The organism is Pseudotabrizicola sediminis (genome assembly GCF_004745575.1).
GTDB classification, from domain to species: Bacteria; Pseudomonadota; Alphaproteobacteria; order Rhodobacterales; family Rhodobacteraceae; genus Pseudotabrizicola; species Pseudotabrizicola sediminis.
The window spans coordinates 339304-392992 of sequence record NZ_RPEM01000003.1; the positions used below are offsets into that span (position 1 = coordinate 339304).

Here is a 53689-nt window from a genome sequence, read left to right on the forward strand (position 1 = left end):
GGACAGCACAAACCCGGTGACAAAGCCGGTCAGGTCGGCCACCCATTCATAGCCCCCCCCGAACAGCAGGCCGAACAGAAGCTGAAACGCCAGCAGGAACCCGATCAGCGTAAAGGCCCGGTATTTGTTGGCCCCGACCGCCGCCAGATTGACCCACAAGAGAAAGGTGAACCCCCCGATCAACCCATACACCGCCGGATACCCCCCGATCAGCGGGGCCTGAACCCCCGGCAGCACAAGCGTGTACACCAAGGCCCCAACGATGGCCGAGGTGAAGAAAATCAGCAGCACCGCCCACCAGCGGAACACCTCCCCCACCATCTTTCCCAGCGCCAGCAGGATGACGACGACAAAGATCACATGGGTCAGGTTGCCATGCACGAACGGGTAGGTCACCAGCCGGTGCAGCCCATCAAGCGGGAACTGCCCGGTCTGCAAGAAATACCGCATCAGCTCGGGACGGTAGGCAAACCGCTCCAGCGCCTGCAAGCGCCAGCCGATCCCCTCCGCCCCGCCCACCAGCCCCGCCCCGGCAGCGGCCAGCACCAGTTCCAGCGCAATCATCGGCAAGGCCAGCGCCCAGACCACCAGCGGCAACGGGTTCAGTGGGGCGGCGTTCATGTCTTGCATCGGGCTCTCCTGCGGGGCCAGCGCGATTGACGCCCCCTTGCCCATGGATTACGCCAGCCAGATCGCTTTATCCAGATGGAGACGACCATGTCAGAGCCTTCGGCGGTCCAAACGCCGCAAGCCTTCAGCCCTCGCATCTTTTCAGGCATCCAGCCCTCGGGCGGGCTGACCCTTGGCAATTACCTCGGAGCCCTGAAACGCTTTGCCGAGAAGCAGGACGAGGGGACCCAGACGATTTACTGTCTGGTCGACATGCATGCCATCACCGTCTGGCAAGACCCGGCCAAGCTGCGCCAGCAAACCCGCGAAGGGGCTGCGGCCTTCATCGCCTCGGGCGTCGATCCGGCGCGGTCGATCCTGTTCAACCAGAGCCAGGTCAGCGCCCATGCAGAACTGGCGTGGATCTTCAACTGCGTCGCCCGCCTGGGCTGGATGAACCGGATGACCCAGTTCAAGGACAAGGCGGGCAAGAACGCCGAAGCGGCCAGCCTTGGCCTTTACGCCTATCCCGCGCTGATGGCCGCCGACATCATGGCCTATCACGCCACCCATGTGCCAGTGGGCGAGGATCAGAAGCAGCATCTGGAGCTGACCCGCGACATCGCGATCAAGTTCAACCACGACTACGGGGTGGAGTTCTTCCCTATCGTTGAACCGATGATCGAAGGGGCTGCCACCCGCGTGATGTCCTTGCGTGATGGCACCAAGAAGATGTCGAAATCCGACCCGTCGGATCAGTCGCGCATCAACCTGACCGATGATGCCGATGCCATCGCCACCAAGATCCGCAAGGCCAAGACCGACGCGGAACCGCTTCCCGACACTCTGGACGGCCTGAAAGACCGGCCCGAGGCGCGCAATCTGGTGAACATCTACGCCGCCCTTGCCGGAATGTCGGCGGCAGAGGTGATCGTGGAGAACGCCGGTTCCCTGTTCGGAACGTTCAAACCAAAGCTGGCAGAGCTTGCGGTTTCGGTGATGGCCCCGATCACGACCGAGATGAACCGGTTGATGCAAGACCCCGCCGAGATTGACCGCATCTTGGGCGCAGGGGCAGACCGGGCCGAGGCGATTGCCCGGCCCATCCTCGACCAGGTCTACGATATCACCGGCATGATCCGGTCGCGGCGCTGATGGTTCGGGGCGGTTCACGCCGCCCCTTTGAGCGCCGGAAAAGCGCAGTGCCCCCGGCGTGGGCTATGCGATGCTGAAGGCAATGAAAACTCTGTCACGGGCCTTTTTGCTGTTTTTGCTGATCGGGTCTCTGGCGATGACTTTGCGGTCTGGCCTTCAGATCGCAGACAATCCGGCACTTTCCCCCATCATCGACCGCACCGCTGCCGAGATCGCGGCGCTGACCGACCGGATGATGGCGCGCGAGGCCACGCCAGAACGGCTGGACGCGCTGATCACCGCCCGGGTGGCGGAAGAGCCGCGCAACTGGGTGGCGCTGCAGGCGCTGGCCGAGGTGTTGGCGGAACAGGGCCTCTCACTGCCCGTCGCGTACCAGCAGGCGTGGGAAGAAGACTCGGGGCTGATGGCGCTGTCAGGCGACTGCCTTGGCTGCATCTGGGATATCAGCACCTGTTCGCTGTCCACCGCGCTGATTTGCAAAGCTCCGATCTTGCTGACTCCGGTAGAGGACTTGCGCGGCGTCGTTCGGGCGGGGGCCGATTACAGCATGGGTCAGACGGTGGATCAGCTTGACCTTGGGCTGTCGGTGGTGGGGCTTGCGGCAACGGCGGCAATTGTGGGAACGGGCGGCACATCGGCCACGATAAAGGCCGGGACGGCCACGATCCGGCTGGCGCGGGGGATGGGCCGGTTGTCTCCCGCGCTGACCGCGCGGGTGGCGGGGGCGGTGACCGATGGCATCCGCTGGGCCGATCTGCCAAAGGTGCGCGGCACGGATGACGCGGTGGCGCTGCTGCGGGTTGAGGCGTTCCGTCCGCTGGCCGACACCGTCACCGACCTTGGCCGCGTAGCCGATGCGACGGGGCCGGTGTCCGCGCTGCATCTGCTGCCGCTGGTGGATGATGCGGTGGATGCGCGGCGTCTTGCACGGGCGTCCGAGGCCTTGGGGGCGCGGACCGTGTCGCGCGCCGAGGTGCTGGGCAAATCGCGGCTGCTGCGCGCGACGGTGCGGATCAGCGATACCGCTATCGGATTGATCGCCGGGCTGGTCGGCACGCTGATCTCGCTCGCTCTGATGCTGGTGGGGGCTGTGCAGACGGCAGTGCTTCGCGGTTTGCGGCGCAGTGTCACATGACTGATTCCATACCGCGCTAGCGTTTCCCCTGACGGGCGGGCCTGTCCCCCAATTCAGCTGCCTTCTGGGTCCGTCCCCGGCCCCATGCAGCCCCGCCCTTTTTGCCCCCGGTCTGGTCCCCTCCGGATCGGGGGGCTTTTTCTCACAACCTCTGTGCGGTCGTGTGCCTATGTCACAAGCATCAGGCGAGGTATCTTGCTTTGAGTGCTCCGCTTATGGGGCTGACCCGAAGGAGGGCAAGATGACCAGCATTCACCCCGGCACCCGCGTGGGGCATGTTCACCTGAAGGTGGCGGACCTGGACCGCGCCATAGCGTTCTATTCCGGCATCCTGGGCTTTGGCCTGACGCAACGCCACGGCCCGCAGGCCGCGTTTCTGTCGGCGGGGGGGTACCACCACCACATCGGGCTGAACACCTGGGAAAGTGCCGGCGGCACCCCACCACCTGCGGGGCATACCGGGCTGTATCACACCGCGTTCCTGTTTCCCGACCGCAAGGCGCTGGCGCAGGTGTTCAGGCGGCTTGTTGACGCGCGCTGGCCGATTGACGGCGCGGCGGACCATGGGGTGAGCGAGGCGGTCTATCTGACCGACCCGGATGGCAACGGGGTGGAACTGTATGTCGACCGGCCCGAGGCGGACTGGCCGCGCGATGCCAGTGGTACGCTGGCCATGGTCAACAAACGCTTTGATCTGGCGGCCCTGCTGGCCGAAGCGGAGTAGGCCTTTACAGCGCGCTGCAAACCGCTTACGCCCGCCGGCTTGCGGTCAGGGGGCAACATGGCACAGGCACGCGTTTGCGGGGTGGATTTCGGCACCTCCAATTCCACCGTTTCGATTCCGGCGGGGTCCGGCGCAGAACTGATTGCGCTGGAAGGCGACCATGCCACCCTGCCGTCGGCGGTGTTCTGGGATGCCGAAGGCGCGCCCCCGCAGTTTGGCCGTGCCGCGATGGCTGCTTACGTCGAAGGCGATGACGGGCGGCTGATGCGCGGGCTGAAATCTGCGCTGGGGTCCGACCTCATTCACGAAAAAACCCGGGTCGGCAACCGGGCGATTGCCTTCACGCAGATCATCGGGCGCTTCTTTGGCCATCTGCGCGGCAAGCTGGAGGCCGCGCAGCCGGGGACCGATCATGTGGTTCTTGGGCGGCCCGTGCATTTCGTCGATGACGATGCGGGGGGCGACCAGGCCGCCCAGGATGTGCTGGAGGGAATTGCGCGCGAGGCGGGGTTTGCGCAGGTCGGATTCCAGTTCGAACCCATCGCAGCCGCGCTGGATTATGAAAGCCGGATCGCCGCTGAAGAACTGGTGCTGATCGTCGATATCGGCGGCGGCACGACCGACTTTTCGGTGATCCGGGTCTCGCCCGCTGGAGCGACGCGGTCTGACCGCAGCGACGACATTCTGGCCAATCACGGCTTGCGCCTTGGCGGCACCGATCTGGACCGGCTGCTGAGCCTTGACCATATCATGCCTGACCTTGGCCTTGGCTCTCTGGTGCATGGCGGCAAGGCCCCGATGCCGCAGCACTATTACCTCGATCTGGCCAGCTGGCACCGGATCAACACGATGTATGCGCCGGGTGTTGCACGTGAAATCAAAGAGTTGCGGCAGCGGGCCACCTCGCCCGATCTGCTGGACCGGCTGCTGTCGGTGCTTGATCAGCGTCAGGGCCATGCGCTCGCCATGGCGGCAGAGGCGGCGAAGATCGACCTGTCAGAGCAAGCCCAGACCAGAATTGCCATCGCCGCACTGACCGGGGGCCGCGACAAGGCGCTGTCGCGTACCGGGTTCGAGGCCACTGTGGAGCAGCCCGTTCTGCGGCTGACCTCTGGTCTGGCAGAAGTGCTGCGGCAGGCCGGGGTGACCCCGCGCGATATCGGCACAGTGTTCATGACCGGCGGTTCGGCCAGCCTGCCGGTGCTGCGCGACGCCGTCACCCGGTGCCTGCCGGGAACCCCGATTGCCACCGGCGACATGTTCGGCAGCGTCGGCACGGGTCTCGCACTGGATGCTGCGCGACGGTTCGCCTGACGCATCGCAAGGCTTGCGAGGCCACCGGCCATCGGCCATGATGCGCCCGCTTGGGGAGAATATCATGCGGAAGTTTCTTGTCGTGCTGGACGACAGTCGGGAATGCCTGAACGCAATGCGCTTTGCCGCGTTGCGGGCGGCCCATACGGGTGCAGGGGTGACGATTTTGTCGGTTATTCCGCCGGAAGAGTATCAGCACTGGATGGGTGTTGCCGATCTGATGCGGGCCGAAGCGCGCGAACGGATCGAGGCGCATTTCGAGGTCTTTGCCAAATGGATGCGCGACAAACAGGGGGTGAACCCCGATCTGGTCATCCGCGAAGGCGACCCGGTGACCGAGATCCTGAAGCTGGTGAACGAAAGCGACGAGATCGGCGTGCTGGTGCTGGGGGCAGGCAGTGACAAATCCGGCCCCGGCCCGCTGGTGACCCAGATGTCAAAGAACGCGGGCGGCCTGCCGATCCCGGTCACCATCGTGCCCGGTGAGATGTCGAAGGAACGGCTGGAACGGATCACCTGAGCCTTCATATCGGCACACTTGCGCCCTGCGCAGGGCGGGCTTGCGCACACAGACCTGTTGCTGCGCCGCAGCAAAGATTAGGTGGGTGGCAGGGAGGAGAGCACAAAGGACAGACCACCATGACCGCTCTCGTATCGTCAGACCATTTTCATCTTGCCTTGCCCGTCACGGCGCTGGAGCGCGCGCAAGACGCGACACTGGACTATTGCGCCACCACAGCCAAGGAACAGGCCCATGCAAAGCTGCGCGACATGTCCGCGCTGGAAACCATGTATGCCTATTTCGGTTCAGACGAGGCCTAGGCCTTTCAGGGTCTCAGGTTGACTTGTGGGTCGGCGAGGCCCATATCCAAGTAGAACCGTCGGAGATAGCAATGTTCATCCAGACCGAGTCGACCCCAAACCCCGCCACGCTGAAATTCCTGCCCGGTCTGACCGTGCTGGAGCTTGGCACCGCCGATTTCCCCAATGCCGAAGCAGCGCAGAAATCGCCGCTGGCCAAGCGCATCTTTGCGGCGGGTAACGTGACGGGTGTGTTTTTTGGCACCGATTTCGTGACGGTGACGAAGGCCGATGGTGCCGACTGGCAGCACATCAAACCCGCCATCCTTGGTGCCATCATGGAGCATTACCAGTCGGGTGCTGCGGTCATGGACGGCGAGGCGAAAGCTGCGGGCGGCCATGCCGAACACACCGGCGAAGATGGCGACATCGTGCGCCAGATCAAGGAATTGCTCGACACCCGCGTGCGCCCTGCAGTGGCGCAGGATGGGGGCGACATCACCTTCCACGGCTTTGAACGCGGCGTGGTTTACCTTCACATGCAGGGAGCCTGTGCGGGCTGCCCATCCTCGACCCTGACCCTGAAAATGGGGATCGAGAACCTGCTGCGCCATTACATCCCCGAAGTGACCGAGGTGCGCCCGGTTGCCGCCTGACACCATTCTGGCATTCGACACATCGGCGGCGCATTGCGCCGCCGCTTTGCTTTTGCCGGATGGCCGCTGTCTGATCCGGGGGGAAAACATGGCCAAGGGTCAGGCAGAACGCCTGCTGCCCTTGCTGGAAGAAGTGCTGGCCGAGGCCGGCATCGGCTGGCGCGATCTGACCGCGATCGGCGTCGGCACAGGGCCGGGAAATTTCACCGGCGTGCGCATTTCCGTGGCAGCGGCGAGGGGGCTTGCCCTGTCACTCGGCCTGCCCGCCATCGGCGTGACCCGGTTGGAGGCGCTGGCCCATGGCCTGCCGCGCCCGGTGACGGTGGTCGAAGACGCGCGGCGGGATGAGGTTTACGTGCAGCATTTCGGCATATCTGGTCCCGAACCGGCGACCTTACTGCCCCTTGTTGGTTTGAGTGTGGCCGGGCCGGTCACAGGCTCGGCGGCGGGAGGACTGGGGATGCCGGTTGTCCCCCCGCCGATTCCGATGGTTGAAGCCATCGCCCGAATTGCCGCAAGCCGTGCGCACGCCCCACAGCCGCGCCCGGCCCCGTTCTACCTGCGCGGGGCCGACGCCACCCCGCCCAGCGACCCGCCCCCGGTGATTTTCGATGCCTGACGTGGCCGAACTGGCGTCGATCCATGCCGCCTGCTTCACCCTGCCCCGTCCGTGGTCCGCACCCGAGATAAGGGCGCTCCTGGACAGCCCGCACGTCTTTCTGCTCTCCGAATCGGACGGCTTTCTGCTGGGCCGCGCCGTCGCGGGAGAGGCGGAACTGCTGACGCTGGCGGTTTTGCCCACAACGCAAGGCAGGGGTCTTGGCGGCAGGCTTGTGCAAGGTTTCCTGAGCGCCGCACAGGCCCGCGCCGCGACAACCGCATTTCTTGAGGTGGCCGCCGGAAACGACACCGCGATCAGGCTTTATGAACGCGCTGGATTCGCCCAGACTGGCCACCGGAAAGGGTATTACACCGCCCCGGACGGCCAGCGTCTTGATGCGTTGATCTTGTCCCGCACGCTCTGACGCAAGGTCAGACCAACGCTGGGGCGCCTTGAGTTTGATCGAAAGATCAAATCTTGCACGGCGCATTTCAAATGACACTTGACCCTGTCTCACGACACTGACCTAAATTGACGACGACCCTAGGCTTTCGTATCTGCGGGCAGCCCAAGGGCAAAGAAAAACGTAAACGTCGCAATGACAACCGGGAGAGTCTCGATGACCATGATGAAACACCTTTTGGGCGCAGCAGGCGTGCTTGCCCTCACCGTCGGCGCGGCCGCTGCGGAACCCGCGCTGATCTACGATCTGGGCGGCAAATTCGACAAGTCCTTTAACGAGGCCGCCTTCAACGGTGCCGAACGCTGGGCCAAGGAAACCGGCGGTTCTTACAAGGAAATCGAGATGCAGAATGAGGCCCAGCGCGAACAGGCGCTGCGCCGTCTGGCTGAAGCCGGGTCAAATCCGATTGTTACCACGGGCTTTGGCATGTCGGACCCGATTGCCACCGTGTCCAAGGACTTCCCCGATACCAAATTTGTCACCATCGACGGCTGGGTCGACCCGGCAGAGCATCCAAACGTTCTGACCGTCGGCTTTGCCGAGCATGAAGGATCCTATCTGGTTGGCATGATGGCCGCCCTTGCGTCGAAGACGGGAACGGTCAGCTTTGTCGGCGGGATGGACATTCCGCTGATCCGCAACTTTGCCTGTGGCTACGCGCAGGGGGCTGTTGCGGTGAACCCCGACATCAAGTTCATCTCGAACATGACCGGCACCACCCCGGCGGCATGGAACGATCCCGTCAAGGGCTCGGAATTGGCCAAGGCTCAGAAGTCGCAAGGCTCTGACGTGATCTTTGCAGCGGCGGGCGGCACCGGTCTGGGTGTTCTGCAAGCGGCTGCGGATGAAGGTATCATGTCGATCGGTGTCGACAGCAACCAGAACCACCTGCACCCAGGTTCGGTCCTGACCTCGATGCTCAAGCGCGTGGATGTGGCGGTCTACAACGCGATGATGCAGGGCGCAGAGCTGGATACCACCACTCAGGCGCTGAACCTTGCGTCGGACGGTGTTGGCTATGCAATGGACGAAAACAACGCCGAACTGGTGACCGCCGAGATGCAGGCCGCCGTGGATGCCGCCGCCGAACAGATCAAATCGGGCGCGCTGGTGGTACATGATTACCGCACCGACGACACCTGCCCGGCAGCGACGTTCTGATGGTCGCACCGGCTGACACCATGGGGCGGCAGGCAACTGCCGCCCCGTTTGCCATCGAGTTGAAGGGCATTTCCAAAGCCTTCGGCCCAGTGCAGGCAAACAAGGACATCAACATCTCCGTGCCGAAAGGCACGATCCACGGCATCATCGGTGAAAATGGCGCCGGGAAATCGACGTTGATGTCGATCCTTTACGGTTTTTACAAAGCTGACTCCGGTCAGATCCTTGTCGGCGGCACCCCGACCCCGATTCCCGACAGCCAGAGCGCCATCCGCGCCGGCATCGGCATGGTTTTCCAGCATTTCAAGCTGGTGCAGAATTTCACGGTGCTGGAAAACATCGTGCTGGGGGCCGAAGATGGTGCGCTTCTGAACACCTCGCTGGGCAATGCGCGGCGCATCCTGCGCGAGCTGGCGCAGGAATACGGGCTGGATGTGGACCCGGACGCGTTGATCGAAGACTTGTCCGTCGGCCATCAGCAGCGGGTGGAAATACTGAAAGCACTGTTCCGGCAGGCCGATATCCTGATTCTGGACGAGCCGACCGGAGTTCTGACCCCGGATGAAGCGGACCATCTGTTCCGCATCCTGCGCGGGCTGAAGGATCAGGGCAAAACCATCATCCTGATCACCCACAAACTGCGTGAGATCATGGAGGCGACCGATAACGTCAGCGTGATGCGGCGCGGGACCATGGTGGCCACGGTGAAAACCCGCGAGACCAGCCCCGAGCAGTTGGCCGAGCTGATGGTCGGCCGCAAGGTACTGCTGGAGGTCGAAAAGACCCCCGCCGTGCCGGGTAAGGTGGTGCTGTCGGTTGAAAACCTGCGCGTGCGTGACGAACACGGGGTCGAGCGGTTGAAGGGCATCAGTCTGGACATTCGCGCGGGCGAGATTCTGGGTATTGCGGGGGTTGCGGGTAATGGCCAGTCTGACCTGCTGGGGGCCCTTGGGGGCATGACCAAGGCCACGGGCCGCATCACGTTGAACGGGGTGGATCTGCCACTGTCCGGGGCAGGCGCAGATGGCCAGAGCCGCCGTGAGGCTGGCATCGCCCATGTGCCCGAAGACCGGCACCACCACGGGCTGATCCTTGATTTCACTGCGTGGGAAAACGTGGCCTTCGGCTATCACAACGATCCGAAATACCAGAAATCCGCCCTGTTCATGGACAATGACGCATTGCGCGCCGACACTGAAAAGAAGATGGCGACCTACGATGTGCGCCCGCCGATTGCCACGCTGGAGGCCAAGAATTTCTCGGGAGGGAACCAGCAAAAGATCGTGGTCGCGCGGGAAGTCGAACAGAACCCTGACCTGCTGTTGATCGGCCAGCCGACGCGGGGGGTGGACATTGGCGCGATTGAGTTCATCCATAAGCAGATCGTGGCTCTGCGCGATGCGGGAAAGGCCATTCTGCTGGTCAGCGTGGAGCTGGATGAAATCATGTCGCTGTCCGACCGCATCGCCGTGATGTTCGACGGCCAGATCATGGGAATGCGTGACCCGGCCACCACGGATGAGCGCGAGTTGGGCATGCTGATGGCCGGGATGGACGGCAAAACCGCCGGGGAGGCCGCCTGATGGACCGTTTGCCACGCTGGGCCGATATCACGCTGGTGCCATTGGTCAGCCTGCTGTTCGCCGCCGCGATTTCGGCGCTGGTGCTGCTGGTGATCGGGCAAAGCCCGGTCGAGGCGTTCAAGGTCATGGTCGATGGCGCCCTCGGCTCGCCCTATGGCTGGGGCTACACGTTGTATTATGCCACCAGCTTCATCTTTACCGGGCTGGCGGTCACGGTGGCGTTTCATGCCGGGCTGTTCAACATCGGCGGTGAGGGGCAGGCGCAACTGGGGGGGCTCGGCGTGGCGCTGGTTTGCCTGTCCCTTCCTTGGCCACACTGGACCGTTGCGCTGATCGCGGCCACGGCGGGCGCGGCGCTGTTCGGTGCGGCATGGGCCGCTGTGCCCGCCTATCTGCAGGCCAAACGCGGAAGCCATATCGTGATCACGACGATCATGTTCAACTATATTGCGGCGGCGCTGCTGGTCTATGTGCTGGTCGATGTGCTGCGCCCGACCGGGCAGATGGACCCGGCCTCGGCCCGCTTTCCCGTCGGCGCGCAACTGCCTGCCCTGAACGACATTCCCGGCTTCAACCTTATTTTTCAACGGCCCGTGCCCGCGAATGTGACCCTGCTGATCGCGCTGGCGATGGCTGTCGTCGTCTGGGCGCTGCTGTGGCGCACGCGGCTCGGCTATCAGATCCGCGCCTTTGGAAAATCCGAGGCGGCGGCGAAATACGCCGGAATCAATCCGGTGCGCATCACCATAATCGCCATGCTGATCTCGGGCGGCCTGGCCGGGATGATGAGCATCAACAATGTCATGGGCGAAGCGGAGCGGCTGTTGCAGAACTCGTCCGAAGGGGCCGGGTTCATTGGCATTGCCGTGGCGCTGATGGGGCGCAACCACCCGTTCGGCGTGGTGCTGGCGGCGCTTTTGTTCGGTTTCCTGTATCAAGGCGGCGCGGAGCTTGGGTTGTGGACCAATATCCCGATCGAGATGCGCATCGTGGTGCAGGGTCTGGTGATCCTGTTCACCGGTGCGCTTGATGTCATGGTGCGCATGATCCTGGAACGCCTGTTCCGCCTGTTCCGGTCGACAAAAGCAATGAGGGCCGCCTGATGGATTATGCGACCCTTCTGCAGCTTCTCGACACCACCCTCCGACTGGCAACGCCGCTGTTGCTGGCCTGCCTTGCGGGACTGTACTCGGAGCGTGCGGGCATCTTCGACATCGGGCTGGAGGGCAAGATGCTGGCTGCCGCAATGTCGGCGGGCGCGGTCGCCGCGCTGACCGGTTCGGCTTGGGCGGGATTGCTGGCCGGGATCGGCGCGTCGATGCTGTTTGCCCTTTTGCATGGCATTGCCGCCATCACCTTCCGCGGCAACCAGCTGATTTCCGGCGTCGCGCTGAACTTTCTGGCCTCAGGCCTGACGGTACTGATTGCGCAGGCCTTGTTCCAGCAGGGCGGTCGCACGCCGCCGCTGAGCGGCCCGGCCCGTTTCAACGCGATCACCTTGCCGGGGGCCGAGGCACTGCGCGAGGTGCCGCTGATCGGCCCGCTGTACTACGAAGTGATCTCGGGTCATTCGGTTCTGGTCTACATGGCATTTCTGATCGTGCCGCTGACCTGGTGGATTCTGTTCCGCACCCGGTTTGGCCTGCGCCTGCGTGCGGTGGGGGAAAACCCGGCCGCTGTAGATACGGCAGGCATTTCGGTGGTCGGGCTGCGCTTTGCGGCCGTTGGGATCACCGGGATCTTGTGCGGCATCGCAGGGGCCTACATGGCGACCGCGCTTCAGGCCGGATTTGGCCGCGAGATGACCGCCGGGCGCGGCTACATCGCGCTTGCCGCGCTGATCTTTGCCAAATGGCGCCCCGTTGCGGCGATGTGGGCCTGCCTGCTCTTCGGTTTCTTTCAGGCGCTCGCCCTGCGGCCCGATGTGGTGCAGGCGGTGGTGCAGGTCAGGGTGCCGGTGCCGCTCCTGGATGCCCTGCCGTACCTGCTGACCGTTCTGGTGCTGGCGGGGTTCGTCGGCAAAGCGATTCCACCACGCGCCGGGGGGCAACCCTATGTCAAGGAACGCTGAGCGGCGCGATTGAAATCAACCCCTGGGGTTTCACACCCCCCGGGGGATCAGCAGAAAGGCAGGCAGTATGAGCACCAGATCCGAAGCAAGCGCCCTGATCTGCGAGCGCGCAGGCGATGCGCCGGTGCGGATGGGGCTGATCCTGGGCTCTGGCCTTGGCCATCTGGCGCATTCGGTGGACGGGGTGGCCATTCCCTATGCCGATCTGCCCGGTTTCCCGCATGCCGCCGTCTCGGGCCATAACCCGAACCTGTATATCGGCACGTTGGAAGGCGTGCGGGTGGCGGTGTTCGGCGCGCGGGAGCATTATTACGAAAAGGGCAACCCGGCGGCGATGCGGCTGGCGTTGGAGGTGCTGAGCGATCTGGGTGCGGACAGCCTGATTTTGACCAATGCCGCAGGCTCCATGCGCACAGACATTCCGCCCGGCGATCTGATGCTGCTGTCCGATCACATCAACTATAACGGCCTCAACCCCTTGATCGGCGAGCTGACGGACGCCCGCTTCGTGCCGATGACCACAGCGCACGACCCGGATCTGCGCGCGGCGCTGCGATCCAGTGCGCTGGCCGAGGGAATCGACATCAAGGATGGGGTTTACGCCTGGTACTCGGGGCCTTCGTTTGAAACCCCTGCAGAGATCCGGATGCTGAAGATGCTCGGGGCCGATGCGGTTGGCATGTCTACCGTGCCCGAGGTCATTCTGGCACGATTTCTTGGCCTGCGCTGTGCCGCGATTTCCACCATCACCAACATGGCGGCTGGGATGTCGGATGAGCAGATCAGCCATGAACACACCAAGGCGATGGCCCCGATGGGTGCGGCAAAACTGGAACGCATCCTGCGGCATTTCCTGAGCAATCTCCGATGAGGCGGATCGGCGTTTGACTTCGCTGCCAAAGGCGCGCAAGCCTTTGGACTGACCGCCCTTTCCCCTGCCGGGGCCTGACATGCAGATCTTTCTTCCCATTGCCGATCTCTCGGTCAACCTGTTTCTGCTTCTGGGCATTGGCGGAGTGGTGGGCTTTTTGTCCGGCCTGTTCGGTGTGGGTGGCGGGTTTCTGATCACCCCCCTGCTGTTTTTCATCGGTATTCCACCGGCCATCGCGGTGGCGACAGGGGCCAATCAGGTGGTAGCCTCGTCGGTGTCGGGCGTTCTGGCGCAGGTCAAGCGCAAGGCGGTGGATTTTCCGATGGGCTTTGTGCTGCTGGCGGGCGGCCTTGTGGGATCGGCGTTGGGGGTCTGGGTGTTTGCCCGGCTGACGGCGGCCGGCCAAGTCGATCTGTTTGTGCAACTGTCCTATGTGCTGTTTCTGGGGCTGATCGGGCTGACCATGTTCTGGGAATCAGTCGTCGCGCTGCGCCGTGTGAACCGGCCCGGCGCACCGATCCGCCGGTCGCATACCCATAACTGGATCCACGGCTTGCCGTTCAAGATGAAGTTCCGAGCGTCCGGGCTGTACATCTCGGTCCTGCCACCGCTGGCGGTAGGGGCGCTTGTGGGGTTTCTGGCGGCGATCATGGGGGTCGGCGGCGGGTTCATCATGGTGCCTGCCATGATCTATCTGCTGGGGATGCCAACCAAGGTTGTTATCGGCACATCACTGTTCCAGATCATCTTTGTCACCGCCTTTACCACCGTGATGCATGCCGTCACCGCCAATACTGTGGATATGATGCTGGCGGTGCTGCTCATTCTTGGCGGCGTCATCGGGGCGCAGTTCGGGGCGCAGGTCAGCGGGCGGCTGAAAGCGGAACAACTGCGCATCCTGTTGTCGCTTTTGGTGCTGGGGGTGGCGGTCAAGATTGCGGCGGATCTGCTGCTGCGTCCGTCCGAGCTATACACAATCACTCCGGGGTTGCTGCCATGATCCGCGCGGCGCTGATATGGCTGCTGACCGCCCTGCCCGCCCTGGCCGCCAGCGAAGATATCGTCGCGGGGCTGAGCCAGAACCGCGTGTCGATCACGGCGGATTTTGACGGGTCCGAGATTCTGATTTACGGCGCGGTCAAACGGACGGCCCCGGCACCCGAGGGCGCATTGCATGTCATCATCACGGTTGAAGGTCCGTCCCGAGCGCTGACGGTGCGCAAGAAAGAGCGCACGGCGGGCATCTGGATCAACCGTGAGGCGGTGCAGATTGCCAGTGCCCCGTCTTTCTATGCGATTTCAACCACCGGCCATCTGCGCGACATTCTGACCGAGACCGAAAATCTGCGGCATCAGATCACCATTCCTCGGGCCATCCGTGCGGTCGGTATTTCGCAACAGGCGCAGAATGCGCCAGAATTTCTGGAGGCCCTGATACGTGTCCGCGAGGCGGAAGACCGCTATCGCTTGCGCGAAAGGTCAGTGCATTTTACCGAAGCCACGCTGTTCCGCGCGGACGTGGTTCTACCTGCCAATCTGACCGAAGGTCTGTACCGCGTACGCATCTTCCTGACCCGCGACGGGCAGGTGGTGGACAGGATCGAGCGTCAGATCAATGTCCGCAAAGAGGGGCTGGAGCGCTTTTTGTTCAACATGTCGCGCGATCAGCCGCTGATCTATGGTTTGCTGTCACTGCTGATTGCTGTCGGCGCAGGCTACGGGGCCTCTGCTGCGTTCCGGTTCATCAAGCGCTAGGGTGGCGCTATTCCGACGGATGGTCCGGCGGTTGCGGGATCAGGAAATGCCCGGTCCCCTGTGCAAACAAGCGGGCGCGATTGTCCTGCCACGCCTCGACATGCACGCTGGCATAGCGCCGGCCGGACCTGTTGATCCGCGCGCGTGCATAGGCGTCGCGCGGCAGGCCGGAACGCAGATAGTCGACCGTGAAATCAATCGTTTTGGGCAGGCGCACCGGTGCCATGTCGGCAGTGGGGTCAACCCGCCCGGCCTCAATCTCCTCCCAAAGGCTGCCCCAGGCCAGTTCGATGATCGCCGCCACCTCCAGAAAGGCCGCCGTCACCCCGCCGTGCAAGGCGGGCAGAGCTGGATTGCCGATCAGTTTCTCGTCAAACGGCAGGATCGCGGTCAGTTCATCACCACGCCGGTCGAACTGGATGCCGAGATAGGCAATATAGGGCACGCCGGACAGCAGCCCGCGCAAGGCACCATCCCGGCGTTGCTTGACCACTTGCACCGGTTCCGGGCGCTGCAGGGCCATTAGTTTGCTCCCTTCGGCCGGTCGAGCGTAAAGGCCCCGGTGGCCGCCGCGACAGGCCGCGTGGCATCTTCATCGCTGGCTGTCACCCGAACAAAGGCCACCGACCGCGTGACATGATAGCACTCTGCCCGAGCCGTAATCGCCTGCCCCGGTGTGGCCGCGCGGAAATAGTCGATCCGCAGATCCAGCGTCGCGGTCGAGGCGGGCGCGGTGGGGTGACACATCACCGCCGCCCCCGATGCGGTGTCCATCAGTGCCGAAACCGCGCCGCCATGAATGACGCCAGTGACCGGGTCGCCGACAAAGCGGGGATCATAGGGCATGGAAATCACGGCCTTGCCGTCGCCAAGGCTTTCAAACTCCATCCCCAGGGCGCGGGCATGCGGAATGGCTTCGATAAACTGCCGGGCAATTTGGATGATGTCGGTCATACTGGCTCCCTCACCGGCCATAATCCCCGCTTCACGCGCCACTGCAAGGCGCTTATTCCCTCGCTGACGTTGCGCGCAGGTTCATCCGCGCATAACCTTAACCGACGGAGGACCGCGATGACCGACACCAGCCGGCTCAGCTTCAAAGACATGTGCGTGCGGTTTGACGTCACTCCGCGCACGCTGCGCTATTACGAATATATCGAACTCCTCTCTCCGGAAAAGGAAGGACGTGCCCGGTTTTACGGCCCGCGCGAGTTGGCGCGGATGACATTGATCCTGCGTGGGCGGCGGTTTGGCTTCAGTCTGGAAGAAATCCGGCAATGGCTGCTGATGTACAGCAAGCAAGGCACCCGCCCGCAATATGAGACTTTTCTGGGTCTGGCAGATCGCCAGCTGTCCGAGCTGGAACGGCAAAAGGCGGACCTGGATGCCACGATCGACGATCTGCGCGCCCTGCGTGCCACCACGGTGGACGACTTGTCCAAGCTCGACTGACCCTGACACCACGTCAGTCTGGTTTCTGACGTGACGTTACATTTACGTTAACGTCAAGCAATCTAGTATGCTCACCCGAAAGCACACATCTGCATATCAGATGTTTTGTGTTCGAAAGTGCATGCAGATGACAAGCGACCTGATGACCATCCGCCAGATGTGTGACGCCTTCGATGTCACGCCACGCACCTTGCGCTTCTATGAGGCAAAGGAACTGCTGTTCCCGCAGCGCGACGGCACGCGCCGTCTGTTCACCCGGCGCGATCGCGCCCGGCTGACGCTGATTCTGCGCGGCAAGCGGTTTGGCTTCAGCCTGGAAGACATCCGTCAGATCCTGGATCTGTATGACCGGGATGGCTCCAACCATGCGCAGACCCTGCGCACCTATGAACTGGCCCAAGCCCGCCTTGCCCAGATGGAGGCACAGCGTGCCGAACTGGATGTGGCGATTGCCGAATTGAGGGTCGAACTTGATGCGGGGGGCGCAATGATCGCCGGCCTGCGTCGCGCTGCCGAATAACACCGCTGACCAAGACTGTTTCAGGGAGAGAGCACCGATGCCAACCTACACCGCCCCCGTCAAGGACATGCAATTCCTGCTGCACAATGTTCTGAAGGTCACAGCGTCCGACACTCCGGGCTACAGCGAACTGGACGAGAGCTTCACCGCCGCCGTGCTGGAGGAGGCGGGTAAGGTCGCCACTGACGTGCTGGCCCCGCTGAACGCCGTGGGCGACCGTGAAGGCTGCGTGCTGGAAAACGGTGTCGTGCGCACCCCCAAAGGGTTCGATGCCGCGTTCAAGGCGATGAAAGACGGCGGCTGGACCGCGCTGGACTGCGACCCCGACTATGGCGGTCAGGGCCTACCCTATCTGATGGGCTCTGCCGTTGGTGAGATCTTTGTGTCGGCCAACATGGCGTTCAACATGTATCAGGGCCTGACCCACGGGGCCTATTCCGCGATCCACACCCATGGCACTGATGACCAGAAGGCGACCTACCTGCCGAAACTGGTGTCGTGCGACTGGACCGGCACCATGAACCTGACCGAACCGCATTGCGGCACCGATCTGGGTCTGATGCGCACCAAGGCAGAGCCGCAGGAGGATGGCAGCTATCTGATCACCGGTCAGAAGATCTTCATCTCGGCGGGCGAGCATGATCTAGCCGAAAATATCATCCACCTGGTACTGGCAAAGGCCCCCGGTGGCGGTGAAGGCAGCAAAGGTATTTCGCTGTTCATCGTGCCGAAGGTTCTGGTGAACGAAGACGGCAGCCTTGGTGCGCGCAATTCCCTGTCCTGCGGCAAGATCGAAGAAAAGATGGGCATTCACGGCAATGCCACCTGCGTCATGAATTATGACGGTGCCCGCGGCTGGTTGCTGGGTGACCTGCACAAGGGCATGCGTGCCATGTTCACGATGATGAATGAGGCGCGGCTGGGTGTGGGCCTCCAAGGCTATGCCCAGGCCGAAGCCGCCTATCAGAACGCGCTGGCCTATGCGAAAGACCGCCTGCAGGGCCGTGCCGTGACCGGGGCCGAAAACCCGTCTGGCCCGGCTGACCCGTTGATTGTGCACCCCGATATCCGGCGCAATCTGATGGAGCAGAAAAGCTTTGTCGAAGGTGCCCGCGCCCTGACCTTCTGGGCCGCACATCTGATTGACCGCTCGGTCCGGCAGGGCGATGCGGCTGCCGAAGGGCTGGTCAGCCTGATGATCCCGGTGATCAAGGGCTTCCAGACCGACAAGGGCTTCGACATGGCGGTACAGGCCCAGCAGGTGTTCGGCGGGCATGGTTATATCGAGGAATGGGGCATGTCGCAATTTGCCCGCGACGCCCGGATCGCCATGATTTACGAAGGTGCCAACGGCGTGCAGGCGCTGGATCTGGTGGGCCGCAAGCTGGCGCAGGATGGCGGCAAGCATGTGATGGCGTTTTTCGAGATGGTGAAGGCCGAATGCCGCGCACATGACGGCGATGACCGGATGAAAGGCTTTGCCGAGCCGCTGAAGGTCGCTTCCAAGCAGTTGCAGCAGGCCGGGATGTTCTTCATGCAAAGTGGAATGAAGAACCCGAATGCAGCGCTGTCAGGGTCGTATGACTTCATGCATCTGATGGGCCATGTCTGCCTTGGGTTGATGTGGACCCGGATGGCTAAAGCGGCGCATGAGGCGCTGGATGCTGGTCACGCCGACCGCGACTATCTGGAGGCCAAGATTGCAACCGGGCGCTTTTATATGGCGCGCCAGTTGCCCGCCTGCGGGATGCATCTGGCACGCATCGAAAGCGGGGCCGATACGGTGATGGCCTTGTCCGCAGAGGCCTTCTAAGCTGCGCAAGACGTCGCCGTAAAACATCGGAGGGGGGATCACGATTTTCCTGCGAAAAATCCCCCCCGCCAAAGCCGGAGAGACCCGATGCCCAAACGCTTTCGCCTGACCCGCCGCTTTCCGGTCGCCATGACCGAAGACGGATATCGTCGCCTGAAGCGCTTTGCCGCCGAGGCAGGGCTGGATGAAGGTGAGGCGCTGTCGTTCCTGTTCGAACACTTCGACAGCGTGACCCACAAGGAAAACCTGACCCACAGGCTGCGACTGTTCAACTCCGAACTGGAAGATCGAAAACACTGAACTGGGCAGGACGACGCAGGCGCGAGCGCCTTCGATACTGCACGGGGGCCGGTTTGTGAAACCCCCGATGACACCGGCAGGTCTGGGAGGGCCGTTGATGATGGAAGAACCGACCAAGGGCTACATGGAGCTGTATTGCTTTGGCGAAAGCGGCAACGCGTATAAATGCGCTCTGGCGCTGACCTTGACCGGCACGCCCTGGAAGCCGCGCTTTGTCGACTTTTTCAACGGCGAGACCCGCACCGAGGCATTTCGTGAAGTGAACGAGATGGGCGAAGTGCCGGTGTTGGTGGACGGGCAGAATGTGCTGACCCAGTCGGGTGCCATTTTGCTGCATATCGTATCGAAGACCTGGCAGCTGACCGGCAACACACCCTTTGCCCGAAACGAGGTGCTGCGTTGGATCTTGTGGGACAATCACAAACTGTCCACCCAGATCGGTACAGTGCGGTTCCTGATGAACTTCGTGCCGGCGGACAAACGGCCAGAGGGCGTGGTGCCCTTCCTACAGGGCCGCCTCAAGGCCGCTTACGGCGTTCTGAATGCGCATCTCGCACAGCGCGACTGGATGGTGGGGGACAGTGTGACCATCGCCGATCTGTCCTGCTGCGGCTATCTTTATTACCCCGAACCCTTCGGCTTTGACCGCAAGGACTGGCCCCATATCGACGCCTGGCTTGATCGCATCGCGGCACTGCCCGGTTGGAAGCACCCCTATGAATTGATGCCCGGCAATCCGTCGGACCGGGCATAAGGAGAGGACATCATGTCAGACGCCTTTATCTACGATGCCGTTCGCAGCCCGCGCGGCAAGGGTCGCCCGGATGGCAGCCTGCACGAGCTGACCTCGGTCGCGCTGTCGGCCAAAATCTTGAACGCGGTCAAAGAGCGCAACGGGCTGGAAGGCCATGCGGTCGAGGATGTGATCTGGGGTAATGTGACCCAGGTGGGCGAGCAGGGCGGCTGTCTTGCGCGGTCGGCAGTGCTGCTGTCGGATCTTGACGAAAGCATCCCCGGCCTTGCGATCAACCGCTTTTGCGCCAGCGGGATGGAGGCGGTGAACCTTGCTGCCAATCAGATCAAGGGTGGGGCCGGTCAGGCCTATATCGCCGGCGGGGTCGAGATGATGGGCCGAGTGGCCATGGGCAGCGATGGTGCCGCCATTGCCGTCGACCCGTCACTGGCGATGAAAACCTACTTCGTGCCGCAGGGCATTTCGGCCGATATCATCGCGACCGAATACAGTTTCACCCGCGACATGGCCGACGCTCTGGCGATGGAATCGCAGCGCCGGGCTGCTGAAGCGTGGCAGGACAACCGCTTTGCGAAATCGGTCATCACCATCCGAGACCAGAACGGGCTGCCGATCCTGTCCACCGATGAATACATGCGCCCCGGCACCGACATGCAGGCGCTTGGAGCCTTGAAACCCGCCTTCAAGGACATGGGCGAGGTGATGCCGGGCTTCGACAAGATCGCCATGATGAAATACCCGCATCTGGAGCGGATCAATCACATCCACCATGCCGGCAATTCGTCAGGCATCGTGGATGGGGCCGCCGCCGTGCTGATCGGCAATGCCGAATTCGGCAAGGCTCATGGGTTGACCCCACGTGCCCGCATCCGTGCCACCGCAAAAATCGGCACCGACCCAACCATTATGCTGACCGGTCCGGTACCGGTGACCGAAAAAATCCTGCGCGAGGCAGGCATGAGCATCAGCGACATCGACCTGTTCGAGGTGAACGAGGCCTTTGCCAGCGTGGTGTTGCGTTTCATGCAAGCCTTTGAAGTGGACCCGTCAAAGGTGAACCCGAACGGCGGCTCCATCGCCATGGGCCACCCTTTGGGCGCGACCGGGGCCATCATCATCGGTACCCTGCTGGACGAACTGGAACGGACCGGCAAAAGCGTGGGTCTGGCCACACTGTGCATCGCCTCCGGCATGGGGGCGGCCACCATTATTGAACGGGTCTAGGCGATGCAAGCCGCAACCATCCTCCAGAGCCATCTGGATGACATGGCTGCGGCCATCATGGCCAAGGATTTCGCAGCCTATCTGAACGGCGTGGTGTTGCCCCTTCATCTGGTGACCCACGACGAGAACATGTCGATCGTGACCGAAGAAGACCTGCGCGACGGCTTTGACAGTTTCTGCGAGATGCTCAGATCACAACGGACGACGGACTACATTCGCCTTGTGGACAGTGCGCAACTGCTTTCCCCCGATCTGATCACCGGGCGATACACCACCCACGTGATTGCGGGCGCGACGCGGGTTTTTGATCCGTTTGTCTCACAGACCTCTTTGCGCAGAGCCGGAGGACGCTGGCGCGCAGCTTCGATCACCAATTCTGTTGCACGATCACGCTGGCCGCTGCTGATGCCCGGCTGAGCCAAAACCGACCTTCGGAAAGGACCGGAAGAATGACCGATTTTACCTATGCCATTGACGCTGACGGCGTCGCCACGATCACCTGGGATGTACCGGGAAAGTCGATGAATGTGATGTCGCTCGCGGGGTTTGCAGAGCTTGACGCGCATATCGACGCGGCACTTGCCGATCCGGCGGTCAAGGGGGTGATCATCACCTCTGGCAAGAAGGACTTTGCCGGCGGCATGGATCTGAACGTCATCGCCAAAATGCGTGATGACGGCGGGGCAGAGGGGATTTTTAACGGCGTGATGCAGATGCACGCCATCCTGCGCAAGATCGAACGCGCCGGAATGGACCCCAGAACGCTGAAAGGCGGCAAGCCGATTGTCGCGGCCCTGCCCGGCACCGCGCTTGGCATCGGGCTGGAGGTGCCGCTGGCCTGCCACCGCATCATCGCAGCCGACAATGCAAAGGCCAAGATCGGCCTGCCAGAAATCATGGTCGGCATTTTCCCCGGCGCTGGAGGCACGACGCGGCTGGTGCGTAAGATGGGTGCGATGATGGCGGCTCCCTATCTGCTGGAGGGCAAGCTGTCAGACCCCAAGGGTGCCAAATCCGGAGGGTTGATTGACGAGGTGGTTGCCACTGAAGACCTGCTGACCCGGGCCAAGGAATGGGTGCTGGCCGCAAAAGAGGCCGATCTGGTCAAGCCCTGGGACGCCAAGGGCTACAAGATGCCCGGTGGCACACCTTACCACCCCGCAGGCTTCATGACCTTTGTCGGCGCATCGGCAATGGTGCATGGCAAGACGATGGGGGTTTATCCTGCTGCCAAGGCCCTGCTGAGCGCGGTCTATGAGGGCGCAATAGTGCCCTTTGACACCGCCTTGAAGATTGAGGCGCGCAACTTCACCAGCGTTTTGATGAACCCGTCTTCGTCGGCCATGATCCGCAGTCTGTTCATTAACAAGGAAGCTTTGGAAAAGGGTGCCAACCGGCCCGAAGCCCCTGATCAGACCGTGAAAAAGGTCGGCATCATCGGTGCGGGCATGATGGGGGCGGGAATCGCCTATGTCAGCGCCAATGCCGGGATCGAGGTTGTGCTGATCGACGCGGCACAGGATGCGGCGGATCGCGGCAAGGCCCACGCGGAAGGCATTCTCGACAAGGGCATCGCCCGCCGCAAGGTGACGGCAGAAAAAAAGGCCGAGGTGCTGGCCCGCATCACCGCCACCACCGACTACGCCGCGCTGTCAGGCTGCGATCTGATCGTCGAGGCGGTGTTCGAGGACATGAAGATCAAGGCCGAAGTGACCGCAAAGGTCGAGGCCGTGGTGGGCAGCGAGTGCATCTTTGCCACCAACACCTCAACCCTGCCGATCTCTGATCTGGCAAAGGCATCCCAGCGGCCCGAGCGGTTCATCGGTATCCACTTCTTTTCGCCCGTCGACAAGATGATGCTGGTGGAAATCATCCGCGGCAAACAGACCGGCGATGTGGCGGTGGCCAAGGCGCTGGACTACGTACGCCAGATCCGCAAGACGCCGATCGTGGTCAATGATGCGCGTTTCTTCTACGCCAACCGCTGCATCATCCCCTATATCAACGAAGGCATCCGCATGGTGGCCGAAGGGGTGAAGCCAGCACTGGTGGAAAACGCCGCCAAGCTTGTCGGCATGCCGCTGGGCCCGCTGCAACTGGTGGACGAAACCTCGATTGATCTGGGCGTGAAGATCGCCAAGGCGACAAAACTGGCCATGGGCGACACATATCCAGACGGCGCGGTGGATGAGGTTCTGTTCTGGATGGCGGATCAGGGCCGCATGGGCAAAAAAGCCAATGCCGGGTTCTACGCTTATGACGACGCGGGCAAGCGCGGCAGTTTGTGGGACGGGCTGGAAGGCCGGTATCCGGTTGCCGACGACCAGCCCGATCTGACCCATGTGCAGCAGCGCCTGCTGATGGCGCAAGTGCTGGAGGCGGTGCGCGCGCTTGAAGACGGCGTGCTGACCGATATCCGCGAAGGCGATGTCGGTGCCATCCTCGGCTGGGGCTTTGCGCCGTGGTCGGGCGGCCCCTTCGGCTGGCTGGACATCATCGGTGCCGCCCGCGCGGTGGAGATTTGCGACGCGCTGACCGCCAGCGAAGGCGCGCGTTTCACCGCACCAACACTCCTGCGCGACATGGCGGCCTCGGGGGCAACCTTCTACGGCAAGGCAGCGCGCAAGGCAGCGTAAAGGCAAAGACCGCGCCGGTGCCGCCACCAACTGGGCGGCACCCTTGTTCTTCTTGTTCTTTGGAGTGTCCACTTCTCAAATACTCCCCGCGGAGCGTCCGGCATCGACGACAGAAGCGCCCCGCGTGGGAGTATTCGGGCAAAGGTTATAAGGCCGGACGTCAGACCGGGTTGGGCAGATCGCGGCCTTCTGCAAAGGCAATCAGGTTACCGACCGCCATCATCCCCATGCTCTGGCGCACCTCCAGCGCGGCGGTGCCAAGGTGCGGCAGAAGGGTCACATTCTCTAGTCCCATCAGCGCCGGATTGATCCGCGGTTCGAATTCGTAGACATCCAGTCCCGCCCCGGCCAGCTGGCCCCCGATCAGGGCTGCCGCAAGGGCTGCCTCATCCACCACATCGCCCCGGCTGATGTTCACCAGAATGGCGTGAGGCTGCATGAAGGCCAGCGTCTTGGCGTTGATCAGATGATGGGTATCTTTGCCCCCGGGCACAGCCAGCACCACAACATCGGCGGCCATTACCTCGGCCAGATTGGCCTGTCTCGCGGGCACGCCCGCGTCGGCCACGGGCGAGCGGTTGTAGAACACCACCTCCATCCCGAACCCGGCCTGTGCGCGCCGTGCGATTGCCTTGCCGATCCGGCCCATGCCGATGATGCCGATGCGTTTGCCCGATACATGAAGCCCCAGCATCTGTGTCGGATGCCAGCCTTCCCACAGGCCCGCACGCACCATCCGCTCTCCCTCGCCCGCGCGGCGGGCGGTCATCAGCATCAGGGTCAGTGCAATATCGGCGGTGGCATCGGTCACCGCGCCCGGGGTGTTGGTCACCACGATACCGGCGGCACGGGCGGCATCTACGTCGATATGGTTGTAGCCCACACCAAAGTTTGCCAGCATCCGTGCGCGGGGGGCCGACACATCGGCGAAGACATCCGGCTGATAGCGATCTCCCAGCGTGGGCAGGATCAGATCAAAGTCGCGCAGGCTGGCACGCAATTCGTCCCCGGTCAGCGGCAGCGTGCTTGTCCGCACTGTCAGGTCAAACCGGGCGCGGGCAGACGCGACCACTTCTGTTGGCAAGGGTCGAGTGATCAGCAGTTTCATCAGAACATCCTCCCGCCCAAGGGCACGGTTTGATCGGGCGTCAGCAGCACCACCTCACCCTCCGCATCCGGCACGCCCAGCACCAGCACTTCGGACAAGACCTTGCCGATCTGGCGCGGCGGAAAGTTGACCACCGCCACCACTTGCCGCCCGATCAGCGCCTCGGGCGTGTAATGCCGGGTCAGCTGTGCGCTTGATCGTTTCTCGCCGATGTCACTGCCAAAATCCACCCAGAGTTTGATGGCGGGCTTGCGCGCCTCGGGGAAGGGTTCGGCACGGGTGATAACGCCCACGCGGATATCGACCTTCTGAAAGTCATCATAGGTGATCATTTGCCAAGCTCCCTGCCACGGTCGGCGGCGGCTTTGACCGCACGGTGCAACAGCGCCGGAAAGCCGGTGTCCGGCCTCATCAAAACCGACAGGGCCGCAGCCGTGGTGCCGCCGGGCGAGGTGACGTTGATACGCAGTTGTTCAGCACTTTCCGGCGCACGGTGTGCCAGCTCCCCTGCCCCGGTCACCGTGGCACGGGCCAGTTGCATCGACAACTCTGCGGGCAGACCCTCGGCCTCGCCCGCCGCAGCCAAGGCCTCGATCAGGTGGAACACATAGGCTGGGCCGGAGCCGGAAACGGCGGTGACTGCATCCATCTGATGCTCTCCCTCCAGCCGCACCACCTGACCCACCGCCGACAACAGCACCCCGGCAAGGTCAAGGTCGGCGGGGGTGGCGGCCCCGTTGCCGATGATCGCGGTGATGCCGCGCCCCACGGCAGCCGGGGTATTCGGCATGGCACGTACGATATGGGTATTCTGGCCAAACACGGCCTCATAGGTGGCAATTGTGGTGCCGGCGGCGACAGTCACGATCAGCGTGTCACTGCCGCCAAAGCCCGCGATCTGCGGCAGGGCCGCGCCCATCATCTGCGGCTTGACCGCGATCAGCACCACAGCGGGCGCAGCGGGCATGCCGCTGTTCAGTTTAAGGCCCTTCTCGGCAACCCCTTTCAACCAGTCCGATGGTTGCGGGTCGATCACCCAGGTCGCCTCAGGCCGCAGCCCCTGCCCCAGCCAGCCTTCCAGCATGGCCGATCCCATCTTTCCACAGCCCAGAAGCACAAGGCCCCGGCGGTTAATCTTGTCCAGATTCATCGTGTTCCCCGTCCTGACGGGGCAAGGTTAGGCGCGACCGTAGGCCTCGGCAATGGCAACTTTCATGGCGTCGGCGGGGGTCTTGTCACCCCAGCCTACCAGCTGGAACGCGGGATAGAAGCGTTCCGCCGCCATCACCGCGCTGGAAATCAGCCGGTCGATCTGTTCCGGCCCGGCGACTTGACCGCCTGCCAGTACCAGACCATAGCGCCAGACCATCAGCTTTTGTTCGGCCCAATAGGTGAAAGCGCCGGTCCAGACCATGTCGTTGCAGCGGTTGAGCACATCCAGCAGACCCGGCAGCTTGCCCTCGGGCGGCTCCATTTCGAAGGTGCAGATCAGCCGCAGGGTTTCATCCTGTGCCGACCAGGCAAGGGTCAGGGAATAGGTGCGCCACTGCCCCTCGACCGCCATGGCGATCTGGTCATCGGTCACCCGGTCAAACTCCCACGCGTGGTGTTCGGCCAGGGTTTCGACGATATCAATCGGGTGCATATCGTCGTGTGACAGGAAATCTTCTGATAGTGACATTGCCCGGCCTCTCGATGATGCCTTTCGTGGGGCGTCAGCCACGAAATGCAGGGTATCTAGCAAGGCTCTGCGTAAGCCCGACAAAGCCTATACTAGATATGGTGTTGCAGAAGCGAAACCCTGTAAAGTGTTTTCTAACCAAATCTTCTGTGGACAACTGCGATAGGGTGTGGATCGCCACGCAAACTGGCCGTCACGGGGCACCGGGCCACCTGTGACCACATGCGCGCAACCAGTGGCTTGCGGCATGACAAGGGTTGCACAAGGCGCGCCCCCCGCCTCACCGCACGCTTTCGCCTCTTGTCATCTTCCCGTCAAGGCTGGGCCGGCGGCACAGCAGGCGCTCGCCCCGGGCACCTCACGCTGTCTTGTCACCTGCGGGCGCGGCTCTATCCGGCTGGGCAGTGGTCAAATCCTTCAAGCAGTCTTAAAGAGGGGGATCAACTCCCCCCTTTGGGTGTTGCGAGGAACAAGAAAGGCCACGCCCGTCATGCCGCCCCGCCAGACACCGCCACAATCACCCGAAGGGCGCACTGCCATCCCAGCCGAAGGGATTGGCGCGTCGCTGGCTGCCCTGCCGAAAAAGGGGCCGCCGCCCGTGCATCTGTGGAATCCGCCCTATTGTGGCGAGATCGACATCCGCATTGCCCGCGACGGTACCTGGTTTCATGACGGCACCCCGATTGGCCGGGCCCCGATGGTGAAGCTGTTTTCGTCGATCCTGAAACGCGAGGGGGACCGGTACTATCTTGTCACCCCGGTGGAAAAGCTTGGGATTCAGGTCGATGATGCCCCGTTTCTGGTGGTGGGTTTCGCACCGGATGGCACCGGACGCGACCAGCGACTGACCTTTGCCACCAGCACCGAGGATGAGGTAACAGCCGGTGCGAACCATGCGATCCGTGTCGCGCAGGATGCCACAACCGGTGAGCCAGCCCCCTACATCCATATCCGCGCCGGGATGGAGGCACTGATCGACCGCAAGACATTCTACCGGCTTGTTGACCTTGGCGTGCAGGAAGATGTTGACGGCACACCCTGGTTCGGCGTCTGGTCTGCGGATGTTTTCTTTCCCATGATCCCATCGGCTGACTTGCCCTGAATGCCCCGATTTGCTGCCAATCTGACCATGCTGTTCACCGAGGTGCCCAGCCTGCACCGACCGGAACTGGCCGCTCAGGCCGGGTTCGACGGGGCCGAAGTGCTGTTCCCTTATGACCACCCGGAATCGGAGTGGGAAAAGGCATTGTCCGGCTTGCCGCTGGCGCTGATGAACACCCCCCCGGGCAACTGGCCGGCGGGGGACAGGGGTTTTGCCGCAGTGCCTGGGATGGAAGCCACGTTCCGCGATGGTTTCCTGCGCGCGGCTTCGCTGGCCAGCCGGTTGGGTGCCGAACGTTTGCATGTGATGGCAGGCGTGGCCAAGGGGCCGCAGGCCGAACAGGTTTACCGGGAAAACCTTCTTTGGGCCACGCAGCAGGCGCCTGACCTTGCCCTGACGGTCGAGCCCATTAACCCCGACGATATGCCGGGCTATTTTCTGAACGATTTCGATCAGGCCGCCCGCATCCTGGAAGACCTCAACACGCCGCAGATCGGGTTGCAATTCGACGTCTGGCATGCAGCCCGCATACATGGCAATGCCACCACGGTCTGGGCCACGCACCGCCATCGCATCAGCCATGTGCAGATTGCCGGATTTCCGTCGCGCAACGAGCCGGGCGGTGGCGGCTTTGATCTGCCGGCCCTGTGTGCCGATCTGGATGCGTCGGCTGCCAACGTCTGGGTGGCGGGGGAATACCGCCCCAGCCGCGCCACCGTGCATGGGCTGATGTGGCTGCAGGCGCTCAAATCGCGCAACCGCCAGATTGGCGACTGACGCGCGCCGCCCCTGCCCCGCGCGCTTTGCGCGCCGCCCTTGCCCGCACGTTGGTTTTCCGTATGATGCGGTCGCAGCACACCATAGGATTCCAGCCATGCCCATCGACGCGCCAGAAACCCAGATTGTCACTACCTGGAAGGTCGCCTGCGACGGTGGCGAGGGTGCTTTGGGCCACCCCCGCGTCTGGCTGACGATCCCGCAGGACACCGGCTTTGTCGAATGCGGCTATTGCGACAAGCGCTACGTGATCGACCGCGACCATGCGCACGGCGATCACTAGTCGGCGGCGCTAAACCAGCGCCACTGCAAACGACGGCCCCGGCGCAGGTCGCTCGGTCAGCCCCATCGCCCGGTAAGCTGCTGCCGCACCGGCATTTGCCGGATGGGTGCCAATTGTCAGTCGGGTACACCGCTCTAGCAGCGCCAGATCCCGCGCTGCCGCAATCAGCGCCCGACCGATCCCCTGACCACGAAACACGTCCTGCACAAACAGATGCGCGATGTCATAGCCCGACCGCCCGGTGATCAGGTCGCTACGCCGCGCCAGCAGCGCATACCCAACCGGAAGACGGGACGGACGGTCTGCCGGAAAGGCGACCAACCCGCGCACGTCAGGCGCGTCCAGCACCAGCCCGCGCAACACCTGTGGTGTGATGGTGGCCACATCGCCATGATGGGCGGCAAGGTCGATCAGCATGCGGTGCACCTCGGGCAGGTGCGCCGCGCCAAGCGGACGGATATCGATGGAGGCATGGTTGGGTATCACGGTCTGGTCTCTCTCTCGCAAAGCCCGCGAGGGGAAACCATTTCCATTGGCCTGACCCTTGCGGGCGGCTGATGGGGGTTTCAAATGGAAACTGCCCTGCCGCCTATATGGCGCAGGTCCAATAAAACGACGCCGAAGCGCTGGGTAGTCCAATCAAGTGCAGCATGTGACGGAAGGTGCCGCGCTTTGCCGCCCCTGTCAAGCGGGCGCGTGCCGGATCACCACGCCCTGAACCAGCCCCGCTAGTGCGGTGACCTGCCCCCGATCAAGCCGCCGATCACCGAGCCGCAGACCGCGGCGAGCGGGACCCAAAAGAACATGATCCCCATCATGTAGGCCCCTTCGGCTTGCGAGATCGGGATAACCATCGGAAGCCCGATCCCGATGACAAGGGCACTGACAGCACCGGTTACCATCCCCACCACCACCCGGAACACTCTGCGCATCGCGTCCTCCCGCTTTGCCGCTCATCTTAACATGGCCACCATCGTGGGTGGAAGCGTTCGGCGGATCGTGGCAATACTCGAGAAAAGATCACAGCAAGGACGCGCGGCATGACATTCGGCAAAGGGCACCACCTGCATCTGATCGACGGCTCGGCCTATATCTTCCGCGCTTATCACGCCCTGCCGCCGCTGACGCGCAAATCCGATGGCATGCCAGTCGGGGCCGTCGCCGGGTTCTGCAACATCCTGTGGGGCGAGCTGACCAAGTCGGGACGCGAAGAGCCGACGCATATCGCGGTGATCTTTGACTATTCGTCGATCACCTTTCGCAACGAGATCTATCCGGCTTACAAGGCCAACCGCCCTGAGCTGCCCGAAGACCTGCGCCCGCAATTCCCCCTGACCCGCGCTGCCACCCGCGCCTTCAACGTCGCCTGTATCGAGATTGACGGGTATGAGGCCGACGACATCATCGCCACCCTTGCCCGCCAGGCGGTAGAGGCGGGCGGAGCCTGCACCATCATCTCATCCGACAAGGATCTGATGCAACTGGTCGGCAATGGCGTGCGGATGCGCGACCCGATGAAAGACAAGACCATCGACCGCGACGAGGTGATCGAGAAATTCGGCGTCGGCCCGGAGCGCGTGGTCGATGTGCAGGCGCTGGCCGGGGATTCGGTTGACAACGTGCCGGGCGCGCCAGGCATCGGGCTGAAAACTGCAGCCTTGCTGATCAACGAATATGGCGATCTGGAAACCCTGCTGGAGCGGGCGGGCGAGATCAAGCAGCCCAAACGCCGCGAGGCGCTGATCGACAATGCCGACCTGATCCGCATCTCCAAACGCCTTGTGTCACTGGATGCGCAGGTGCCGCTGGACTTCGGCCTGACCGATCTGGCCGTGATTGAGCCCGAAGCCGAAAAGCTGCTGACCTTCCTGCAGGAAATGGAATTCCGCACCCTCACCCGGCGCGTGTCGGAACGGCTGCAGGTAGAGGCCCCCAACCCGACCCCGGAAACCACCGAACCGCAAGCGGCCCCCGAACGCCTGCCCTTTGACCACAGCACCTACGAACGCGTAGACACCCTGCCCGCCCTGCAGACCTGGGCCACCCGTATCCGCGAGATCGGCCATGTCGCAGTAGACACCGAAACCACAAGTCTGGACGAGATGCGCGCCGATCTGGTCGGCATTTCGCTCTGCGTCGATCCGGGCCGCGCCTGCTATATTCCCATTGGCCACAAGCAGGGCGGCGGTGATCTGTTCGGCTCGACCGATCTGGTGCCGGGGCAACTCGCGTTCGACGATGTGCTGGCGGTTCTCAAACCTGTGCTGGAGGACCCAGCGATCCTCAAGATCGGCCAGAACATGAAATATGACTGGAAGATCTTTGCCCGCATCGGCGTGACCGTCGCCCCGGTCGAGGACACCATGCTGATGTCCTCGGCCATGTATGCGGGCTTGCACAACCACGGCATGGACATCCTGTCGGAAACCTACCTTGGCCACACGCCCATACCGATCAAGCCCCTGCTCGGGTCAGGCAAATCGCAGATCACCTTCGACCGGGTAGCAATTGATGACGCGGTAATATACGCCGCCGAAGATGCAGACGTGACCCTGCGCCTGTGGCAGACCTTCCGCCCCAACCTGCACCGCGCGGGCGTCACCACGGTGTACGAGACGCTGGAACGCCCGCTGGTGCCGGTTCTGGCGCGGATGGAGATGCACGGCATTCAGGTCGACCGCGACACGCTGTCGCGCATGTCCAATGCGTTCGCCCAGAAAATGGCCGGGCTGGAGGATGAGATCCAGGGCCTTGCCGGTGACACGTTCAACGTAGGCTCCCCCAAGCAACTGGGCGAGGTGCTGTTCGACCGCCTTGGCCTGCCGGGCGGCACCAAGGGCAAGACTGGGGCCTATGCAACCGGGGCGGACGTGCTCGAAGACATCACCACGCTGGAAGACACCTATCCGCAAGGCGCGCAACTGGCCGCCCGCGTGCTGGACTGGCGCCAGCTGTCAAAGCTGAAATCCACCTACACCGACGCGTTGCAAGACCACATCAACCCGGAAACCGGGCGGGTCCACACCTCCTATTCGCTGGTGGGGGCCGTCACCGGGCGGCTGTCCTCGACCGACCCCAACCTGCAGAACATCCCGATCCGCACCGAAGAAGGCCGCCGCATCCGCGAGGCTTTTGTGGCCCCCAAGGGCCGGGTTCTGGTCTCGCTCGACTACAGCCAGATCGAGCTGCGCATCCTTGCCCATGTCGCCGACATCCCGTCGCTGCAACAGGCGTTCCGCGATGGCATCGACATCCACGCGCTGACCGCATCCGAGATGTTCAGCGTGCCTTTGGACCAGATGACACCCGACATCCGGCGCCGTGCCAAGGCGATCAACTTCGGCGTGATCTATGGCATTTCCGGCTTTGGCCTCGCGCGCAACCTGCGCATCCCGCGGGCCGAGGCGCAGGGCTTCATCGACCGCTATTTCGAGCGGTTTCCCGGCATCAAGGAATACATGTCGGAAACCGTCAAATCGGCGCAGGCCACAGGCTATGTCCAGACGCTGTTTGGCCGCAAAATCCACACGCCTGAAATCAACGCCAAAGGCCCCACCGCCGGTTTCGCCAAACGCGCCGCCATCAACGCGCCGATTCAGGGCACTGCTGCCGACGTGATCCGCCGCGCCATGATCCGGATGCCGGATGCCATCCACCACCTTGATGCCAAGATGCTGCTGCAGGTGCATGACGAGTTGCTGTTCGACGTGGCCGAAGACGCGGCTGCCGAATTGACCAGAATCGCCAAGGCAATCATGGAAAACGCCCACCGCCCGGTCCTGATGCTCAAGGTGCCGCTGACGGTGGAATCCGGTCAGGGCCTGAACTGGGCCGCCGCCCACTGACCCCGCAGGGGCCGGTCAGTCGGGCGCCACCAGACGGCCCAGAACCCGGCCTCCCAGAATATGCAGGTGGTAATGCGGCACCTCCTGCATGCCATGGGTTCCGGCATTGGTGATGGCGCGATACCCTTCCGGCCCGGTCAGGCCCAGGCTCTCGCAGACCTTCGCGCAGGCGCGGTGGAAGTCGACCAGCTCTTCCGCAGTGGCCTTGGCCGCAAATTCGGCGAAATCCACATAGGCCCCTTTGGGGATCACCAGCACATGCACCGGGGCCTGCGGTGTGATGTCGTGAAAGGCCAGGGAATGCGCGGTTTCCAGCACGGTCTTGTTGGGAATTTCACCGCGCAGGATGCGGGCAAAGATATTGTTCGGATCGTAGGCTTTGGTCATTGGTCAGGTCCACACAAAGGTTCAGTCCACAAACAGATAGTCACTGGCCGCAATCTCGCGCGCCTTGTCTACCGGAATATCAAGAAACGCAGCCAGCGGCGTGGTGTTTTCGTCAACAGTCGCCGATTCCCGGATGCGGTAAAACGCCTTGAACCCGGCATCGCGCAGCCGGTCGGATTCGAACTTTACATCATAGCGAATCGTCGGCAGCAGCCGGTCGATGGTTTCCTGCGGCGTGCGGTCCCCGGCAAGGCCCACGCGCCGGGCATGCCCGATCAAATAGTCATCGGTAAAGTCGCAGTCGATCTCCAGCAGCCGCACGGTCGCCTTATCGTTGTAGAAATCCTGCATCAGATCGACATTCGCCGGGTCGATGCACAGCACCAGCTTGTCGGTTTCCCAATAGTCGAACAGCATCCGCACCAGCGCGCGCCGGTGACGGGTGCGCTTTTCCAGAGTGCTCTGGATTCCCCCCAGATCGGGTAAAGGCGTGCTGTCTTCATTGAACAGATAATCGACGGCGGGCATGTTGGTCACCTGCCGCACCCGGTCGACCAGACGCTTGGCGACATGCCATTTCTTGCAGGTCACCATCATCAGCTGACGTTCCCGCCCCACCGTGCTTTCCCGTTCCCAGAACCGCGGCGCAAAGCGGCGGCCGCTCCGGCCCCGCCCGGTCAGGAACCGGAACAGGCTTCGCCCTTCATCCGAGATCTGGAAGTCCACGTTTTTGGTAGTGTAGAGCTTTCCCAGGCGGGCCTTCAGATCCTTGGCCTGCGCGCTGATCTTGCGGGCAAAGATGTAGTCCTGGCCCAGCAGCATGTCATAGTGGTCGTTGTAAAACGTCACCGGCATGCCGTAATCGGTGAACATCAAAAAGGTCAGAGACCGGCAGCGGATCTCGTGATCGGGCACCAGATGGCGGACTAGCGTCTGAAAAAACGTCTCATCTGGAATCCATGTCGTACGGAAAAACCGCATGATATCGCGGCGGCGGTCGCAGAACTGCAGTACCTGCTCGATCGTGCGGCGCCGCAGGCACCACCATTGCGACCCGATCTGCATCTGAAGGTCGGCGGGCACCTTGCGCGTCAGCCCCAGTTTGCGCTGCCAGGCCATTGACCGGTAGAACCAGTCCTTATGCGTCCGCTCGTTGAAATAGTGGCGATAGATCAGCCGCTCTTCACGCGGGCCGGTTTTGATCCAGTCCGAGTTGAAGAAATCGACGCTTTCGATGTAATCCACATCGTCCCTGTCCAGAAAGTCATGTGCGTAATCCGCTGATTTTATCGGCATGCAGTCGCCTGACAGCAGGTAGAAATGGCTGGCGCGCGGAAAGGCATCAACCGCGGCCCGCACTGCCAGCAAAGACGCTTCAACAAGGCTCCACGCCCCCCAGCCGCAGCGCACCCGGTGCTTGGCAAACGCGACAGAGGTATTGGAGGCAAGGGCACCCTGAATACGGTCAAAATCGTCCTGCGCCGCATTCCCATCGAAGTGGATTGCCACAAAATCGCCACCCGCCGTCAACCGCTCGGCCTGCGCGATGATGCCATCAGGGTCCTTATGGGTCAGCAGGATATAGGCTATTCTTGCCATACGAACGAAGGCCCCCAAGGCGGCTTAGGTCATTGTTTCCTTAAATAGCTTCATCACACGTTGAAACGACAGTGTTTATTTGCGACCTTGCGCCCAATAACGTGCCGGGCAGCCAAGCCCGGCAAAAATGGAGCAGTTGGATATGGGTTTTCCCGGCACCTGGATGACGGAAAGCGAGAGCATGGTGTACCGTGTGGTGCCGAAATGTGCCTGTTCGAGCATCGGCCAGATCATGTTCTATTCCGACCATGGCCACTTTTTCGACGGTGACATTCACGATTCGAAAGTTGGACTGCACAAATGGGCGCAGGAAGACAGTCAGCCTCTGATCGAGCACAACGTCAAAACCCATAAATCCTATGCGTTCACCTGCGTGCGCAACCCGTATCAGCGCATCCTGAGCTCTTTCTTCGACAAGATCTGCGGCATCCAGCGCACCGGCAAACGCTACCGCGGCAATCTGGTGCCGCAGCTGGCACAGAAATATGGGATCGAGGTTGGCAGCCCCGAAACGGATTTTGATTTTGACCAGATCAAGAGCTTCCGCCGCTTTTTGTTGTTCGCTCGTGACACCATCCGTTGGCGCAAACCGATGGAGCCTGACATTCACTGGTCGGCGATGTCGGGCCACATCTCGACCTTCATCGTCAACGGCGGGCGGTATGACCAAATCTTCTTTACCGAGATGTTCAATGATGGAATGCAGGTGGTGCTGGACAACACCACCCACCGCCACGCTGTCGATCTGAAGCAGATCCCCCGCTTCAACGAAAGCGAAGGCCATGGTCCGAAACGGGCACACCCGGTCGAGGATTACTTCGACGATCTGTCGCGCCATCTTGTGTGGGAGATCTACAAGCGCGATTTTCAGCTGTTCAAATATGATTTCGACAATCCGGCCAACAAGCTGCCCATCGGGCAGATAGATCTGGACGAGGTGCACGCAAAGCTGGGAGATTGATCTTTTTTCCTGTCGCATATCATGGCCTTGTGGGGGAATCGTCCTAGTTTGCACCGCAAGGTTAAGCGGGGAGCCAGATGCGGACAGTGATCATCATGGGCTCTGGCCCCGGCGTGCTGGCGGCGCAGGGCTGGCCAAAGGGCAATGCCCATCTGGTGGCCATCAACAACGCCTGGCAGGTACGGCCCGATTGGGATGTGCTGATCCACCCGGATGATTTTCCCGTAGATCGCCGCCCTGCGATCCTGGCACCCAGCCAGAGCATCGTCACATCTGCCGATTACGTGCCGTTGCAGAACGCGCAGGGCGGCTTTGTCTATGCTGGTGGGACCATGGCCTTCACGGCCGCCTATTGGGCGCTTGCGGCGCTGCGGCCACAGGTCATCGGCTTTGTCGGCTGTGACATGGTCTATCCCGCAGCCGGGCAAACCCATTTCTACGGCACCGGCACCGCTGACCCCCTGCGCCCCGATATCAGCCTGCGATCGCTGGAGGCGAAATCGGCCCGCTTCCTGCTGTGGGCGGCACAGGCCGGCTGCGCGGCGGTGAACCTGTCCGACGCGGATGAAAGCCGCCTGACCTTTCCACGCGCCCGGCCCCACGACCTGCAGACGCAGGCCCCGCAGCTTTTCAATGTCCGCCTGCGTGAAGCCGCCCTGAAGCGCGAGGCAGAGCTGAACTATGTCGTCCCTTCGGGCAAATACTGGAAAGAGGAGCACCGCTTTGACCCGGTCGAGATCGACCGGCTGGATGCGATGTGGCTGCAGGCGGCAGGGGTCAGATCAATCCCTCGCGCCGGAACAGCGCTTTCAGATCCGCCTCTGGCCGCGCGCCGAAATGGCTGATCACCTCGGCCGCCGCCACACAGCCCATCCGGCCTGATGTGGCAAGGCCCTGCCCCGTGGCCATGCCATAGATGAACCCGGCGGCAAACTGATCACCCGCCCCGGTGGCATCGACCGGCACGATCCGCTTGACCGGCACGACCGCCTTTTCATCGCCCTGCACCAGAATGACATCATGGCCGGACCGGGTGCAGACCACCAGCCCACAGTCCTGCGCCGCTTGCTCCAGCGCAGAACTCAGGTCGGTCTGGTAAAGCGATTCCCATTCGTGTTCGTTGCCGATCACATAATCCAGATCCTTGACCAGATGGCGAAAGCTGTCGCGGTGCCGGTCCACGCAGAACGGGTCTGACAGCGCGATTCCGGCCTTGCCGCCATTGGCCCTGCACAGCTGCGCCGCACGTTCGAACGCCTGTTTCCCCTTGGGCTTGTCATACAGATAGCCTTCCAGAAACAGGATCTCCGCCTGCCCTGCCACATCATCGGCCACATCTTCGGGGCCGAGTTCGGACGAGATGCCCAGATAGGTGTTCATCGACCGCTCGCCATCGGGCGAGACAAAGATCATCGAGCGTGAGGTCGGCAATTCGCCCCCCGGCACCGGGGAGTTCACAAAGCTGGTGCCGTTGTCATCCATCGACCGGGCATAGAACCGCCCCAGCGCGTCGTCATGCACCCGCCCGATGAACCCGGTGGTCAGCCCCAGATTGCCCAGCCCCGCCAGCGTGTTGGCAACCGACCCGCCGGGGGCCTGCTTGCGGTCCTTCATCGCGGCGTAAAGCAGTTCGCCCCGCTCGCGTTCCACCAGTTGCATGATGCCCTTGCCAATGCCCATCAGTTCCAGAAAACTGTCGTCCGACTGCGCGAACACATCGACGATGGCATTGCCGATGCCCACGACCTGATAGGTTTTCATTCGGTCTTTTCCTCGTATAGGCACCAGTCCCTGATCGGGCAGATACCGCATTTTGGTTTACGCGCGGTGCAGATATACCGGCCATGCAGAATAAGCCAGTGATGCGCATGGTGCTGGAATTCGGCCGGCACATTGTCCTCGATCGCGCGCTCGACCACGTCAACATCACGGCCCGGGCAGATGCCCGACCGGTTGCCGACGCGAAAGATATGCGTATCAACCGCCTGCGCCGGTTGATGAAACCACATGTTGAGGACCACATTCGCCGTCTTGCGCCCGACGCCCGGCAAGGACTGCAGAGCCGCGCGGCTGGATGGCACCTCGCCGCCATACTGGTCCACCAGGATCTGGCTCAACTTGATGACATTGCGGGCTTTGTTGCGATACAGGCCAATGGTCTTGATATGCTCGATCACCCGATCCTCGCCCAGGGCGAGCATTTTCGCGGGCGTGTCGGCAATCGCGAACAACCCTCGCGTGGCCTTGTTGACGCCCACATCGGTCGATTGCGCCGACAGCGCGACCGCCACCACCAGCGTGTAGGCGTTCACATGCTCCAGCTCGCCCTTCGGCTCCGGCTCCGCCTGTTGGAACCGGGTGAAGATCGCGCGTATGGCGTGGTAATCTAACTGTCTGACCATAGGCTTTTGCACCACACTCCGCTCCGCATCGCAAGGGCACAAAGCCGCAGGAAACGGGTCGCAAAGCCGCAGGCCCGGGCTTAGGTTGGGGGCATAGGAGAACCGCATGTCCGACCTGTCGCCCGATTACCATTACAACGTCATCGCCCGCGCCCTGCGCGAGATTGATGCCGCCGGGCCGGGCCTGACGCTTGATGCGCTTGCCGCCCGCATGGGGATGAGTGTCGCGCATTTCCAACGGCTGTTCTCGGCCTGGGTCGGGGTCAGCCCGAAGCGGTACCAGCAATATCTGGCGCTGGACCACGCCCGGGCACTGCTTGCCACCCGCCACACCACGCTGGACGCCGCCGATGGTGCGGGCCTGTCTGGCTCGGGCCGCCTGCATGACCTGTTTCTGACATGGGAGGCGATGACCCCCGGCGCATATGCCCGTGCAGGCGAGGGCCTGACCATCCGCCACGGCTGGTTCGACAGCCCCTTTGGCCGCGCCATCGTCACCGGCACCGACCGGGGCATCTGTGGCATCGGCTTTGGGGCCGAGATGGGCCAGGAAGCCGCGCTGGACGACATGCTGCGCCGCTGGCCCAAGGCGCAGTTCAAGGATGACCCGGGGTTCCTGCGCCCATGGGCAATGCAAGCCTTTGGCGCGAGGGCGGGGCAAAATGCCGACACGCCGCTGTTCCTGATCGGCGCGCCGTTCCAGATCAAGGTATGGGAGGCGCTGCTGCGCATTCCCTCGGGCCATGTCACCACCTACAGCGACATCGCCACCGTGATCGGCCACCCCAAGGCGGTGCGCGCAGTCGGCACCGCCGTTGGGCGCAACCCGGTCAGCCTGCTGATCCCCTGCCACCGCGCCTTGCGCAAAAGCGGCGCCTTGGGCGGTTATCATTGGGGCCTGCCGGTCAAGCGCGCCATATTGGCCTACGAATCTGCCCGGGCTGACGCAACATCGGCCGACACCGCAATGTGATGCGCGGAAAGCTGCGCAACATTGTTAGGAACTTTGTTCCCAGCATCGGCGTTGCTATACATTGCAAGCAATCTGCGGGCCGAGCCCGCAGTGCATAAAATTCATGAGGCGGCAGAAATGATCTTCAAGACCCCCCTTCTTTTTTCCGCGGCATCGCTTCTGGCGCTGACCGCTTGTGTTGACCCCAACGCGTTCCCCGACAACCCGAATGCCCGCGCGCAACAAGGTGCCCTTATGGGTGGCCTCGTCGGTGCAGCCGCCGGTGCAAGCTCGGGCAGCGATCGTCTGGGCAAAGCCGTGATCGGTGGCGTGATCGGTGCCGCTGCAGGCGGTGCCATCGGGGCGACGCTGGACCGTCAGGCAGCCGAACTGCGAGGCTCGATCAACAACCCCAATGTCACGGTGACCAATCACGGCAGCTATCTGACCGTGAACATGCCGCAGGATCTGTTGTTTGCCGTCGACAGCGCTTCGCTGCGCCCTGACCTTCGTTCAGATCTGGGCAGCGTGGCCACCAGCCTGCTGCGCTATCCCAACAGCCGGATCGAGGTGATCGGCCACACCGACAACACCGGGACAGCAGCCTATAACTATGATCTGTCGCAGCGCCGCGCGAATGCTGTTTCGGGCGTACTGACTCAGGGCGGCGTGCCGTTTGGCCGCATCACCACCATCGGCCGTGGCTTTGACCAGCCGATTGCATCCAACGCCACCGCAGACGGGCGCGCGCAGAACCGCCGTGTTGAAATCATCATCCGCCCGACCTCGTAAGATTTGGCAGATGCAGGAACGGGCCGCCCCAGCTGGGCGGCCCTTTTTGCTGCCTGAACACCAGACACTTTGCGCTTGAGAAGACGTGGCCGTGGTCATAGATTTTGACCAATACACTCAGGTGCCCGGGGTTATGCCTTACACAAAAATACAGACCGAAAAACTGTCGCAATCGGTGGTGCGCCAGATCGAACAGTTGATCCTGCGCGGCATCCTGCGCCCGGGCGAGCGGCTTCCGTCAGAACGTGAATTGTCGGACCGCATGGGCGTATCACGTCCATCGCTGCGCGACGCGGTAGCCGACCTGCAGACCCGTGGCCTGCTCGTCAGCCGCGCCGGGGCCGGGATCTATGTCGCCGAAGTGCTGGGCTCCGCCTTTTCAGATGCTTTGGTGCAGCTTTTCGCCAGCCATGATGAGGCGGTGTTCGACTACATCGCGTTTCGCCGCGATATGGAGGGGCTTGCCGCCGAACGCGCGGCGCGACTTGCCTCGGACACCGATCTGAAAGTCGTCGACGTCATTTTCCAGAAAATGGAAGCCGCCCACCTGAAACGTGATCCGACGGACGAGGCGGCGCTGGACGCTGAATTCCACCTGTCGATCATCGAGGCCAGTCACAACGTCATCATGCTGCATATGATGCGGTCGATGTATGATCTGCTGCGGCAGGGTGTGTTCTACAATCGCCAGATGATGTTCCGCAACCGCACTACCCGCGACATGCTGCTGGATCAGCATCGCGCCATAAACACCGGTTTGCAGGCGCGCGATCCGCACGCCGCCCGCGCTGCGGTCGAGGCGCATCTGACCTATGTCGAACTGTCGCTGTCCGATCAGATCAAGGCTGATCGCAACGAGGCCATCGCCCAGCAACGCTTTGAGCACGAACGGACACGATAAAAAAAGCCGGCCCGAAGGCCGGCTTTGGTATCTGCTTGGCACCGGTTTCAATGCAGCTTTGCATCGACCTGCTTGATGGCCGCATCAATGGATGCCTGCGCATTCTCAGCGGTCATCTGTTTGGCCAGAACCGCGCCTGCGGCGGCAACAGCGACCGAAATCGCCTCTTCGCGCACGGCGCGCACAGCCGAATTCTCAGCGGCCTGAATCTGCTCTTCAGCGGCGGCCACACGACGGGCGATCGACTGCTGCATATCAGCCTTTGCCTGCGCTGCGGCGGACTCCGCCTCGGCCTTGGCACCGGCGACGATACGGTCCGACTGTTCCTTGACCTCTTTCTGCTTGCGCTCATACGAGGCGAGCAAAGCCTTGGCCTCATCACGCAGTGCGCGGGCTTCTTCCAGGTCAGCCTTGATCTGAACCGCACGCGCGTCAAGCATACCGGTGATCCGCGACGGCACCTTGAAGTAAATCAGGATACCGATGAACACCACGAAAGCGATCGACACGACAAAGTCGCTGTTGCGCAGGCTGAAGAACGGGCCTGTCGCCGCAAGGGCCGGGCTTGCCGAAAGGGCCAGCACAATGGTTGTCAGTCTGGTCATCGCCTTACCCTTTCAGCCGGGCAGAAACTGCTGCCGTCACAGCGCGGGCATCGGGTGAACCTCCCAAGGCCGCAACCAGCTCTTTCGCAGTATCCTTGGCAACCTGGGTCACAGCGTCCACTGCACCAGCGCGGATGTCAGCGATACGCGCCTCGGAGACTGCAGCTTTGGCAGAAATCTCTGCATCCGCCTTCGCCAGCGCCACATCCAGATCTTTCTGGATCTCGGCTTTTGCCTCTGCCACGATCTTGTTGGCATCCGCACGGGCGCGCTCCAAAGCCTCGACATAGGCCCGCTCGGCCGCGACCGCCTGCAGCTTCATCTCTTCGGCTGCGGCCAGGTCATTGGTGATCGTGCCCTGACGCTCTGCCAGGACTGCCCCTATGCGCGGCAGACCGATCCGCGACAGAAAGAAGTAGATCGCAATCAATGCGACCAAAAGCCAGAAGATCTGGTTCGGCATCCAGTCGGTGCACAGCTGCGGCATGCCGATGGCGCTACCATCAAGCCCAAGGCAAGACCCAACAGCGGCCCCACCCTGCACCATACCATCTGCGAGTGTTTCAGTAGCCATCATGTCCTCCATCGGACCTTTTGAAACTCAAGGGGGCAACGCAACTGCGCTGCACCCCTGTTTCGCAAGACGTCAAAAAGGGATCAGGCTGCGAACATCAGCAGGAGGGCGACGAGGAAGGCGAAGATGCCCAGAGCTTCGGCGAAAGCCAGACCGATGAACAAGGTCGCGGTCTGCGATGCGGCTGCCGACGGGTTGCGCAGAGCACCTGCCAGATAGTTGGCGGCGACGTTGCCCACGCCGACGGCGGCAATGCCTGCACCGATGGCTGCGATACCGGCGCCGATGTATTTGCCGAGTGCTGCTGCTGCTGCGAGTTCCATGTGATGCTCCTTACGATGGAATTTGGATTTCTTGAGATAGTGTTGAACAAGTATCAGTGGGCCGGATGCAGCGCATCCTTCAGGTAGACACAGGTCAGGATGGTGAAAACATAGGCCTGGATGACAGCCACCAGCACTTCAAGCGCATAGATAGCAGTGATCGCAAGGATAGAGACCGGCGCGATCAGAGCGATCCCCGCAAAGGCCGCGAACACCTTCACCACAGCGTGGCCGGCGGTGATGTTGCCAGCAAGACGGATCGAATGGCTGACAGGGCGGACAAAGTAAGAGATAACCTCGATCACGGCGATGACCGGCCGCAAAAACAGCGGGGCTTCCTTCATCCAGAACATGCCGAGGAAAGACGCGCCGTTTTTGACGAAACCGATCACGGTGACCGCAATAAAAACGCCAAAGCCAAGCACTGCGGTGACGGCGATGTGCGACGTCGGGGCAAAGGCCGTCGGGATCAACGCCAACATGTTCGAGAAGAAGATGAACAGAAACAACGTCATGATCCAGGGGAAATACTTCACCCCGTCATGGCCGGTCACATCCTCTACCATCTTGTAGATGAAACCATAGAACACCTCAGCCACCGATTGCAGCCGGGTCGGGATGACCGCGCGGCCACGGGTCCCAAGAACGAACAAAGCAACCACGCACAAGACGGCAAGCAGCATCCACAGGGTCGCGTTGGTGGGTGTGTACCACATCACCGGACCATCACCGAACAACGGCTTGACGATGAACTGGTCCATCGGGTGGAACACCAAACCTGTTTCTGCCGCCACGTCAGTCATCCCTCTTTTCGGCTGCGTCTTGGGCCAGCCGGCGTTCCTGCACTTCGTTGGCCGACCGCAGCATGGTTTTCACCCCTGCAGCCAGACCGAGCCCGATAAACAGCACCAGAAATATCGGCATGGTTCCCAGCAGGGTATCCAGACCGTATCCGATGCCGAAACCGATCAACAAACCGGCCACAAGCTCGATAACCATCCGCCAGGCGACCTGTGCCTGAGAATAGTCTTTCTTCATATGAGGCGTCGGTGCGGTTGCAGCCTTTGCCGCCGAAATCCGGGCCTCCAACACCTTTAACCGGGCGCTATCGGACGGATCTTGCGGGTCGGACACCAGCCTTGCCCCCATGAAGATGGTTGAGGCGGTGCTAATGGCAGACAGGCGCCGAGTCAAGCAGACATGAGCCTTATGATTATTTAAGTAAATCAGTAGGTTAACAACACGACCGCCGTACCACAGCACCCCAGCAGCCCCCAAACCGGCCATAGCGCCATATTCAACCCATCAGTTGATTTTCCACAGCCGCCGACCCGCCCCTCACAACCCTCAACCGGAAGGTTGACCTTTTTACCAAAGCCTGCCCATGGTTTGGCCATGACCGATCCGCTTTCCCCCGATCTTTTGTCCCGGGTCTTTGCCGCCCTCGCCGACCCCACGCGGCGGGCGATCCTTGGCATGTTGCTGGAAGATGACATGGCGGTGACCGATGTGGCAGATCCGTTCAGAATGAGCCTTGCCGCGATTTCAAAACATCTGACCGTGCTGACCGACGCCGGCCTGATCAGCCGCGAAAAGCGCGGAAGGGTGATCTGGTGCAAGCTGGAACCTGACGCCCTGCGTGCCGCCTCTGTCTGGATGCAGGGGTTCGGCCAGTTCGAACCGGTCGATCTGGATGCGTTCGAGCGGTTTCTGGCGGGCGAATTGTCCGGTGACACGGAGGATGCAGATGGCCCCGGGGCACTGCCCCGGACCCAGGGATTTTTAAAGACCGAAATTGGCGGCGGTCAGGATGTGAACTGACTGGCGTGGTTTTTGCGCAAGTCTGCCTTTTGCACCTTTCCCATGGCATTGCGTGGCAACGCGTCGACCACAGCATACTCTTTGGGGTGTTTGAATTTCGCCAGAGAGGTGGCGACGGCGGCGCGGATCTGGCCAAGATCAGGCTCCGCCCCTTTGGCGCGGGCCAGCACGGCAAAGACCGCTTCGCCGAAGTCAGGGTGCGGCAGGCCGATGACCGCGCTTTCCGCAATACCGGGCAGGGTGTCCAGCAGTTCTTCCACCTCTTTGGGGTAGACGTTGTAGCCGCCGGTGATGATCAGATCCTTGGCCCGTCCGACGATGGTGACATAACCATCGGTGTCGCGGGTGGCCAGATCGCCGGTGATGAACCAGCCATCGGGGCGCAGGTCTTCGGCGGTCTTGTCTGGCATCTGCCAATAGCCCTGAAACACATTGGGGCCGCGCACCTCGATCACGCCGACCTCGCCTGCCCCCACCTCATTCCCCCCAGCCATGATCCGCAGATCCACCCCCGGAAGGGCCATACCCACCGTGCCGGCCCGACGGTCACCGTCATAGGGGTTGGAGGTGTTCATGTTGGTTTCCGTCATACCATAGCGTTCCAGAATGCGCTGCCCGGTGCGATCCTGAAACGCGATATGGGTTTCAGACAAGAGGGGTGCCGAGCCGGATATGAACAGCCGCATATGCCCGACCAGATCGCGTGTCAGGCGCGGGTCGTCCAGCAGGCGGGTGTAAAAGGTGGGCACCCCCATCATCGCGGTGGACTTCGGCAAAGCCGCAATCACCGCCTCCACATCAAATCCGGGCAGGAACACCATCTGCGCCCCGGTCAGCAGGCTGACGTTCGATGCCACAAACAGCCCGTGGGTGTGAAAGATCGGCAGCGCGTGCAGCAGCACATCCGTTTCGGTAAAGCGCCACAGATCGGCCAGCACCTGCGCATTGGACAACAGGTTTTCATGGCTGAGCATCGCACCCTTGGACCGCCCCGTGGTGCCTGACGTATACAAGATCGCCGCCAGATCGGTGCCGGACCGGTCCACCGGGGCAAAGGCAGCCTCCTGCCGCGCGGCCAGATCCATCAGACTGCCGCCTCCGTCACCGGACAGGCCCAGAAACTGCGTGCCATGCGTTGCACACAAAGGTACCAAAGCCGCCGATTGCGCCGGGTCACCGACAAAGACGCAAGGAGTGGCATTGCCGATGAAGTAATCCAGTTCCGCTGCCGTATAGCCGGTGTTCAGCGGCAAAAACACCGCCCCCGCCGCCACTGTGGCCCCATACAGCGCCAGAGCTTCGGGCGATTTCGCCACCTGCACCGCCACCCGGTCACCGGGTTCAACTCCGAGGGTCACCAACGCGCCGGCCAGCCGCGCCACCAGAATGGCAAAAGCAGTTGCGGAAATCTGCTTGCCGTTGGCAAGATGCAGTAAGGGCCGGTCCTGCCCGGCTAGTGGCGCAAACAATCTGTCAAACAAGGGATTCATGGCGTTCCTCCAAGCAATGTTGTGGCATTGCCGCAGGATGGGCTCAAGCCCGCTGGGCGTGTCACCCTGCGCTTTGTGACAAAATCGGCTTGCCTGACTTTACGCGCCAAAATGCCTTGCCTTGGACCACAGCCCGCCGTGATTTCGCCGCAACCGGAAGCGACCCTATGGCCACGGGGAACACAAACCACTTCAGGAGCCGGATATGACCTACGCCCTTACGCTGTTTCAGAAATTCGGCTTGTTTGCCCCAAAGGCCAGCAACGATGACTTCTTTTTCCATCGCCTGACCCGTATCGGCACCCGCGACGCGCGGCGCGAAGTGCGGGCCACGCTGTTTATCAGAACTCAGTCGTAACGCCCGGCAGGCGCAGTTCACGCATCAGGTCGCGTACTTCCTGCCTTGCCGCGATGTTTGAGATGTTCAGCTGGTCAACGCCGGTATCCTTGAGGTCCAGCAAAGTGATCCCACGGGGAAACAGCTCGCGGAAGATCACCCGTTCGGAAAACCCGGGCGAGACGCGAAAGCCGATGCGCTTGGACAGTTCTTCCAGAGCGGCACCCACCTTCTTTTTGTTATGCATCTGCTGCGCACCCAGACGGTTGCGCAGCACGATCCAGTCGATCGGCTTCAGCCCCGCCTGCGCCCGCAACTGCCGGGCATTCCAGACCATTTCCGAATAGATCGACGGGCCCTTTACCTTGCCGGTTTCCGGATCGGTCCGCGCCAGCAGGTCAAAGTCGATGAAACTGTCATTCAGCGGCGTGATCAGCGTATCGGCAAGGCTGTGCGCCACCTGTGACAGGCGGGTATGGCTGCCGGGGCAGTCGATGATGATGAAATCCGACACCGGGTCCAGCGCCGCCACTGCCGCCGACAGGCGGGCGTCAAACGGGTTTTCTCCGGGAGCCAGCGTCGATTCGTCGACCTCGGGCAGGTCGCGGTAATCCGGGGTTGGCAATGTCAGCCCGCTGCGCGCCAGATAGGCGCGGCGGTTTTCGACATATCGGCCAAAGGATTTCTGCCGCAGGTCAAGGTCCAGCCCGCCAACCCGGTGCCCTTGCCGGACAAGGGCTGTGGCCACATGCATGCAGGTGGTCGATTTGCCCGATCCGCCCTTTTCATTGCCCACGACGATGATATGCGCCATGCTTTGCCCCTTTGCCCCAGCCTGTCCGCTCTTTTAGGCGGGTTGCCGCGCAAGGGGAAGCGCGAAGGCACGGCCAGCGCGATCACGACCACCGCTTTATGAAACTGTGGCGTCACAACATGAAAAAGCCCCGCAAAAGCGGGGCTGTTCCATCATACGAACAGGTCGGATCAGAAACCCAGACCGGCGTACTTGTTCTTGAACTTTGACACGCGGCCGCCGGTGTCCATCAGCTTGGCATTGCCACCGGTCCATGCCGGGTGCGCCAGCGGATCGATGTCCAGCGCAAGGCTGTCGCCGTCTTTGCCATAGGTCGAGCGGGTCTGATAAGTCGAACCGTCGGTCATCTTCACGGTGATGAAGTGATAGTCGGGGTGAATGCCTTCTTTCATCGGTCCGATCCTTATTCAGATTTCGGTTTATAGGTCGTATCTTCCGAGATACGTGCCGATTTCCCGCGACGGGTGCGCAGGTAATACAGCTTGGCGCGACGGACTTTGCCGCGGCGCACCACATCGATCGAGTCGATATTGGTCGAGTACAGCGGGAACACCCGCTCCACACCTTCGCCGAACGAAATCTTGCGCACGGTGAACGAGGCCGAGATGGTCGCGCCGCCCTGACGGGCAATGCAGACGCCTTCGTAGTTCTGGATACGCGAGCGGGTGCCTTCTGTCACTTTGAAACCGACGCGGACAGTGTCCCCGGCCTTGAAATCCGGGATGGTCTTGCCGAGCGCAGCAATCTGCTCGGCTTCGAGTTGGGCGATCAGGTTCATGCCTGGTCCTTTCGCAACCTGCGGTGGGTCCGCAGAGGTGATGCCGTGCCCCAGAGCTCTCGGTCTTCACCGGGTCCCCATCGCATGCGATGAGCCCGCCAGAGATCAGGCCAGCTTTTCCATAACAGCCGCCCTGCCAGCCTGCGCACCGGGGAAGAAACCCGGCGAAAGGGCAAACAGGAATCGGGTCCGACGGATCATGATGACCCCGGACAGGCGCGTATAGGGGCAATCCTTGGCACCGGTCAAGTGGCGCGGGCTTGCACCCCGTCGCATTTGCGCAGAAAACATGCCCGGCAATGAAGATTCCCGAACAGATGGACAAAACCGCCGGGGGGAGCGGGGCGCAGCGGCTAGCGCGCGGTCTTGCGCGCCCACAGGTCGGGCCGGCGCTCTGCCGTCAGCGCCTCGGCCTGCGCGCGCCGCCATTTCGCAATCTTCGCGTGATCCCCCGATAGAAGCACCGGCGGAACCTCGCGCCCCTCCCAAACCGGGGGTCGGGTAAACTGCGGATGCTCCAGCAAGCCGTTGGAATGGCTTTCTTCCTCGATGCTGTCAGCATTGCCCAACACGCCGGGCAACAGGCGCACGGTCGCATCCAGAATGGCCTGCGCCGCAATCTCGCCCCCGGTCAGCACGAAATCACCCAAAGACACCTCTTCTACGGCATGATGATCCAGCACCCGCTGATCCACGCCTTCAAAGCGGCCACACAAAAGCGTCAGCCCCTCACACCCCGCAAATCGGCGTGCCATGGCCTGATCAAACGGCGTGCCGCGCGGTGAGAGGTAAACCACGGGCCAGCGCGCCCGGTCGGGGTTCGCCCCGGCACTGGCAGCGTTGATCGCGGCATCCACCACATCGGCGCGCAGCACCATGCCGGCGCCGCCGCCAGCGGGGGTGTCATCCACATTGCGGTGCTTGCCGATGCCGAAAGACCGCAGGTCATAAGTCTCCAGCCGCCACAGCCCAAGATCCATCGCCTTGCCGGTCAAAGACTGCTCCAGCACCCCCGGAAAAGCCTGCGGAAACAGCGTTATGATCCGTGCGAGCCACGCCCCCCGCACCGCGCGGGCATCGTCGAACAGATCTCGCGGGCGCAGAACAGGCTTGGCCGACAGCCGCCCGTGCGACCGGGACGGGGCGTTTGCCAGCGCAGCATCATCAGGAAGCTCGTCAGACATGGGCCTACTCCAGCCCCTCGGGCAGGTCCGCCACAAGCCGGCGCGCGGCCAGATCGACCGTTGGCACCGCCGCCTTGGTAAAGGGGATCAGCAAGGGTTGCTTGCGGGTCGGGGCATAGACCTCCAGCAAGTCGCCCGCGCCATGGTTGTGCACCGCGCGCAAGGCACCCAGCAGGACGCCGCCGGTGTCATAGACCTCCAGCCCGATCAGGTCAGAGTGATAGAATTCATCATCAGGCAGCGACGGCAATCGGGCGCGGTCCACATATAGATCGGTGCCGCGCAAGGCATCAGCCTGATCCTTGGTCGCCACCCCCGCGATCCGCGCGCCAAGGCCACCCGCCACCGGGCGGGTCAGTTTGACGGCGAAACTGCGGTTGCCATCCTGCGTGTACAGCGGACCATATTCCGCAATCGCCTCCGGTTCGGCGCAGAAGGATTTCAGCCGCACCTCGCCCTGCACGCCAAAGGCGCCCGCGATAGAGCCGACACAGATCCGGTCACTCGTCATGGCAAAGACACCCCTGTGCTGCAAAACCCGCGCGGGTCAAACGATCCTCCCGCATTCAGACAGGCCGTCTGGCTCTGCATGCGGGAAAAATTGATGCCGGCCCAGAACGCCGCCCCGCAAAGGGTAAGCGTGATGGACCGGCGTACCAGGCCTAGGCCAGGGATCATCGGGCCGATTATTCTTCGGCAGGGGCTTCAGCGCGGGCTGCTTTTTTCGCAGCGCGTTCTGCCATCTGCTTGCCGGGAACCGCCGCTTTGGGGTTGTGGCGGACTTTTTTGTCCAGCACGCCAGCCGCTTCCAGGAAACGGGTCACACGATCGGTCGGCTGCGCGCCGGTGGCCATCAGTTCCTTGATCCGGTCCAGGTTCATGACAACGCGCTTTTCGTCATCCTTGGCCAGCATCGGGTCATAAACGCCCAGCTTTTCCAGAAAACGACCATCGCGCGGGTTGCGCGAGTCGGTCAGAACGATCGAGTAGTGCGGGCGCTTTTTCGAACCGCCGCGTGCCAGACGAATTTTAACAGCCATGGGTAGTCTCCTTGAGGTATCTCAGTTTGGGTTGGGTAGGGCGGGGTTCACCCCGCCGTTTGGGTTATTTCTGTAGTTTCTCGTGATGCCTGATGACTTCGGAAATGATGAAGGTCAGGAATTTCTTGGCAAATTCGGGATCAAGGTCGGCATCCTGCGCCAACTGTTCAAGCCGCGCGATCTGCCGCGCCTCGCGCGACGGGTCGCTGGGCGGCAACTCGTGCTCGGCCTTCAGCCGCCCCACTGCCTGAGTATGCTTGAACCGCTCAGCCAGCGTGTAAACCAGAATGGCATCCAGTCGGTCAATCGACTGGCGGTGTTCTTTCAGCACCTCGGCGGCGCGTGCGGCGATGTCGGTCATTGCGTCCTCCGCGTATGCCGCCAGACCAGATCGTCGGGGTCCTGGCCCAGCGCCTCAGGGTCCGGCACCGCCCCAAGCCGTTTCGCCACGCGGATCGACGCGGCATTATAGGGGTCTGTGTAACTTACCAGAGAATCAACCGGCAGGCTGGCAAAGGCCCAATCGCGCAGCGCAGCGGCAGCTTCGGTCGCATAACCCTGGCCCTCGTTCCCTTGATAAACCTGCCAGCCAAGCTCGGTTTCCGGAAACTTCGGCCCGCCGTTTAAACCAACCTGCCCCACGGTTGTCCCGCTGACGGTCAGATCAACCATCAGCGCACCATGACCCAGCAGCGCCCATTGCGCGACATCATGGCAAAACCAGAACCACGCCCCCGCCTCATCCTTCGGCCCACCCATATAGGCAGACCGATCTGACGCCCAGAACGCCGCATAAGCCGGGAAATCGGCTATGACGGGCGCGCGCAGGGTCAAGCGTTTGGTGTGCAGAACGGGCGATGTCATTTCTTTTTCATCAGCCCCGACAGGCCAGACGGCAGGCTCATGCCGCGCGGCATGCCGGGAAATCCGCCCTGCCCCATCGACTCTTTCATGCCCTTGGCCGCCGCTTCCAGTTCGGCAGGCGACATCTTGGACGGGTCGGGCATGCCACCCTTGCCCATCATCTGCTTGATGGCCTGCTTCATGCCGCCACCCTTGCCCATCTTCTTCATCATCTCGGCCATCTGCTTGTGCTGTTTCAGCAGACGGTTCAGTTCCGACACCTCGAGCCCCGCGCCTGCCGCGATCCGCTTCTTGCGGCTGGCAGCCAGCAGGTCGGGGTTGGCGCGTTCCTTCTTGGTCATCGAGTTGATCAGCGCCACCTGACGGCGCAACATCCTGTCGTCAAAGCCGGCATCCTCGGCCTGCTTTGCCATCTTGCCCATGCCCGGCAGCATGCCCATCAGGCCCTGCATGCCGCCCATCTTCTGCATCTGCTCCAGCTGGCCCTTCAGGTCGTTCATGTTGAACAGACCTTTGGAGAACCGCCGCGCCATTCGCTCGGCCTGTTCGGCCTCGAACGTCTCCTGCGCGCGCTCGACCAGCGCGACAATGTCGCCCATGCCAAGGATGCGGCCCGCGACACGCTCGGCCTCGAAGGTCTCCAGCGCGTCCATCTTTTCGCCAAGACCGACGAAACGGATCGGCTTGCCGGTAACTGCCCGCATCGACAGAGCCGCGCCGCCGCGCCCGTCGCCATCCATCCGCGTCAGCACGACGCCGGAAATGCCGACCTTGCCGTCAAACTCGGCGGCGACGTTCACTGCGTCCTGCCCGGTCAGACCATCGACCACCAGCAGCGTCTCACGCGGCTGGGCGATGTCGCGCACCGCCTGCACTTCGTCCATCAGCACTTCGTCGATGTGCAACCGGCCAGCGGTATCGAGGAACAGCACATCATAGCCGCCCATCGCAGCTTGGGTCTTGGCGCGCCGTGCAATCTGCACCGCCGTCTCGCCCTTGACGATCGGCAGGCTGTCCACGCCCACCTGCCCCGCGAGGATGGCCAGCTGTTCCATGGCCGCCGGGCGGTTGGTGTCCAGCGACGCCAGCAGCACCCGCTTGCCGTTGCGGTCCTTCAACCGCTTGGCCAGCTTGGCGGTGGTGGTGGTCTTGCCCGAGCCTTGCAAACCCACCATCAGAATGGCAGCAGGCGGGTTGTCGATCTTCAGTGCGTCCGCAGGTTCATCCCCCGCCAGCACCCTGATCAGCTCGTCATGCACGATCTTGACGACCATCTGCCCCGGCGTGATCGACTTCGTCACCGCCGACCCGGTCGCCTTGTCCTGCACCCGCTTGATGAAATCGCGCGCCACCGGCAGCGAGACGTCTGCCTCGAGCAGGGCTGTCCGCACCTCGCGCAGGGCGGCAATCACATCGGCCTCGGACAGCGCGCCCTGTTTGGTCAGGCGGTCAAAGACGCTGCCAAGGCGGTCTGAAAGGCTCTCGAACATGGTCGTCTCCCGCAATGGGCCCCGACGTGGGCGTTACAGCAATGGCCAAGGGCACCTGCGGGCGCAACGCGCTGGCAGATGGCGATCCCGGCAAAGCCAAGGGACCGGAAGCGACAGCCTCCGGGGAATTCCATGTCTGTTAGGCCGCAACCCCGCCCGAGTCAAGCCATGGACAGGCGTTGGGCCAATCCGAGCAGGCGGGAACGCAAAACGGCCCGCGCCCTTTTGGGGGTGCGGGCCGTCTGCAGAATGGGCCGGGCAGAACCGCCCGGCCCGCAGAGGACGTTACGACCGGTCGTCGATCTGGTCTGCATAAAGCTTTGTCAGCTCTGCCAGCGTGTACTCAGATGCATCCACACCCAGCAGGGCAGCGAGTTGTGCCTGACCGGGGGTCACCACATTGGCCGGCTTCCCATCGGCGCGGTTCTGGCCCGACAGGATGAAATTGGTCATCTGCGTGTCGTTGTCGCGCTTGGCCTCGATCAGAAGCTGCAGTTCGTTGATGGTGAAGCGGCCCGGCTCCACCCCGGCAGCGGCAGCCAGCTGCGCGTCGGTTGACACCGCCCCGGCACCCATGTCGCTCCGGGACACGGCAGCGCCACCCGCTTGCGACTTGATGAAGCGGACACGATCCGTGTCATTTTCACGCTGCGCATCCAGCAGCTGGATCAGCTGGGCCGGGGTGTAGTCGTTGGCGGAAACGCCCGTTTGTGCGGCCAGTTGGTCAAGACCTGGGTTTGCAGCGGCGATGCCTGCGGTCAGGGCAAGAGCGGCGGCAGAGATCATCAGAGTACGCATAGTTTACTTCCTTCGTCATGAAGCTGCGGAGTTGCAGCGGATAATTCAGGAACGGATCGCATCGGCCAGAAGTTTCAGCAGCCATCGTTTTCCGTTCAGTGAGACGAAGTTAGTCGTTTCATTTTTCCTTTACATTACAGAACTCTGACCTCAAACTGTGCATCAGCGCACAGCAATAATCCGTGATGAAAGGGAACACCCTCGATGGCACAACCAGCCTGGGATGAGATCAGAACAGCGTTTCAGGTGGCCCGTCTTGGCACGGTGTCGGGCGCGGCAGAGGTGCTGGGCGTGCATCACGCAACGGTCATACGACATATCGATGCATTGGAAAAAACGCTTGGCACACGGTTGTTTCAGCGCCACGCCCGCGGCTATACCCCGACCGAAGCCGGACGTGATCTGCTGATCGTTGCACAGACCACCGAAGAGCAGTTCGCCCAACTGTCCAGCCGCATCAAGGGTCAGGGCGAAGCCGTCGCGGGTGAGCTGACCATCACCTCAATCTCCGGTATTGCCGATCTTCTGGTCCCGGTGCTCGCCTCGTTTCAGGAGTTGTACCCGCAGGTGCAGGTGCGCTTCCTGACCGACATGCGGGTGTTCCGGCTGGATTATGGCGAGGCGCATGTCGCCATCCGCGTCGGGGCCACGCCGGAAGAGCCGGACAATGTGGCACAACCCCTGCCCCATCTCCGCACCGGCCTTTACGCCTCCAAAGCCTATATCGCGCAGCATGGCCAACCCAAGGACGAGTCAGACTTTGCGAACCACCGCTTTGTGTGCATCGACAGCGAAGCCAACCGGGCCCCGTTCTACCGTTGGTTGCGCAATACAATTCCGGCGAGTGCGATCAGTTTCCGGGGCACCGATCCGGCGGCGCTTGAAGAGGCGGTCCACCAGGGCATCGGCATCGGCTTTGTCGCTGCCTACAAATCCAGGATCGCCGGAAATCTTGTCGAAATCCTGCCGCCCCGCCCCGAATGGGATGCGCCGCTGTGGATCGTGACGCATGTGGATCTGCACCGGACCCGAAAGGTGCAAGCCTTCCTGACACATCTGAAGGAGGCCGCCAAAACCTGGCTCGCCTGACAGATCTGTTCAGCTGCGGCTGAAGCGAAGCGTCGGCCTATCTGGTGGATGGCTCCACGCCCGGTACACCCTTTCAATTTGAAGCATTGAGGCG

General features: G+C 62.3%; 64 protein-coding genes and 1 pseudogene (1 of these 65 cut by a window edge). 36 read left to right on the plus strand and 29 right to left on the minus strand.

What is annotated here, in order from left to right:
• Window positions 1-630: the 5' portion of a rhomboid family intramembrane serine protease gene (locus tag EEB11_RS06490; protein ID WP_135429600.1), read on the minus strand. The gene continues 57 nt to the left of window position 1, outside the view; 630 of the gene's 687 nt are visible here — the first part of the coding sequence; the start codon lies at window positions 628-630; its stop codon lies off the left edge, out of view.
• Between the two features lie 87 nt (window positions 631-717).
• On the opposite strand from EEB11_RS06490, the gene trpS reads away from it, so the two are divergent.
• The 16 genes from trpS (at window position 718) to EEB11_RS06570 (ending at window position 14899) form a co-directional block, all read left to right on the plus strand.
• Window positions 718-1764, plus strand: coding sequence for a tryptophan--tRNA ligase (trpS, locus tag EEB11_RS06495; RefSeq protein WP_135429601.1), 1047 nt, complete (start codon window positions 718-720; stop codon window positions 1762-1764).
• Between the two features lie 82 nt (window positions 1765-1846).
• Window positions 1847-2899, plus strand: a complete 1053-nt coding sequence (locus EEB11_RS06500; RefSeq protein WP_135429602.1) for a hypothetical protein — start codon at window positions 1847-1849, stop codon at window positions 2897-2899.
• 241 nt (window positions 2900-3140) lie between these two features.
• On the plus strand, window positions 3141-3623 hold the full coding sequence (locus EEB11_RS06505) for a VOC family protein (protein WP_135429603.1): 483 nt from the start codon (window positions 3141-3143) through the stop codon (window positions 3621-3623).
• 57 nt (window positions 3624-3680) lie between these two features.
• Window positions 3681-4937, plus strand: coding sequence for an Hsp70 family protein (locus EEB11_RS06510; RefSeq protein WP_135429604.1), 1257 nt, complete (start codon window positions 3681-3683; stop codon window positions 4935-4937).
• A gap of 64 nt (window positions 4938-5001) precedes the next feature.
• Window positions 5002-5457: a universal stress protein gene (locus EEB11_RS06515; RefSeq protein ID WP_135429605.1), complete on the plus strand. Its 456-nt coding sequence runs from the start codon at window positions 5002-5004 to the stop codon at window positions 5455-5457.
• A gap of 119 nt (window positions 5458-5576) precedes the next feature.
• On the plus strand, window positions 5577-5759 hold the full coding sequence (locus EEB11_RS06520; RefSeq protein WP_135429606.1) for a hypothetical protein: 183 nt from the start codon (window positions 5577-5579) through the stop codon (window positions 5757-5759).
• Window positions 5760-5830: 71 nt separating this feature from the next.
• On the plus strand, window positions 5831-6394 hold the full coding sequence (locus tag EEB11_RS06525; RefSeq protein ID WP_135429607.1) for a NifU family protein: 564 nt from the start codon (window positions 5831-5833) through the stop codon (window positions 6392-6394).
• Window positions 6384-7013, plus strand: coding sequence for a tRNA (adenosine(37)-N6)-threonylcarbamoyltransferase complex dimerization subunit type 1 TsaB (tsaB, locus tag EEB11_RS06530; RefSeq protein ID WP_135429608.1), 630 nt, complete (start codon window positions 6384-6386; stop codon window positions 7011-7013). Before EEB11_RS06525 ends, tsaB begins: the two co-directional genes overlap by 11 nt.
• Window positions 7006-7419 carry a GNAT family N-acetyltransferase gene (locus EEB11_RS06535; protein WP_135429609.1) on the plus strand — a complete coding sequence of 138 codons (414 nt, stop codon included), beginning with the start codon at window positions 7006-7008 and terminating at the stop codon, window positions 7417-7419. Before tsaB ends, EEB11_RS06535 begins: the two co-directional genes overlap by 8 nt.
• Before the next feature lie 195 nt (window positions 7420-7614).
• Complete coding sequence (locus tag EEB11_RS06540; protein ID WP_135429610.1) at window positions 7615-8619, plus strand: BMP family lipoprotein; 1005 nt, start codon at window positions 7615-7617, stop codon at window positions 8617-8619.
• Complete coding sequence (locus EEB11_RS06545) at window positions 8619-10202, plus strand: ABC transporter ATP-binding protein (protein ID WP_210134382.1); 1584 nt, start codon at window positions 8619-8621, stop codon at window positions 10200-10202. Before EEB11_RS06540 ends, EEB11_RS06545 begins: the two co-directional genes overlap by 1 nt.
• Window positions 10202-11305 (plus strand): ABC transporter permease, encoded by a 1104-nt coding sequence (locus tag EEB11_RS06550; RefSeq protein WP_135429611.1) that lies wholly within the window; start codon window positions 10202-10204, stop codon window positions 11303-11305. The genes EEB11_RS06545 and EEB11_RS06550 overlap by 1 nt, the downstream gene beginning before the upstream one ends.
• On the plus strand, window positions 11305-12273 hold the full coding sequence (locus tag EEB11_RS06555) for an ABC transporter permease (RefSeq protein WP_135429612.1): 969 nt from the start codon (window positions 11305-11307) through the stop codon (window positions 12271-12273). The genes EEB11_RS06550 and EEB11_RS06555 overlap by 1 nt, the downstream gene beginning before the upstream one ends.
• A gap of 67 nt (window positions 12274-12340) precedes the next feature.
• On the plus strand, window positions 12341-13144 hold the full coding sequence (locus EEB11_RS06560; protein WP_135429613.1) for a purine-nucleoside phosphorylase: 804 nt from the start codon (window positions 12341-12343) through the stop codon (window positions 13142-13144).
• A 79-nt stretch (window positions 13145-13223) separates the two neighbouring features.
• The gene (locus EEB11_RS06565; RefSeq protein ID WP_135429614.1) at window positions 13224-14144 is read left to right on the plus strand and encodes a sulfite exporter TauE/SafE family protein; all 921 of its coding nucleotides are present in this window, start codon (window positions 13224-13226) and stop codon (window positions 14142-14144) included.
• Window positions 14141-14899 (plus strand): TIGR02186 family protein, encoded by a 759-nt coding sequence (locus EEB11_RS06570; RefSeq protein ID WP_135429615.1) that lies wholly within the window; start codon window positions 14141-14143, stop codon window positions 14897-14899. Before EEB11_RS06565 ends, EEB11_RS06570 begins: the two co-directional genes overlap by 4 nt.
• A gap of 7 nt (window positions 14900-14906) precedes the next feature.
• On the opposite strand, the gene EEB11_RS06575 is transcribed toward EEB11_RS06570, so the two are convergent.
• Both EEB11_RS06575 and EEB11_RS06580 read right to left on the minus strand, forming a co-directional pair.
• A complete protein-coding gene (locus EEB11_RS06575) occupies window positions 14907-15422 on the minus strand; it encodes a PaaI family thioesterase (RefSeq protein ID WP_135429616.1) in 516 nt (171 codons plus the stop codon).
• Window positions 15422-15853: a PaaI family thioesterase gene (locus EEB11_RS06580; RefSeq protein WP_135429617.1), complete on the minus strand. Its 432-nt coding sequence runs from the start codon at window positions 15851-15853 to the stop codon at window positions 15422-15424. Before EEB11_RS06580 ends, EEB11_RS06575 begins: the two co-directional genes overlap by 1 nt.
• Window positions 15854-15970: 117 nt before the next feature.
• On the opposite strand from EEB11_RS06580, the gene EEB11_RS06585 reads away from it, so the two are divergent.
• From EEB11_RS06585 to EEB11_RS06620, 8 genes are all read left to right on the plus strand, one after another.
• Window positions 15971-16351 carry a MerR family transcriptional regulator gene (locus tag EEB11_RS06585; RefSeq protein WP_135429618.1) on the plus strand — a complete coding sequence of 127 codons (381 nt, stop codon included), beginning with the start codon at window positions 15971-15973 and terminating at the stop codon, window positions 16349-16351.
• 127 nt (window positions 16352-16478) lie between these two features.
• Window positions 16479-16871 (plus strand): MerR family transcriptional regulator, encoded by a 393-nt coding sequence (locus tag EEB11_RS06590; protein ID WP_135429619.1) that lies wholly within the window; start codon window positions 16479-16481, stop codon window positions 16869-16871.
• A gap of 37 nt (window positions 16872-16908) precedes the next feature.
• Window positions 16909-18684 carry an acyl-CoA dehydrogenase C-terminal domain-containing protein gene (locus tag EEB11_RS06595; protein ID WP_135429620.1) on the plus strand — a complete coding sequence of 592 codons (1776 nt, stop codon included), beginning with the start codon at window positions 16909-16911 and terminating at the stop codon, window positions 18682-18684.
• 87 nt (window positions 18685-18771) lie between these two features.
• Entirely contained in the window at window positions 18772-18984 is a 213-nt protein-coding gene (locus tag EEB11_RS06600) for a hypothetical protein (protein WP_135429621.1), read from the plus strand.
• A 97-nt stretch (window positions 18985-19081) separates the two neighbouring features.
• Window positions 19082-19738, plus strand: coding sequence for a glutathione S-transferase family protein (locus EEB11_RS06605; protein WP_245298792.1), 657 nt, complete (start codon window positions 19082-19084; stop codon window positions 19736-19738).
• Between the two features lie 12 nt (window positions 19739-19750).
• The gene (locus EEB11_RS06610) at window positions 19751-20962 is read left to right on the plus strand and encodes an acetyl-CoA C-acetyltransferase (RefSeq protein WP_135429622.1); all 1212 of its coding nucleotides are present in this window, start codon (window positions 19751-19753) and stop codon (window positions 20960-20962) included.
• A 3-nt stretch (window positions 20963-20965) separates the two neighbouring features.
• Complete coding sequence (locus EEB11_RS06615) at window positions 20966-21379, plus strand: hypothetical protein (protein WP_135429623.1); 414 nt, start codon at window positions 20966-20968, stop codon at window positions 21377-21379.
• A gap of 32 nt (window positions 21380-21411) precedes the next feature.
• Window positions 21412-23598, plus strand: a complete 2187-nt coding sequence (locus EEB11_RS06620; protein ID WP_135429624.1) for a 3-hydroxyacyl-CoA dehydrogenase NAD-binding domain-containing protein — start codon at window positions 21412-21414, stop codon at window positions 23596-23598.
• Window positions 23599-23758: 160 nt separating this feature from the next.
• On the opposite strand, the gene EEB11_RS06625 is transcribed toward EEB11_RS06620, so the two are convergent.
• From EEB11_RS06625 to EEB11_RS06640, 4 genes are read right to left on the minus strand one after another with little or no spacing between them, the layout of a single operon-like run.
• Window positions 23759-24706, minus strand: coding sequence for a 2-hydroxyacid dehydrogenase (locus EEB11_RS06625; protein WP_135429625.1), 948 nt, complete (start codon window positions 24704-24706; stop codon window positions 23759-23761).
• The gene (locus EEB11_RS06630; protein WP_135429626.1) at window positions 24706-25038 is read right to left on the minus strand and encodes a tRNA-binding protein; all 333 of its coding nucleotides are present in this window, start codon (window positions 25036-25038) and stop codon (window positions 24706-24708) included. Before EEB11_RS06630 ends, EEB11_RS06625 begins: the two co-directional genes overlap by 1 nt.
• Window positions 25035-25856, minus strand: a complete 822-nt coding sequence (gene proC, locus EEB11_RS06635; RefSeq protein ID WP_135429627.1) for a pyrroline-5-carboxylate reductase — start codon at window positions 25854-25856, stop codon at window positions 25035-25037. Before proC ends, EEB11_RS06630 begins: the two co-directional genes overlap by 4 nt.
• 27 nt (window positions 25857-25883) lie before the next feature.
• A complete protein-coding gene (locus EEB11_RS06640) occupies window positions 25884-26387 on the minus strand; it encodes a type III secretion system chaperone family protein (protein ID WP_135429628.1) in 504 nt (167 codons plus the stop codon).
• Between the two features lie 490 nt (window positions 26388-26877).
• Here EEB11_RS06640 and EEB11_RS06645 point away from each other — a divergent pair, with 490 nt between their 5' ends.
• The 3 genes from EEB11_RS06645 (at window position 26878) to EEB11_RS06655 (ending at window position 28549) form a co-directional block, all read left to right on the plus strand.
• Complete coding sequence (locus EEB11_RS06645) at window positions 26878-27489, plus strand: DUF1285 domain-containing protein (RefSeq protein ID WP_135429629.1); 612 nt, start codon at window positions 26878-26880, stop codon at window positions 27487-27489.
• Window positions 27490-28266: a hydroxypyruvate isomerase family protein gene (locus EEB11_RS06650; RefSeq protein WP_135429630.1), complete on the plus strand. Its 777-nt coding sequence runs from the start codon at window positions 27490-27492 to the stop codon at window positions 28264-28266. It abuts the gene before it with no gap.
• Window positions 28267-28363: 97 nt separating this feature from the next.
• Complete coding sequence (locus tag EEB11_RS06655) at window positions 28364-28549, plus strand: zinc-finger domain-containing protein (protein WP_135429631.1); 186 nt, start codon at window positions 28364-28366, stop codon at window positions 28547-28549.
• Between the two features lie 9 nt (window positions 28550-28558).
• On the opposite strand, the gene EEB11_RS06660 is transcribed toward EEB11_RS06655, so the two are convergent.
• Window positions 28559-29035: a GNAT family N-acetyltransferase gene (locus tag EEB11_RS06660; RefSeq protein WP_135429632.1), complete on the minus strand. Its 477-nt coding sequence runs from the start codon at window positions 29033-29035 to the stop codon at window positions 28559-28561.
• A gap of 242 nt (window positions 29036-29277) precedes the next feature.
• Window positions 29278-29481, minus strand: coding sequence for a hypothetical protein (locus EEB11_RS06665; protein WP_135429633.1), 204 nt, complete (start codon window positions 29479-29481; stop codon window positions 29278-29280).
• 108 nt (window positions 29482-29589) lie between these two features.
• Between EEB11_RS06665 and polA the strand changes: the two genes are divergently transcribed.
• Complete coding sequence (gene polA, locus EEB11_RS06670; protein ID WP_135429634.1) at window positions 29590-32394, plus strand: DNA polymerase I; 2805 nt, start codon at window positions 29590-29592, stop codon at window positions 32392-32394.
• Window positions 32395-32409: 15 nt separating this feature from the next.
• On the opposite strand, the gene EEB11_RS06675 is transcribed toward polA, so the two are convergent.
• On the minus strand, window positions 32410-32781 hold the full coding sequence (locus EEB11_RS06675) for an HIT domain-containing protein (RefSeq protein WP_135429635.1): 372 nt from the start codon (window positions 32779-32781) through the stop codon (window positions 32410-32412).
• A 21-nt stretch (window positions 32782-32802) separates the two neighbouring features.
• Window positions 32803-34380 carry a DUF5928 domain-containing protein gene (locus EEB11_RS06680; protein ID WP_135429636.1) on the minus strand — a complete coding sequence of 526 codons (1578 nt, stop codon included), beginning with the start codon at window positions 34378-34380 and terminating at the stop codon, window positions 32803-32805.
• A 142-nt stretch (window positions 34381-34522) separates the two neighbouring features.
• Here EEB11_RS06680 and EEB11_RS06685 point away from each other — a divergent pair, with 142 nt between their 5' ends.
• Both EEB11_RS06685 and EEB11_RS06690 read left to right on the plus strand, forming a co-directional pair.
• Window positions 34523-35341 (plus strand): sulfotransferase family protein, encoded by an 819-nt coding sequence (locus tag EEB11_RS06685; RefSeq protein WP_135429637.1) that lies wholly within the window; start codon window positions 34523-34525, stop codon window positions 35339-35341.
• A gap of 77 nt (window positions 35342-35418) precedes the next feature.
• Window positions 35419-36186 carry a hypothetical protein gene (locus EEB11_RS06690; protein WP_245298793.1) on the plus strand — a complete coding sequence of 256 codons (768 nt, stop codon included), beginning with the start codon at window positions 35419-35421 and terminating at the stop codon, window positions 36184-36186.
• On the opposite strand, the gene EEB11_RS06695 is transcribed toward EEB11_RS06690, so the two are convergent.
• Together EEB11_RS06695 and nth are read right to left on the minus strand one after the other, a co-directional pair.
• Window positions 36119-37102 (minus strand): adenosine kinase, encoded by a 984-nt coding sequence (locus EEB11_RS06695; protein ID WP_135429638.1) that lies wholly within the window; start codon window positions 37100-37102, stop codon window positions 36119-36121. The genes EEB11_RS06690 and EEB11_RS06695 overlap by 68 nt on opposite strands.
• Window positions 37099-37743 (minus strand): endonuclease III, encoded by a 645-nt coding sequence (nth, locus tag EEB11_RS06700; protein WP_135429639.1) that lies wholly within the window; start codon window positions 37741-37743, stop codon window positions 37099-37101. The genes EEB11_RS06695 and nth overlap by 4 nt, the downstream gene beginning before the upstream one ends.
• 106 nt (window positions 37744-37849) lie before the next feature.
• On the opposite strand from nth, the gene EEB11_RS06705 reads away from it, so the two are divergent.
• From EEB11_RS06705 to EEB11_RS06715, 3 genes are all read left to right on the plus strand, one after another.
• Window positions 37850-38716, plus strand: a complete 867-nt coding sequence (locus EEB11_RS06705) for a methylated-DNA--[protein]-cysteine S-methyltransferase (RefSeq protein ID WP_135429640.1) — start codon at window positions 37850-37852, stop codon at window positions 38714-38716.
• Window positions 38717-38833: 117 nt separating this feature from the next.
• Entirely contained in the window at window positions 38834-39487 is a 654-nt protein-coding gene (locus EEB11_RS06710) for a YiaD family glycine zipper/OmpA-like lipoprotein (RefSeq protein WP_135429641.1), read from the plus strand.
• 133 nt (window positions 39488-39620) lie between these two features.
• Window positions 39621-40388 carry an FCD domain-containing protein gene (locus EEB11_RS06715; RefSeq protein ID WP_135429642.1) on the plus strand — a complete coding sequence of 256 codons (768 nt, stop codon included), beginning with the start codon at window positions 39621-39623 and terminating at the stop codon, window positions 40386-40388.
• A 47-nt stretch (window positions 40389-40435) separates the two neighbouring features.
• Here the strand turns inward: EEB11_RS06715 and EEB11_RS06720 are convergent, their stop codons facing one another.
• The 5 genes from EEB11_RS06720 to EEB11_RS06740 form a co-directional block, all read right to left on the minus strand.
• On the minus strand, window positions 40436-40993 hold the full coding sequence (locus EEB11_RS06720) for a F0F1 ATP synthase subunit B (RefSeq protein ID WP_135429643.1): 558 nt from the start codon (window positions 40991-40993) through the stop codon (window positions 40436-40438).
• 4 nt (window positions 40994-40997) lie between these two features.
• On the minus strand, window positions 40998-41567 hold the full coding sequence (locus tag EEB11_RS06725) for a F0F1 ATP synthase subunit B' (RefSeq protein WP_135429712.1): 570 nt from the start codon (window positions 41565-41567) through the stop codon (window positions 40998-41000).
• A gap of 83 nt (window positions 41568-41650) precedes the next feature.
• Window positions 41651-41890, minus strand: a complete 240-nt coding sequence (locus EEB11_RS06730) for a F0F1 ATP synthase subunit C (RefSeq protein WP_103332512.1) — start codon at window positions 41888-41890, stop codon at window positions 41651-41653.
• A 53-nt stretch (window positions 41891-41943) separates the two neighbouring features.
• Window positions 41944-42651, minus strand: coding sequence for a F0F1 ATP synthase subunit A (locus EEB11_RS06735; RefSeq protein ID WP_245298800.1), 708 nt, complete (start codon window positions 42649-42651; stop codon window positions 41944-41946).
• A 34-nt stretch (window positions 42652-42685) separates the two neighbouring features.
• Entirely contained in the window at window positions 42686-43039 is a 354-nt protein-coding gene (locus EEB11_RS06740; protein WP_135429713.1) for an AtpZ/AtpI family protein, read from the minus strand.
• Between the two features lie 246 nt (window positions 43040-43285).
• On the opposite strand from EEB11_RS06740, the pseudogene EEB11_RS06745 reads away from it, so the two are divergent.
• Window positions 43286-43624 (plus strand): annotated as a pseudogene (locus EEB11_RS06745) (ArsR/SmtB family transcription factor); the annotation flags it as partial.
• Between the two features lie 71 nt (window positions 43625-43695).
• On the opposite strand, the gene EEB11_RS06750 reads toward EEB11_RS06745, so the two are convergent.
• Window positions 43696-45201, minus strand: a complete 1506-nt coding sequence (locus EEB11_RS06750; protein WP_135429646.1) for a malonate--CoA ligase — start codon at window positions 45199-45201, stop codon at window positions 43696-43698.
• A 205-nt stretch (window positions 45202-45406) separates the two neighbouring features.
• On the opposite strand from EEB11_RS06750, the gene EEB11_RS19520 reads away from it, so the two are divergent.
• Window positions 45407-45559 carry a hypothetical protein gene (locus EEB11_RS19520; RefSeq protein WP_167852674.1) on the plus strand — a complete coding sequence of 51 codons (153 nt, stop codon included), beginning with the start codon at window positions 45407-45409 and terminating at the stop codon, window positions 45557-45559.
• On the opposite strand, the gene EEB11_RS06755 is transcribed toward EEB11_RS19520, so the two are convergent.
• The 10 genes from EEB11_RS06755 to EEB11_RS06800 all read right to left on the minus strand — a co-directional run bounded on the left by EEB11_RS06755 (window position 45543) and on the right by EEB11_RS06800 (window position 52506).
• Complete coding sequence (locus EEB11_RS06755) at window positions 45543-46352, minus strand: division plane positioning ATPase MipZ (protein ID WP_135429647.1); 810 nt, start codon at window positions 46350-46352, stop codon at window positions 45543-45545. The genes EEB11_RS19520 and EEB11_RS06755 overlap by 17 nt on opposite strands.
• Window positions 46353-46522: 170 nt before the next feature.
• Complete coding sequence (gene rpmE / locus EEB11_RS06760; RefSeq protein WP_103332505.1) at window positions 46523-46744, minus strand: 50S ribosomal protein L31; 222 nt, start codon at window positions 46742-46744, stop codon at window positions 46523-46525.
• Between the two features lie 11 nt (window positions 46745-46755).
• A complete protein-coding gene (rplS, locus tag EEB11_RS06765; protein WP_135429648.1) occupies window positions 46756-47130 on the minus strand; it encodes a 50S ribosomal protein L19 in 375 nt (124 codons plus the stop codon).
• A 353-nt stretch (window positions 47131-47483) separates the two neighbouring features.
• Window positions 47484-48314, minus strand: a complete 831-nt coding sequence (trmD, locus tag EEB11_RS06770; RefSeq protein ID WP_135429649.1) for a tRNA (guanosine(37)-N1)-methyltransferase TrmD — start codon at window positions 48312-48314, stop codon at window positions 47484-47486.
• A 4-nt stretch (window positions 48315-48318) separates the two neighbouring features.
• Window positions 48319-48825 (minus strand): ribosome maturation factor RimM, encoded by a 507-nt coding sequence (gene rimM / locus EEB11_RS06775; RefSeq protein WP_135429650.1) that lies wholly within the window; start codon window positions 48823-48825, stop codon window positions 48319-48321.
• A gap of 175 nt (window positions 48826-49000) precedes the next feature.
• Window positions 49001-49354, minus strand: coding sequence for a 30S ribosomal protein S16 (gene rpsP / locus EEB11_RS06780; RefSeq protein ID WP_135429651.1), 354 nt, complete (start codon window positions 49352-49354; stop codon window positions 49001-49003).
• Between the two features lie 64 nt (window positions 49355-49418).
• The gene (locus tag EEB11_RS06785; RefSeq protein ID WP_135429652.1) at window positions 49419-49715 is read right to left on the minus strand and encodes a chorismate mutase; all 297 of its coding nucleotides are present in this window, start codon (window positions 49713-49715) and stop codon (window positions 49419-49421) included.
• Window positions 49712-50218 carry a GNAT family N-acetyltransferase gene (locus EEB11_RS06790; RefSeq protein ID WP_135429653.1) on the minus strand — a complete coding sequence of 169 codons (507 nt, stop codon included), beginning with the start codon at window positions 50216-50218 and terminating at the stop codon, window positions 49712-49714. Before EEB11_RS06790 ends, EEB11_RS06785 begins: the two co-directional genes overlap by 4 nt.
• Window positions 50215-51708 carry a signal recognition particle protein gene (gene ffh / locus EEB11_RS06795; RefSeq protein WP_135429654.1) on the minus strand — a complete coding sequence of 498 codons (1494 nt, stop codon included), beginning with the start codon at window positions 51706-51708 and terminating at the stop codon, window positions 50215-50217. The genes EEB11_RS06790 and ffh overlap by 4 nt, the downstream gene beginning before the upstream one ends.
• A 285-nt stretch (window positions 51709-51993) precedes the next feature.
• The gene (locus EEB11_RS06800) at window positions 51994-52506 is read right to left on the minus strand and encodes a hypothetical protein (RefSeq protein WP_135429655.1); all 513 of its coding nucleotides are present in this window, start codon (window positions 52504-52506) and stop codon (window positions 51994-51996) included.
• 204 nt (window positions 52507-52710) lie between these two features.
• Between EEB11_RS06800 and EEB11_RS06805 the strand changes: the two genes are divergently transcribed.
• Window positions 52711-53595, plus strand: coding sequence for a LysR family transcriptional regulator (locus EEB11_RS06805; RefSeq protein ID WP_135429656.1), 885 nt, complete (start codon window positions 52711-52713; stop codon window positions 53593-53595).
• Window positions 53596-53689: the final 94 nt, after the last annotated feature.

Coding starts and splice junctions, on each gene's coding strand:
- EEB11_RS06540 (WP_135429610.1), top strand. CDS start 7,615: ATGACCATGATGAAACACCTTTTGGGCGCAGCAGGCGTGCTTGCCCTC.
- EEB11_RS06560 (WP_135429613.1), top strand. CDS start 12,341: ATGAGCACCAGATCCGAAGCAAGCGCCCTGATCTGCGAGCGCGCAGGC.
- EEB11_RS06525 (WP_135429607.1), top strand. CDS start 5,831: ATGTTCATCCAGACCGAGTCGACCCCAAACCCCGCCACGCTGAAATTC.
- polA (WP_135429634.1), top strand. CDS start 29,590: ATGACATTCGGCAAAGGGCACCACCTGCATCTGATCGACGGCTCGGCC.
- EEB11_RS06680 (WP_135429636.1), bottom strand. CDS start 34,380: ATGGCAAGAATAGCCTATATCCTGCTGACCCATAAGGACCCTGATGGC.
- EEB11_RS06555 (WP_135429612.1), top strand. CDS start 11,305: ATGGATTATGCGACCCTTCTGCAGCTTCTCGACACCACCCTCCGACTG.
- EEB11_RS06665 (WP_135429633.1), bottom strand. CDS start 29,481: ATGCGCAGAGTGTTCCGGGTGGTGGTGGGGATGGTAACCGGTGCTGTC.
- EEB11_RS06755 (WP_135429647.1), bottom strand. CDS start 46,352: ATGGCGCATATCATCGTCGTGGGCAATGAAAAGGGCGGATCGGGCAAA.
- EEB11_RS06595 (WP_135429620.1), top strand. CDS start 16,909: ATGCCAACCTACACCGCCCCCGTCAAGGACATGCAATTCCTGCTGCAC.
- proC (WP_135429627.1), bottom strand. CDS start 25,856: ATGAATCTGGACAAGATTAACCGCCGGGGCCTTGTGCTTCTGGGCTGT.
- EEB11_RS06565 (WP_135429614.1), top strand. CDS start 13,224: ATGCAGATCTTTCTTCCCATTGCCGATCTCTCGGTCAACCTGTTTCTG.
- EEB11_RS06690 (WP_245298793.1), top strand. CDS start 35,419: ATGCGGACAGTGATCATCATGGGCTCTGGCCCCGGCGTGCTGGCGGCG.
- EEB11_RS06800 (WP_135429655.1), bottom strand. CDS start 52,506: ATGCGTACTCTGATGATCTCTGCCGCCGCTCTTGCCCTGACCGCAGGC.
- EEB11_RS06725 (WP_135429712.1), bottom strand. CDS start 41,567: ATGGCTACTGAAACACTCGCAGATGGTATGGTGCAGGGTGGGGCCGCT.
- nth (WP_135429639.1), bottom strand. CDS start 37,743: ATGGTCAGACAGTTAGATTACCACGCCATACGCGCGATCTTCACCCGG.
- EEB11_RS06720 (WP_135429643.1), bottom strand. CDS start 40,993: ATGACCAGACTGACAACCATTGTGCTGGCCCTTTCGGCAAGCCCGGCC.
- ffh (WP_135429654.1), bottom strand. CDS start 51,708: ATGTTCGAGAGCCTTTCAGACCGCCTTGGCAGCGTCTTTGACCGCCTG.
- EEB11_RS06615 (WP_135429623.1), top strand. CDS start 20,966: ATGCAAGCCGCAACCATCCTCCAGAGCCATCTGGATGACATGGCTGCG.
- EEB11_RS06520 (WP_135429606.1), top strand. CDS start 5,577: ATGACCGCTCTCGTATCGTCAGACCATTTTCATCTTGCCTTGCCCGTC.
- EEB11_RS06710 (WP_135429641.1), top strand. CDS start 38,834: ATGATCTTCAAGACCCCCCTTCTTTTTTCCGCGGCATCGCTTCTGGCG.
- trpS (WP_135429601.1), top strand. CDS start 718: ATGTCAGAGCCTTCGGCGGTCCAAACGCCGCAAGCCTTCAGCCCTCGC.
- EEB11_RS06505 (WP_135429603.1), top strand. CDS start 3,141: ATGACCAGCATTCACCCCGGCACCCGCGTGGGGCATGTTCACCTGAAG.
- EEB11_RS06500 (WP_135429602.1), top strand. CDS start 1,847: ATGAAAACTCTGTCACGGGCCTTTTTGCTGTTTTTGCTGATCGGGTCT.
- EEB11_RS06785 (WP_135429652.1), bottom strand. CDS start 49,715: ATGACCGACATCGCCGCACGCGCCGCCGAGGTGCTGAAAGAACACCGC.
- EEB11_RS06695 (WP_135429638.1), bottom strand. CDS start 37,102: ATGAAAACCTATCAGGTCGTGGGCATCGGCAATGCCATCGTCGATGTG.
- EEB11_RS06640 (WP_135429628.1), bottom strand. CDS start 26,387: ATGTCACTATCAGAAGATTTCCTGTCACACGACGATATGCACCCGATT.
- EEB11_RS06735 (WP_245298800.1), bottom strand. CDS start 42,651: ATGGACCAGTTCATCGTCAAGCCGTTGTTCGGTGATGGTCCGGTGATG.
- EEB11_RS06585 (WP_135429618.1), top strand. CDS start 15,971: ATGACCGACACCAGCCGGCTCAGCTTCAAAGACATGTGCGTGCGGTTT.
- EEB11_RS06685 (WP_135429637.1), top strand. CDS start 34,523: ATGGGTTTTCCCGGCACCTGGATGACGGAAAGCGAGAGCATGGTGTAC.
- EEB11_RS06550 (WP_135429611.1), top strand. CDS start 10,202: ATGGACCGTTTGCCACGCTGGGCCGATATCACGCTGGTGCCATTGGTC.
- rpsP (WP_135429651.1), bottom strand. CDS start 49,354: ATGGCTGTTAAAATTCGTCTGGCACGCGGCGGTTCGAAAAAGCGCCCG.
- rimM (WP_135429650.1), bottom strand. CDS start 48,825: ATGACGAGTGACCGGATCTGTGTCGGCTCTATCGCGGGCGCCTTTGGC.
- EEB11_RS19520 (WP_167852674.1), top strand. CDS start 45,407: ATGACCTACGCCCTTACGCTGTTTCAGAAATTCGGCTTGTTTGCCCCA.
- EEB11_RS06575 (WP_135429616.1), bottom strand. CDS start 15,422: ATGGCCCTGCAGCGCCCGGAACCGGTGCAAGTGGTCAAGCAACGCCGG.
- EEB11_RS06510 (WP_135429604.1), top strand. CDS start 3,681: ATGGCACAGGCACGCGTTTGCGGGGTGGATTTCGGCACCTCCAATTCC.
- EEB11_RS06625 (WP_135429625.1), bottom strand. CDS start 24,706: ATGAAACTGCTGATCACTCGACCCTTGCCAACAGAAGTGGTCGCGTCT.
- EEB11_RS06675 (WP_135429635.1), bottom strand. CDS start 32,781: ATGACCAAAGCCTACGATCCGAACAATATCTTTGCCCGCATCCTGCGC.
- EEB11_RS06515 (WP_135429605.1), top strand. CDS start 5,002: ATGCGGAAGTTTCTTGTCGTGCTGGACGACAGTCGGGAATGCCTGAAC.
- EEB11_RS06580 (WP_135429617.1), bottom strand. CDS start 15,853: ATGACCGACATCATCCAAATTGCCCGGCAGTTTATCGAAGCCATTCCG.
- EEB11_RS06610 (WP_135429622.1), top strand. CDS start 19,751: ATGTCAGACGCCTTTATCTACGATGCCGTTCGCAGCCCGCGCGGCAAG.
- EEB11_RS06790 (WP_135429653.1), bottom strand. CDS start 50,218: ATGACATCGCCCGTTCTGCACACCAAACGCTTGACCCTGCGCGCGCCC.
- EEB11_RS06545 (WP_210134382.1), top strand. CDS start 8,619: ATGGTCGCACCGGCTGACACCATGGGGCGGCAGGCAACTGCCGCCCCG.
- rpmE (WP_103332505.1), bottom strand. CDS start 46,744: ATGAAAGAAGGCATTCACCCCGACTATCACTTCATCACCGTGAAGATG.
- EEB11_RS06655 (WP_135429631.1), top strand. CDS start 28,364: ATGCCCATCGACGCGCCAGAAACCCAGATTGTCACTACCTGGAAGGTC.
- trmD (WP_135429649.1), bottom strand. CDS start 48,314: ATGTCTGACGAGCTTCCTGATGATGCTGCGCTGGCAAACGCCCCGTCC.
- EEB11_RS06805 (WP_135429656.1), top strand. CDS start 52,711: ATGGCACAACCAGCCTGGGATGAGATCAGAACAGCGTTTCAGGTGGCC.
- EEB11_RS06750 (WP_135429646.1), bottom strand. CDS start 45,201: ATGAATCCCTTGTTTGACAGATTGTTTGCGCCACTAGCCGGGCAGGAC.
- EEB11_RS06590 (WP_135429619.1), top strand. CDS start 16,479: ATGACAAGCGACCTGATGACCATCCGCCAGATGTGTGACGCCTTCGAT.
- EEB11_RS06705 (WP_135429640.1), top strand. CDS start 37,850: ATGTCCGACCTGTCGCCCGATTACCATTACAACGTCATCGCCCGCGCC.
- EEB11_RS06600 (WP_135429621.1), top strand. CDS start 18,772: ATGCCCAAACGCTTTCGCCTGACCCGCCGCTTTCCGGTCGCCATGACC.
- EEB11_RS06605 (WP_245298792.1), top strand. CDS start 19,082: ATGATGGAAGAACCGACCAAGGGCTACATGGAGCTGTATTGCTTTGGC.
- EEB11_RS06570 (WP_135429615.1), top strand. CDS start 14,141: ATGATCCGCGCGGCGCTGATATGGCTGCTGACCGCCCTGCCCGCCCTG.
- EEB11_RS06620 (WP_135429624.1), top strand. CDS start 21,412: ATGACCGATTTTACCTATGCCATTGACGCTGACGGCGTCGCCACGATC.
- EEB11_RS06715 (WP_135429642.1), top strand. CDS start 39,621: ATGCCTTACACAAAAATACAGACCGAAAAACTGTCGCAATCGGTGGTG.
- EEB11_RS06645 (WP_135429629.1), top strand. CDS start 26,878: ATGCCGCCCCGCCAGACACCGCCACAATCACCCGAAGGGCGCACTGCC.
- EEB11_RS06740 (WP_135429713.1), bottom strand. CDS start 43,039: ATGGGGGCAAGGCTGGTGTCCGACCCGCAAGATCCGTCCGATAGCGCC.
- rplS (WP_135429648.1), bottom strand. CDS start 47,130: ATGAACCTGATCGCCCAACTCGAAGCCGAGCAGATTGCTGCGCTCGGC.
- EEB11_RS06630 (WP_135429626.1), bottom strand. CDS start 25,038: ATGATCACCTATGATGACTTTCAGAAGGTCGATATCCGCGTGGGCGTT.
- EEB11_RS06535 (WP_135429609.1), top strand. CDS start 7,006: ATGCCTGACGTGGCCGAACTGGCGTCGATCCATGCCGCCTGCTTCACC.
- EEB11_RS06730 (WP_103332512.1), bottom strand. CDS start 41,890: ATGGAACTCGCAGCAGCAGCAGCACTCGGCAAATACATCGGCGCCGGT.
- EEB11_RS06650 (WP_135429630.1), top strand. CDS start 27,490: ATGCCCCGATTTGCTGCCAATCTGACCATGCTGTTCACCGAGGTGCCC.